General features: G+C 30.9%; 50 protein-coding genes and 6 tRNA genes. 10 read left to right on the top strand and 46 right to left on the bottom strand.

Features of this window, described 5'->3' with window-relative positions; all coding sequences use genetic code 11:
* Window positions 1-3 precede the first annotated feature (3 nt).
* From AC27L2_RS09225 to AC27L2_RS09100, 26 genes are all read right to left on the bottom strand, one after another.
* A complete protein-coding gene (locus AC27L2_RS09225) occupies window positions 4-414 on the bottom strand; it encodes a response regulator (protein WP_487211476.1) in 411 nt (136 codons plus the stop codon).
* Window positions 415-540: 126 nt separating this feature from the next.
* Entirely contained in the window at window positions 541-855 is a 315-nt protein-coding gene (locus tag AC27L2_RS09220; protein ID WP_487211475.1) for a response regulator, read from the bottom strand.
* Between the two features lie 5 nt (window positions 856-860).
* A complete protein-coding gene (locus tag AC27L2_RS09215) occupies window positions 861-3,956 on the bottom strand; it encodes a PAS domain-containing protein (protein ID WP_487211474.1) in 3,096 nt (1,031 codons plus the stop codon).
* A gap of 44 nt (window positions 3,957-4,000) precedes the next feature.
* The gene (locus AC27L2_RS09210) at window positions 4,001-4,444 is read right to left on the bottom strand and encodes a response regulator (protein ID WP_487211473.1); all 444 of its coding nucleotides are present in this window, start codon (window positions 4,442-4,444) and stop codon (window positions 4,001-4,003) included.
* Window positions 4,445-4,456: 12 nt separating this feature from the next.
* Window positions 4,457-7,372 (bottom strand): ATP-binding protein, encoded by a 2,916-nt coding sequence (locus tag AC27L2_RS09205; protein ID WP_487211472.1) that lies wholly within the window; start codon window positions 7,370-7,372, stop codon window positions 4,457-4,459.
* Window positions 7,373-7,578: 206 nt separating this feature from the next.
* Window positions 7,579-9,228 carry an apolipoprotein N-acyltransferase gene (gene lnt, locus AC27L2_RS09200; protein ID WP_487211471.1) on the bottom strand — a complete coding sequence of 550 codons (1,650 nt, stop codon included), beginning with the start codon at window positions 9,226-9,228 and terminating at the stop codon, window positions 7,579-7,581.
* A complete protein-coding gene (locus tag AC27L2_RS09195) occupies window positions 9,215-9,832 on the bottom strand; it encodes a DedA family protein (protein WP_487211470.1) in 618 nt (205 codons plus the stop codon). Before AC27L2_RS09195 ends, lnt begins: the two co-directional genes overlap by 14 nt.
* Entirely contained in the window at window positions 9,832-10,323 is a 492-nt protein-coding gene (ispF, locus tag AC27L2_RS09190) for a 2-C-methyl-D-erythritol 2,4-cyclodiphosphate synthase (protein ID WP_487211469.1), read from the bottom strand. Before ispF ends, AC27L2_RS09195 begins: the two co-directional genes overlap by 1 nt.
* Entirely contained in the window at window positions 10,320-10,601 is a 282-nt protein-coding gene (locus tag AC27L2_RS09185; protein WP_487211468.1) for an acylphosphatase, read from the bottom strand. The genes ispF and AC27L2_RS09185 overlap by 4 nt, the downstream gene beginning before the upstream one ends.
* The gene (locus tag AC27L2_RS09180; protein WP_487211467.1) at window positions 10,588-11,544 is read right to left on the bottom strand and encodes a DMT family transporter; all 957 of its coding nucleotides are present in this window, start codon (window positions 11,542-11,544) and stop codon (window positions 10,588-10,590) included. The genes AC27L2_RS09185 and AC27L2_RS09180 overlap by 14 nt, the downstream gene beginning before the upstream one ends.
* Before the next feature lie 44 nt (window positions 11,545-11,588).
* Window positions 11,589-12,497 (bottom strand): GTPase Era, encoded by a 909-nt coding sequence (gene era / locus AC27L2_RS09175; protein WP_487211466.1) that lies wholly within the window; start codon window positions 12,495-12,497, stop codon window positions 11,589-11,591.
* Window positions 12,498-12,560: 63 nt separating this feature from the next.
* Window positions 12,561-13,493 (bottom strand): DUF58 domain-containing protein, encoded by a 933-nt coding sequence (locus AC27L2_RS09170; RefSeq protein ID WP_487211465.1) that lies wholly within the window; start codon window positions 13,491-13,493, stop codon window positions 12,561-12,563.
* Complete coding sequence (locus AC27L2_RS09165) at window positions 13,477-13,998, bottom strand: tetratricopeptide repeat protein (protein ID WP_487211464.1); 522 nt, start codon at window positions 13,996-13,998, stop codon at window positions 13,477-13,479. The genes AC27L2_RS09170 and AC27L2_RS09165 overlap by 17 nt, the downstream gene beginning before the upstream one ends.
* Before the next feature lie 77 nt (window positions 13,999-14,075).
* Window positions 14,076-15,116, bottom strand: a complete 1,041-nt coding sequence (gene hydE, locus AC27L2_RS09160) for a [FeFe] hydrogenase H-cluster radical SAM maturase HydE (protein ID WP_487211463.1) — start codon at window positions 15,114-15,116, stop codon at window positions 14,076-14,078.
* Between the two features lie 24 nt (window positions 15,117-15,140).
* On the bottom strand, window positions 15,141-16,532 hold the full coding sequence (gene hydG, locus AC27L2_RS09155; protein WP_487211462.1) for a [FeFe] hydrogenase H-cluster radical SAM maturase HydG: 1,392 nt from the start codon (window positions 16,530-16,532) through the stop codon (window positions 15,141-15,143).
* Between the two features lie 154 nt (window positions 16,533-16,686).
* The gene (locus AC27L2_RS09150) at window positions 16,687-17,634 is read right to left on the bottom strand and encodes a S66 peptidase family protein (protein ID WP_487211461.1); all 948 of its coding nucleotides are present in this window, start codon (window positions 17,632-17,634) and stop codon (window positions 16,687-16,689) included.
* 161 nt (window positions 17,635-17,795) lie between these two features.
* The gene (phoU, locus tag AC27L2_RS09145; protein ID WP_487211460.1) at window positions 17,796-18,497 is read right to left on the bottom strand and encodes a phosphate signaling complex protein PhoU; all 702 of its coding nucleotides are present in this window, start codon (window positions 18,495-18,497) and stop codon (window positions 17,796-17,798) included.
* Window positions 18,498-18,521: 24 nt separating this feature from the next.
* On the bottom strand, window positions 18,522-19,283 hold the full coding sequence (gene pstB, locus AC27L2_RS09140) for a phosphate ABC transporter ATP-binding protein PstB (protein ID WP_487211459.1): 762 nt from the start codon (window positions 19,281-19,283) through the stop codon (window positions 18,522-18,524).
* Window positions 19,283-20,092 (bottom strand): phosphate ABC transporter ATP-binding protein PstB, encoded by an 810-nt coding sequence (gene pstB / locus AC27L2_RS09135; protein WP_487211458.1) that lies wholly within the window; start codon window positions 20,090-20,092, stop codon window positions 19,283-19,285. Before pstB (AC27L2_RS09135) ends, pstB (AC27L2_RS09140) begins: the two co-directional genes overlap by 1 nt.
* Window positions 20,093-20,095: 3 nt before the next feature.
* Window positions 20,096-20,962 (bottom strand): phosphate ABC transporter permease PstA, encoded by an 867-nt coding sequence (pstA, locus tag AC27L2_RS09130; RefSeq protein ID WP_487211457.1) that lies wholly within the window; start codon window positions 20,960-20,962, stop codon window positions 20,096-20,098.
* Window positions 20,947-21,936 (bottom strand): phosphate ABC transporter permease subunit PstC, encoded by a 990-nt coding sequence (pstC, locus tag AC27L2_RS09125; RefSeq protein WP_487211456.1) that lies wholly within the window; start codon window positions 21,934-21,936, stop codon window positions 20,947-20,949. Before pstC ends, pstA begins: the two co-directional genes overlap by 16 nt.
* Window positions 21,937-21,955: 19 nt before the next feature.
* On the bottom strand, window positions 21,956-23,005 hold the full coding sequence (pstS, locus tag AC27L2_RS09120; RefSeq protein ID WP_487211455.1) for a phosphate ABC transporter substrate-binding protein PstS: 1,050 nt from the start codon (window positions 23,003-23,005) through the stop codon (window positions 21,956-21,958).
* A gap of 21 nt (window positions 23,006-23,026) precedes the next feature.
* The gene (locus AC27L2_RS09115; RefSeq protein WP_487211454.1) at window positions 23,027-24,052 is read right to left on the bottom strand and encodes a hypothetical protein; all 1,026 of its coding nucleotides are present in this window, start codon (window positions 24,050-24,052) and stop codon (window positions 23,027-23,029) included.
* Window positions 24,053-24,223: 171 nt separating this feature from the next.
* Window positions 24,224-25,864 carry a T9SS type A sorting domain-containing protein gene (locus tag AC27L2_RS09110; protein ID WP_487211453.1) on the bottom strand — a complete coding sequence of 547 codons (1,641 nt, stop codon included), beginning with the start codon at window positions 25,862-25,864 and terminating at the stop codon, window positions 24,224-24,226.
* A 12-nt stretch (window positions 25,865-25,876) separates the two neighbouring features.
* A complete protein-coding gene (locus AC27L2_RS09105; protein ID WP_487211452.1) occupies window positions 25,877-28,669 on the bottom strand; it encodes a TonB-dependent receptor in 2,793 nt (930 codons plus the stop codon).
* Between the two features lie 141 nt (window positions 28,670-28,810).
* On the bottom strand, window positions 28,811-29,611 hold the full coding sequence (locus AC27L2_RS09100) for a lysophospholipid acyltransferase family protein (RefSeq protein ID WP_487211451.1): 801 nt from the start codon (window positions 29,609-29,611) through the stop codon (window positions 28,811-28,813).
* Window positions 29,612-29,747: 136 nt separating this feature from the next.
* On the opposite strand from AC27L2_RS09100, the gene AC27L2_RS09095 reads away from it, so the two are divergent.
* Window positions 29,748-30,146, top strand: coding sequence for a GNAT family N-acetyltransferase (locus tag AC27L2_RS09095; RefSeq protein WP_487211450.1), 399 nt, complete (start codon window positions 29,748-29,750; stop codon window positions 30,144-30,146).
* 718 nt (window positions 30,147-30,864) lie between these two features.
* Here the strand turns inward: AC27L2_RS09095 and AC27L2_RS09090 are convergent.
* From AC27L2_RS09090 to AC27L2_RS09075, 4 genes are all read right to left on the bottom strand, one after another.
* A tRNA-Glu gene (locus AC27L2_RS09090) sits at window positions 30,865-30,936 on the bottom strand.
* Window positions 30,937-30,950: 14 nt separating this feature from the next.
* Window positions 30,951-31,027, bottom strand: a tRNA-His gene (locus AC27L2_RS09085).
* A gap of 227 nt (window positions 31,028-31,254) precedes the next feature.
* Window positions 31,255-31,328: transfer RNA gene (locus AC27L2_RS09080), tRNA-Arg, on the bottom strand.
* Window positions 31,329-31,385: 57 nt separating this feature from the next.
* A tRNA-Pro gene (locus tag AC27L2_RS09075) sits at window positions 31,386-31,460 on the bottom strand.
* A gap of 219 nt (window positions 31,461-31,679) precedes the next feature.
* Here AC27L2_RS09075 and AC27L2_RS09070 point away from each other — a divergent pair.
* From AC27L2_RS09070 to AC27L2_RS09060, 3 genes are read left to right on the top strand one after another with little or no spacing between them, the layout of a single operon-like run.
* A complete protein-coding gene (locus AC27L2_RS09070; RefSeq protein ID WP_487211449.1) occupies window positions 31,680-32,897 on the top strand; it encodes an ABC transporter permease in 1,218 nt (405 codons plus the stop codon).
* A gap of 1 nt (window position 32,898) precedes the next feature.
* Entirely contained in the window at window positions 32,899-34,128 is a 1,230-nt protein-coding gene (locus AC27L2_RS09065; protein ID WP_487211448.1) for an FtsX-like permease family protein, read from the top strand.
* Between the two features lies 1 nt (window position 34,129).
* Complete coding sequence (locus AC27L2_RS09060) at window positions 34,130-34,828, top strand: ABC transporter ATP-binding protein (RefSeq protein ID WP_487211447.1); 699 nt, start codon at window positions 34,130-34,132, stop codon at window positions 34,826-34,828.
* Between the two features lie 30 nt (window positions 34,829-34,858).
* On the opposite strand, the gene AC27L2_RS09055 is transcribed toward AC27L2_RS09060, so the two are convergent.
* The 9 genes from AC27L2_RS09055 to AC27L2_RS09015 all read right to left on the bottom strand — a co-directional run bounded on the left by AC27L2_RS09055 (window position 34,859) and on the right by AC27L2_RS09015 (window position 50,477).
* Window positions 34,859-36,313, bottom strand: coding sequence for a cyclic nucleotide-binding domain-containing protein (locus AC27L2_RS09055; RefSeq protein WP_487211446.1), 1,455 nt, complete (start codon window positions 36,311-36,313; stop codon window positions 34,859-34,861).
* Window positions 36,314-36,407: 94 nt separating this feature from the next.
* A complete protein-coding gene (locus AC27L2_RS09050; RefSeq protein ID WP_487211445.1) occupies window positions 36,408-38,990 on the bottom strand; it encodes a M14 family metallopeptidase in 2,583 nt (860 codons plus the stop codon).
* A 215-nt stretch (window positions 38,991-39,205) separates the two neighbouring features.
* Complete coding sequence (locus AC27L2_RS09045) at window positions 39,206-41,380, bottom strand: Ig-like domain-containing protein (RefSeq protein WP_487211444.1); 2,175 nt, start codon at window positions 41,378-41,380, stop codon at window positions 39,206-39,208.
* Window positions 41,381-41,507: 127 nt separating this feature from the next.
* Entirely contained in the window at window positions 41,508-43,010 is a 1,503-nt protein-coding gene (locus tag AC27L2_RS09040; RefSeq protein ID WP_487211443.1) for a leucyl aminopeptidase, read from the bottom strand.
* A 3-nt stretch (window positions 43,011-43,013) separates the two neighbouring features.
* Complete coding sequence (locus AC27L2_RS09035) at window positions 43,014-44,000, bottom strand: DHH family phosphoesterase (RefSeq protein WP_487211442.1); 987 nt, start codon at window positions 43,998-44,000, stop codon at window positions 43,014-43,016.
* Window positions 44,001-44,090: 90 nt separating this feature from the next.
* On the bottom strand, window positions 44,091-45,131 hold the full coding sequence (locus tag AC27L2_RS09030; protein WP_487211441.1) for a 2-oxoacid:ferredoxin oxidoreductase subunit beta: 1,041 nt from the start codon (window positions 45,129-45,131) through the stop codon (window positions 44,091-44,093).
* Window positions 45,121-46,962: a 2-oxoacid:acceptor oxidoreductase subunit alpha gene (locus AC27L2_RS09025; RefSeq protein ID WP_487211440.1), complete on the bottom strand. Its 1,842-nt coding sequence runs from the start codon at window positions 46,960-46,962 to the stop codon at window positions 45,121-45,123. Before AC27L2_RS09025 ends, AC27L2_RS09030 begins: the two co-directional genes overlap by 11 nt.
* Window positions 46,963-47,043: 81 nt before the next feature.
* On the bottom strand, window positions 47,044-48,795 hold the full coding sequence (locus AC27L2_RS09020) for a protein-disulfide reductase DsbD family protein (protein ID WP_487211439.1): 1,752 nt from the start codon (window positions 48,793-48,795) through the stop codon (window positions 47,044-47,046).
* Between the two features lie 41 nt (window positions 48,796-48,836).
* A complete protein-coding gene (locus tag AC27L2_RS09015) occupies window positions 48,837-50,477 on the bottom strand; it encodes an NAD+ synthase (protein WP_487211438.1) in 1,641 nt (546 codons plus the stop codon).
* Between the two features lie 108 nt (window positions 50,478-50,585).
* On the opposite strand from AC27L2_RS09015, the gene AC27L2_RS09010 reads away from it, so the two are divergent.
* Both AC27L2_RS09010 and AC27L2_RS09005 read left to right on the top strand, forming a co-directional pair.
* Window positions 50,586-51,020 carry a PspC domain-containing protein gene (locus tag AC27L2_RS09010; RefSeq protein WP_487211437.1) on the top strand — a complete coding sequence of 145 codons (435 nt, stop codon included), beginning with the start codon at window positions 50,586-50,588 and terminating at the stop codon, window positions 51,018-51,020.
* Window positions 51,021-51,031: 11 nt separating this feature from the next.
* Window positions 51,032-51,931, top strand: a complete 900-nt coding sequence (locus AC27L2_RS09005) for a toast rack family protein (RefSeq protein WP_487211436.1) — start codon at window positions 51,032-51,034, stop codon at window positions 51,929-51,931.
* On the opposite strand, the gene AC27L2_RS09000 is transcribed toward AC27L2_RS09005, so the two are convergent.
* The 7 genes from AC27L2_RS09000 to AC27L2_RS08970 form a co-directional block, all read right to left on the bottom strand.
* Window positions 51,908-52,264 carry an MGMT family protein gene (locus tag AC27L2_RS09000; RefSeq protein ID WP_487211435.1) on the bottom strand — a complete coding sequence of 119 codons (357 nt, stop codon included), beginning with the start codon at window positions 52,262-52,264 and terminating at the stop codon, window positions 51,908-51,910. The genes AC27L2_RS09005 and AC27L2_RS09000 overlap by 24 nt on opposite strands.
* Window positions 52,239-53,012: a glycosyltransferase family 2 protein gene (locus AC27L2_RS08995; protein WP_487211434.1), complete on the bottom strand. Its 774-nt coding sequence runs from the start codon at window positions 53,010-53,012 to the stop codon at window positions 52,239-52,241. The genes AC27L2_RS09000 and AC27L2_RS08995 overlap by 26 nt, the downstream gene beginning before the upstream one ends.
* A gap of 3 nt (window positions 53,013-53,015) precedes the next feature.
* On the bottom strand, window positions 53,016-53,429 hold the full coding sequence (locus AC27L2_RS08990; protein ID WP_487211433.1) for a secondary thiamine-phosphate synthase enzyme YjbQ: 414 nt from the start codon (window positions 53,427-53,429) through the stop codon (window positions 53,016-53,018).
* 13 nt (window positions 53,430-53,442) lie between these two features.
* Entirely contained in the window at window positions 53,443-53,781 is a 339-nt protein-coding gene (locus AC27L2_RS08985) for a Crp/Fnr family transcriptional regulator (protein ID WP_487211432.1), read from the bottom strand.
* Between the two features lie 10 nt (window positions 53,782-53,791).
* A protein-coding gene (gene prfB / locus AC27L2_RS08980) for a peptide chain release factor 2 (RefSeq protein WP_487211431.1) occupies window positions 53,792-54,893 on the bottom strand; the annotation gives its coding sequence in 2 pieces (ribosomal slippage) (window positions 53,792-54,823 and window positions 54,825-54,893; 1,101 coding nt in all).
* Window positions 54,894-55,000: 107 nt separating this feature from the next.
* Window positions 55,001-55,921 (bottom strand): tRNA (adenosine(37)-N6)-dimethylallyltransferase MiaA, encoded by a 921-nt coding sequence (miaA, locus tag AC27L2_RS08975; RefSeq protein WP_487211430.1) that lies wholly within the window; start codon window positions 55,919-55,921, stop codon window positions 55,001-55,003.
* The gene (locus AC27L2_RS08970) at window positions 55,906-56,544 is read right to left on the bottom strand and encodes a protein-L-isoaspartate(D-aspartate) O-methyltransferase (protein WP_487211429.1); all 639 of its coding nucleotides are present in this window, start codon (window positions 56,542-56,544) and stop codon (window positions 55,906-55,908) included. The genes miaA and AC27L2_RS08970 overlap by 16 nt, the downstream gene beginning before the upstream one ends.
* 70 nt (window positions 56,545-56,614) lie before the next feature.
* Between AC27L2_RS08970 and AC27L2_RS08965 the strand changes: the two genes are divergently transcribed.
* From AC27L2_RS08965 to AC27L2_RS08950, 4 genes are all read left to right on the top strand, one after another.
* Window positions 56,615-57,136: a DUF2179 domain-containing protein gene (locus AC27L2_RS08965; protein WP_487211428.1), complete on the top strand. Its 522-nt coding sequence runs from the start codon at window positions 56,615-56,617 to the stop codon at window positions 57,134-57,136.
* A 90-nt stretch (window positions 57,137-57,226) separates the two neighbouring features.
* Window positions 57,227-57,299: transfer RNA gene (locus AC27L2_RS08960), tRNA-Gly, on the top strand.
* Window positions 57,300-57,439: 140 nt separating this feature from the next.
* Window positions 57,440-57,513, top strand: a tRNA-Cys gene (locus tag AC27L2_RS08955).
* Between the two features lie 21 nt (window positions 57,514-57,534).
* Window positions 57,535-57,671, top strand: a 137-nt coding sequence (locus tag AC27L2_RS08950; RefSeq protein WP_487211509.1) for a GIY-YIG nuclease family protein, incomplete at its 3' end; no start/stop codon positions are given.

The following is a 57,671-nucleotide window of genomic DNA, read 5'->3' as shown; positions in this document are numbered from 1 at the left end:
TTCTCAAAAGTTTTCAGCTTCTTCTCTTTTTTTCATTTCATTTACTAATCTCAATGCTCTACGCACAGCCGGAACAAGCCTATCCATTCTATCTTTCAGTACATAATCCATAGCACCAAGTTGCAAGCATTGAACCGCTCTTTCTTCGCCAATAGTACCTGAGCAAAAAATAAAAGGTATATCTTTTCTTTTTTTCTGAGTTTCAATTAATGCTTTTAATCCATCAAATTCTGGGAGGTTATAGTCAGATATTACCATATCGAAATCTTTGTCTTCAATCAATTGCAAAAAATCAGATTTTTTGCTCACTACAACGATTTCTGCATCAATACCACCAGCTAGAAGCATTTCTTTAATAAGTTCCGCATCGTTCAAGTTATCCTCGAGATGAAGAATTTTTAATTTTTCTTTCATGGCTGATAATTAAAATAATTTTAAAAAATGCCTCACTTTTATTTTATTATAATCAAATAAATCATTTTCGTTCAGTGATATATTTTTCTAATGCAGAGAAAATAGTTTTTTTCGTGCATGGTTTTGCTATATAAGCATCTGCTCCGTTTCTCTACAATTTTCTTTATCTTTGAGAAATGCGTGAGCAGTTATGCAAATAATAGGCAAGTTTTTAAATTTCTCGTTTGACCTTAAATATTGCATAATTTGAATTCCATCGCGATTTCCTTTTAATGATAAATCCATTATCACGGCATCAAAATCCCAATCTAAGTTATCTTCAATAAACTCTTCAAATGAGGAATAAATTACTATCTGGTATTCATCTTTAAATAAAGTTTGATATAAATTTTGATTTAATACATCATCCTCAAATATCAATAACTTTTTCATTGCTTCCATAATATTTACCCTCTATTAAAAATAATTGTAATCTTTGTGCCTACATTTTTTTCTGATTCAACTTGAATTTCAGCACCATTTATTTTACAATATTCTTTGACAAGTGACATTCCTAATCCAACACCGTCAAATGCTCTTGTATAACCAGTAGATTCTTGAGAGAAAGGTTCAAACAATTTAGGCAAATATTCTTTTGCAATTCCTATACCTGTATCTTCAATTGATACACAAAGATTATTTTCATTTTCACAAAATGTTGTGATGGTAATGCCCCCCTCCCTTGTGTATTTTATTGCATTATCAATAAGATTGGCAAATAATTGAGTAAGAGAATATTCATCACCTAAAATTTTAGTTTCTTTTGTTCTTGAAAGAAGTTTTATATATAAATTTTTCTCTTCTGCTGCTGTAATAAAATCGTTAATCACTTTTTTTAGAATATCATCAATAAGATTTATTTCTTTAAAGTTCGGTTTATAGAAACCTACCTGCAGCTGCGACATATTCAGTATCATATCAACAGTTCTGATTAATCTTCTTGAAGCACTATCAATTGAATTAAAATAAAAATCAATATCACTTATATTTCTGCTGGTTAAATCCTCATGTAGCAAAGAAAGATAGCTTAAAATTGTATGAAGTGGGGTTCTAAATTCATGAGACATTTGAGCAAGAAAAAGAGATTTCATTTTATCAGAATCCTCAGCTTTTTCTTTTGCTAATATTAAATCGAGCTCCATCTTTTTTCTTTCAGTTATATCTGTAATCATTGCAAAGCTGCCTTTATAATTACCTTCATTATCAATGAAAGGTGAAGCAGAAATTAATGTATAAATTATGGAACTATCTTTTTTTACAAACTTTCTTTCTAATTGTGCTAATTCCCCTTTTTTTCTTTTCTCAATTTCATTTAAAAAACTTTCTATTTCTCCCTCTGGTAAAAATGATGTAATTTTATTTCCAACTAACTCATTTATTTCATAGCCCAGCATATCTGCCATTTTTTTATTTACAGAAGAAATTAAATTATTTTCATCAATAATCATTATTCCTTCGTTTGCAGTTTCAAACATTTTACGAAACTTTTCTTCACTCTTTCTTAACTCATTTTCTGCTTTTATTCTTTCAGTAATATCAAAAATGTAACCTACAATTTTTTCAAGATTATTATTATTATCAAAAACACCCACTACATTTTCAATAACATTTATAATAGTGCCATCCTTTGCAATTAATTCCAATTCACGATTTTGCACTCTGCCATATTTTTGAATTTCCTCAAATAAACTTTTCCTAACTTCATCTGATACAAAAAAATCTTTTACATTCTTATTTAAAATTTCTTCTTTGTTATCATATTTTAAGATTTTAAGAAGGGAATCGTTGCATATTAAAATTGTTCCATCTGGTTTAAATTCAAAATCACCCGAAATGTCATTATTAAAAAATAATTTATATCTTTCTTCGTTGCGTTTAACTTCTTCTTCTGCATTTTTTCTTTCTGTTATATCAAATGCAGTCCCAATGGAAGCTATCTCACCCTTCCATTTAATGCCTCCAGCAGTAAAATCGAGCCATTTTTCAGTTCCATCTTTGCAAATAATTTTAAATTCATAGTTCGAAGGAATGTTCTTACCTTGTTGTCTTTCAAGCCCTCTTAGTTTTACCAAATCTCTAAACTCTGGATGCACAATATCCCAGAATTTCATATTTAATAATTCATCTTCGCTGTATCCTGATATTCGTTGCGCTGCTTTATTGACATAAACAAAATTTTCACCTTTGTAAACAAAAATTGCTGTAGTGGTAGTATCTGCTAATGTTCTAAATAATTCCTCTTCTTCTTTTAACTCTTCTTCAAGTTTTATTTTTTCTGTTAAATCATATACAGCGATTAGTTTTAATTTATGTTCTTTTGTTTCTCCTAATAAATTAGATTTTATTTCTGCAAAAATTATATCTCCATTTTTTTTCTTTTGTCTGCATAAATGTGTTATAACAGAAACTTCATCATTAGAGCTAATTAATTTAGGATAATCTTCATCCATGCAAATTTCTTTAAATGTAATCTTAAGAAATTCATCTCTGGTGTATCCATAATATTTTACTGCTTCATCATTTACTTCGATAAATTTTTGAGTTCGTTCATCAATAATTAGCATTGGGATTGGATTAGAATAGAATAAATCTTTAAATCTTTCTTGAGTTAATATTAATTGTTGTTCGGTTTTTATTTTCTCTTCGTATGTTTTTCTAAGAGCTTCTTCTAATTTTTTATTCAGCTCGATAATTTGATTTTGTTTTTCTTCATTCATCAATTTCAGTTTATATATCGCATATGCATGTTCAATTGCACTTGGCAGTTGTAACAAATAATTTTTTCTCTTAATTATATAATCATAAACTCCTAGTTTTAATGCAGTTATTGCCGATTCTTCGTCGGTGCTTCCTGTTAGAATTATTACAGGCTTATCATAACCCGAGGTTTTCAGTTTTTTAAATATTTCAATACCATTCAATTCGGGCATCAATAGATCTATGAGTATGACATCAAAAGGCATCTTCTCCAGTAATTGAAAAGCTTCGTTAGCAGTTTTTACTGCGGTTAAATTTATGTTTTTAGCTTCCTTCTTTATATAATTTACTGTTAGCTCAATATCATTTTCATCATGTTCAATATAAAGTACATTATATACTTCGGGTATATATTTTTCTGTTGGCAATTTATGCAATGAATACTTATTGTAAACATCTTCTACTAACAGAGCTAATTCATCAATCTCGATTTTATTTTTATTAATATAATCTACGGCTCCATATTTAAGAGCTTGAATAGCAACGTTTATATCGCCATAGCCGGTAAGAAATATTATAGGCACATTATAATTTAGATTCATAATTTTTTTTATTAATTCAAGTCCGTTCATACCTGGCATGATATGGTCTACTAACAAAATATCATATCTTTTCTTTTGGATTAATTCCAGACAATCTTCTGCAGATGTTACACCTTCAATATCAATATCATTAATTTTACTTTGTAATGATTCAGTTATATATTGAATCATTATTGAATCGTCATCAACAATAAGAATTTTCATAGAGAATCCTCAATTATTAGAGTTGTATATGGAATACAATTATTCTACTCTCTCTCAAGCGGAGGCTCATTTAATATTGCCCAGAAATAACCAAGATTACTAATTGCTTCAATAAACTTTTCAAATCCTACCGGTTTAACAACATAAGCATTTACACCTAAGTTATAACTATCAACTATATCTTTTTCTTCTTTAGAAGAAGTAAGCATTACAACAGGAATAGTTTTTAATTCAGAATCATTCTTTATTATTTTTAATACTTCTAAGCCATCTACTTTGGGCATCTTCAGGTCTAATAAAATGCAAGCAGGATTTTCTTTTTCTCTTTCTGAATACTTACCCTTTCTGTATAAATAATCAAGAACTTCTGCTCCATCACTAACAACATGAATTCGATTTGCAATATTGTGTTGTCTCAATGCTTCGAGTGCAAGTTCTACATCATTGGGATTGTCTTCTGCTAAAAGTATTGGTTTTAATTTGCCCATTGTAACTCCATTTTATTTTGGTAATGTGAAATAAAAAGTGGCCCCTTTATTTACTTCTCCTTCTGCCCAAATTTTTCCGCCGTGTTTATTAATAATTCTTTTAACAATGCTAAGTCCTATACCCGTGCCGCTATAATCTGATACAGTATGAAGTCTTTGAAAGACACCAAATAATTTATCTTTATATTCCATATCAAAACCAGCGCCATTATCTTTTACAGAAAATTCATAATAATCATCCATTTCTTTACAACTTACTTCAATTACAGCTTCTTCACATTTGCTAGTATATTTTATGGAATTAGATAATAAATTTGTCCAGACCTGCCTCAATAATGCGTAATCAGCAATTACTTTTGGCATATTTGAAATTTTCCACTCAATCTTTCTATTAATTGTTTCATTTTCTAATTCTATACGGACTTCATTTATTATAGAATTAATATCGACCTCTGTTTTCTTCAATTCAGTTCTACCAATACGAGAAAATGCCAGCAGGTCGTCTATCAATTGACCCATTTTTTTAGATGCCTCTGAAATAATGTTAATGTACCTAATAATTTTTTCATCAGAAGTTTTAAGACTATTTTTTAATAATTCAATAAATCCATTCAAATGTCTTAATGGAGCTCTTAAGTCGTGAGAAACAGTATAACTAAAAGCTTCGAGTTCTTTATTTAATTCCGTTAATTGCTGGGTTCTTTCTTTTACTTTTTCTTCAAGTTCTTCATAGAATTTCTTTAATGATTCTTCATTTTTTTTATAAATAATTGCTATACCAATTAAATCAGTAATTGATTCAATAAGTTTTAATTCTTCTTCTGTTGGAACTTTAGGTTCATGATGATAAATTTCAAATATTGCTACTACATTGTCTTTGTCATCTATAATAGGTTCGGACCAGCATGACCTAAAATTTGCCTTCTTAGCAATATCTCTATATGGAATCCAAAGAGGATGGGTCATAATATCATCAACAATTATACGCTTCTTTGAAAAAACAGCAGTTCCACTTGAACCAGCATTTTCTTTTATTTCTTCTTTTTCAATTATTTCTTTATAAAAATCTGGAATATTAGGTGCAGCGCCTATTCGAAAATGTTTTCTGTCTTCATCTAAAAGAAGAATTGAACAAATTTTTGTTGAATCTTCTTCTTCTACTAAACGAACTATTAATTCAAGTATACTATTTAATTCTTCACCGCGTATTAATGCATTTAATACTTTGGCTTTATTTACATTAGTCAGTTCTTCTTGCTTCTTTTTTGTTATATCGACGCCTGATGAAATAAAAAATTCTTCTCCGCCAATTTTTACTTTTTTATTCGATAAAAGAATAACAAGTTTTTTCCCCTCTTTGGTCTTTAGATTCAATTCTAAATTTTCAACATATCCCTTTGTTTTTATTATATCTCGAAGCTTCTCATAACTTTTTTGATCTATTATTCCAATCTCAAAACTTGTTTTGCCTATGACTTCTTCTTTAGTAAATCCATAAGATTCGCACCAAGTATTATTGACATCAATAAAAATACCCTTATCATTAAGTAAAGCCATTTCTATAGGGACAGAATGAAATAATCTTTTAAATTTTTCTTCACTTTCAGATAATAACTTAGTTTTTTCTTTTACTCTGATATCCAAATCCTCGCTGTATTTCATGAGTTTCTCTTCGGTTTTTCTTCTTTCTTCTAATCCATATTTTATTGTAAAAAACATTATAACCAGTAAACCTATTTGAGGAATAAATATTAATACAATCATTGTTTTGGTTTTCGAAATTTTTTGTGCTTCAAGGTTTTGCCTGCTTTTTATTAAATTCTCTTCGTTAATTAAAAGTTTATTGCTACACGCCCTGATGCTGTCAGTTAATTTATTTATTGTTTCTTCAATTAAATTAATTTCTGAATCACTTGTTTCATTTAAAGTATAAGATAATTTTGTTGTTGTTATAAAAAAATGACTAAGCCTTTCTATTAAAGATTGCTGAATTGGGTTATCGGATGTAAGTTTTTTTAATTCATTTATAGCTGATGATGTAGAATTTAAATTATTACTATACTTTTCAAGATAATTTTTTTCACCAGTTAAAACGTAGCTTTTTAGCAATAATTGAGCATGGTCAAGTTTATGTTCTAAATCTTTAATCCCATTTATTATCTGATGAGTGTGGTTAACTAAATTAGTTGCTTCTTTTACAGAGTTAAATAATGCAATCAAAATGAAAAATATGTAAACAGTAAAAACAAGTATTGGTGTTATAACAGAAAATATTTTTTGTTCTACAGTAAATTTTTTCTCCAAAAAGTGCAAATAAAATATTCCGATAATTAAAATCATTGTTGATATAGCTAACAAGATAGAAGTTTCATAAATAAATTCACCGCTAGATCCAATTGCGTATAAATTAGTTAATTGGCCTGTAATAATAATAATATCGAGTGTAAAGGTTGATACTAATAAAAACTCTATCAGGTATTTTACACTTATTTTTAAAGAAAGAAGAATAAAAACTAAACCTAGAAAAGAAAAAATTATAGATGCACTTAGAGGTTGCATCTTAATATTATTACTAAAAATTAATTGGTTGGAAGGACTTATTAGTAAATTGAAATAATTAATTCCCCAATCAAAAATATGGTTTAATACAAGAATAATTGCTGATAAAAATAGAACAATTCCCAATATAAATATTATCAACCTGTTATATCGAAATTTATAAATCATGCATAGCAATGCTAATCCACATAAGACCAAAAATAAAGAAGAGAATGCTCTCAAAGGAATTTCTGCATTTAAGAAAATTTGGGACAGCACGCCCCCAAACCTCCATGCTGATATATATAAAACTCCAATTGATATAGAATAATATGCAGCTAAATGGGGAAAGTATTTTTTAATTAATTCAAAAAAATTTTTAGCCTGCATAATGCGCCTCAATTATTATGCAGTTTTGATTCAATCAAAAATTAAGAAATATCTATAATAAAATCTCAAAATAATTGATGTAAAAAATTAGCAATAAATATAGTTTATTAACATTCAATGACATATAATTTACAGTTTTACAAATGAGAGAAGATTAGTTTTTTGATAAATTCAGATTGACATTTAAGAAGAGCACACTTGTAAAATCATTTGGGATTTTTTCCAGTGTGTAAGAAAGTTATAAGTTTTTTTATAAAAGAAACACACAAAATAAGGATTGCAATAAATAAAGAAGTATAAGGGAACAACAGCGGATATTCGGTAAAAAAAGTTTTTTCATTTCTTAATTCTGCATAACCTGTTAATTCTGTTTTATTAAATAATTTTGTTTCATTAATTGTTCTTCCAAGCGGGTCTATTATGCAGCTAATACCGCCATTTGCTGCACGAATCAAAGTTCTGCGGTTTTCAATTGCTCTTAAAGCAGCAATTTCTTTATGCTGAAATGGTCCGCTTGAATATCCATACCAACTGTCATTTGTTACAACAATAAGAAGTTCAGCATCTTTTTGAACAAAACCTGCTACAAAATCTGGATAAATTGACTCAAAGCAAACAACTCCCGCAGCTTTGATATTCATGAAATTAAAAATTGTTTGTTCTTTTCCCACATTCCAGCTTGAAATTCCAACCTGCCATTTAATTAATTCATCTAAAAATGGAAGTTGTTCAACGAAAGGAACTTTTTCTCCAAAAGGAACAAGCTTTATTTTTCCATATTTTTGAACTGAACTTGTGAATGGAGAAAAAAGCAAAATTGAGTTATATGAAGTATAAGCAACATCACTATTTTTGATTTTCTTTGCATCCTTAGGAGCTTTTGATAAATCAAAATAAAAATTTGCATCCGGCATTCCTGTCATCAAATAAACATTGTTTGAATCTACAAATTGATGAATTCTTTCCACCTCATATGGATAATTTCCGGAAAGCAGATAAACAGGCAATGCAGATTCGGGCCAAACTATTAATTTTGCTCCTTGATTTACTGCATTTTGTGAAAGTGATAAATACAAATTTAATTGCTCATCTAAATTCCCTGCTTCCCATTTATCCCATGGATTTAAGTTTGGTTGAATCAAACCTACTTTAATTTTCCTTGATGAATGCTCGAAGACTGATGTTTTATACATTCCATAAATTACTGGAATTACAAAAAGTAAAACTGCTGCAGCAGCATAGAACAAATTATTTCTTTTTTTCTCGAGATAATTTTTAATAAAGAGATAAAGAAACACATTGATGAATAAAATCAGAAGCGAAATTCCATATGCACCAATAATATCTGCAATTTGAATGAACCAATTAAAATATGGTAATGAATTCGCAAGCATAAGCCAGGGAAATCTTAAATCTGTAATGCTGTATGCATATTCAAATGCAACCCAGAAGAATGGAAATAAAAACAACGAAATTTTTTTGTTAAGTGATTTTTTTGAGAAATAATAAATGGTGGATGGAATCAAAAATATTGCTGGATTTATGAACATTAGAAGAACTCCAGAAATCATTAAAAAAGGGTCAGCTTCTTTTGTCCAGCTTCCTACCCAGTATAATGTGATTAGTGTAAAGATGAAAATTGTATAGTATGTAAATCGGTTTATAGACCCAAGTTGTTCTTTTTTTTCAATTACAAAAAAGTAAGGGATAAAAGCAAAAAAAATTAAAATCGGGAAAGGGAAAGGAGGGAATGAAATTCCAAGCAGCACACCGCTGATTAATCCATAAAGAAGTTCTTTCTTTTTAATTTTTTTTTCTTCAGGTGTTAACTGATAAAATGACTTAAGTATTTTCATCTTTTCGTTTCTTTTTTACAAAATATCTGATGACAAAATACAAGACAACTATCAGAGTTAAAATTAAAGCTATATCAGAATATGTTGTTAAATATTTATCAATCAGTTCAATGTTGTTACCCAAAAATATTCCAAGCATAATTAATAAAGTATTCCAGACAAATGAACTTACAAAAGCATAAATAAATGTTCTTAATTTTTTTAAGCGATGGAATCCGGCAAAAAAACTAACAACAGCTCTGGTTCCAGGCAGAAATCTGTTTATTAAAATTATGTTATAGCCATATTTATGAAACCACAAATCAGCTTTATCAAGTGACTGCGGCTTAATAAATTTTAATTTGCCATTTCGGATTAAATTTTCACCCAAATATTTTCCTATGAAATACATAACAATAAAACCAATTCCGCTTCCAATACTGGCAAGCATCAGGATGGGCAAAAAACTTAAAGTTGAACTTGCAATTAGAGTTGCACCCAAGACTATAACTATATCACTTGGAGATGGAGGAAACAAATTTTCGATAAATCCAAAAAAGAATACGATTAAATAAATTAAAGATTTGTCAAGTGTGCTTATGTAAGAAATTATATTTTCGAACATTAATTTTCTTTTTTGGTGAGCAAAACAACAGCATAAGCAGCTGCCCCTTCTTCTCTTCCTACAAAACCAAGTTTTTCGGAAGTTGTTGCTTTAATGGAAATTTGATTTTCATCAGCTTTTAAGACAGCTGCAATTTCTTTTATCATTAATTTAATAAATGGAGAAACTTTAGGTTTTTCAATTACAAGAGTAGCATCAAGATTGCCAAGTACATAACCATTCTGTTGAACTAAATCATAAGTTTTTTCAAGTAAAATTTTGCTGTCGATATTTCTAAATTCCTCACTTGAATTTGGGAAATGTTTTCCAATATCGCCAAGTGCAAGTGCCCCAAGCATTGCATCACAAATTGCGTGCAGTAAAACATCAGCATCGGAATGTCCTTCCAATCCAGTTTCATAAGGAATAACGATTCCACCCAGAACTAAAATTCTATCTCGAGAAAATGGATGGACATCGTAACCAAAGCCAATTCTAAATTGTTGATTCAAAATCTTATCTCAAATGTTTTAAATTCGTTTTTAGGTTCGCTCCACTTAATAATTGCATCTTTTACATCGGCAGAAATTGGTCCTACTTTCAATCGATTAAATAATTCTTCAATTAAATGAGGCTCCCCTTCTACAACAGTATAAACTTCGCCTGTATAAAGATTTTTTGTATAACCTTTTAATCCAAGATTTTGTGCATGCCGATAAACAAAATATCTGAATCCTACACCTTGAACAAGTCCACTCACAATTATTTCTGCTCTTTTAATGTTTTCCATTTGAATTGTTAAAAAAATTTGAATAGACAAAATCGAATATTTCAGATACAATCAATCCGGAAAAAATTAATGCACTTCCGAGCAAACCAAAATTAGTGAATTTTTCGTTGAGTATAAAGAATGCAAAAATAGCTGCAAATATTGGTTCGAATGAATAAATTATTCCTGCTTTAGTAGGACTTACAACTTTCTGAAATTTTGTTTGTAATCCAAAATTCACACATGTTGCAAGCAATGAAGTATAAAGAAGTCCACTCCACAAATTTGAAGTTAATTGTATTTTTATTAATTCAAGTGCACTAAAATGGAAAATCAGCGACATTAAAAAAGCAAAAACCGAAACACTAATAAGCTGAGATACGAATAAAATCCAGAAATCATGTTTAGGAGAAATTATATCCATATAAACCACATGCAAAGCAAAAAATAAAGCGCAGATTAATGTTAATGTATCTCCAATATTAAATGTTTTTCCGAGTTCAGATAAAAAATTTTTTATTGAACTGCCGCCGCTCGATAAAAACAAAATTCCTATGAAAACAAGAAGAGTTCCTATTAAAGCTCCTTTAGAAGGAATTTTCTTTTCAATCAGCATCTGTAAAAATGGAACCATCACAACAAGTGAACCTGTTATAAATCCAGATTTTGTAGCTGTTGTGTATTTTAATCCGATTGTTTGAAACATAAATCCAAGAAAAAGAAAAAGACCAAGAAAAATTCCAGAAAGAAAAGCTTGTTTATTAAGTTTATAATTTTTGAAAAACAGATAAGCAGAAATAATCAATGCAGCCACACCAAAACGAATTGAAACAAACAGCATGGAAGAAATATCATGAAGAGATTCTTTCACAATAACAAAGGTGCCGCCCCAGATAATAGTCATCAATAGTAAAGCACCTTCGCCTAAAAGGTGAGTTGATTTTTTTTCTTTGGAATTATCCATCTATATGTTGATTGATTAGCAGATTTACGAAAAATCTATTACAATTATTCTTCGGGTGGAACATATCCAAAAGATTTCAACAAATTTGGTTTTGAACGCCACTTCTCTCTTACTTTCACATACAATTCAAGATAAACTTCACGTTGCAAAAATCTTTCAATTGATTCACGAGAAAGCCTACCTAATTTTTTTATAAGTTCCCCGTTTTTCCCAATTATGATTGGTTTTTGTGATTCTTTTTCAACAATTATAATTGCACGAATGTAATCTTTTCCTTTTTCTCTTTCCTTGAATTCTTCTACAACAACTTCGGTGCTGTAAGGAACTTCTTCATGATACATTTCAAAAATTTTTTCTCGAATTATTTCAGAAACAAAAAATCTTTCGTTTTCATCGCTCAATTGGTCATCAGGATAATATTTTGGATGTTCAGGCAAATACTCAAGTATTGTATCAATTACAGTTTGAAGATTATAACCTTGAGCAGCAGAAATTGGAATTACTTTTTCAAAAAATTTTTTCTCGCTGAGAGAATTAATTAAATTTTCTACAACCTGTTGATTGACGAGGTCAATTTTATTTATCAAAAGTATTTTTTTGATTTTTTTATCCTTAAGAATTTCAAAAACTTTTTCATCTGATAAAGTTTTTTCACCTGTCGGGTCAGTTGATATATCAATCATAAACAAAATTAAATCTGCATCCTTTGCAGCAGCTAAAACATATTCAAGCATTCTTTCTTGAAGGAGATATTCTGGATTCAAAATTCCAGGTGTATCCTGAAATATAATTTGATAATCTTCTGCAGAAAGAATTCCAATAATTTTCTTTCTTGTTGTTTGAGGCTTGCTAGTAGTTATCGATAATTTCTCTCCAATCAAAGCATTCATCAATGTTGATTTGCCAACATTTGGTTTTCCAATTATCGAAACAAAGCCTGCTTTAACTGGCATAATATTTCTCCTTATTTACATCATAAATATATTGAAAAAACAGAATCAGAACATTAGCAAGCATTAAAACAATTTTGCTCTTTTTGAAAAATAACTGAGCAATGCTCTGTCGAAAGGTGTAGATGTATCTATCAAATTATATTGAATTCCATAATTCAGGCATTCAGATTTTAATTTGCTTAAGAAATCTTTCATTGCATCCTGATATGCCTTTTGAATTAAATAGGGCTGAGTTGTAATTTCATCTTTTGTTTCAAGGTCGATAAAAACTGAATCTCTGTCAAATCCAAAGTTCATTTCAATAGGGTCTAAAATTTGGAAAACAATTATTTCATTTTTTTTATAGTGAATATGTTTGAGTGTGGTCATTATTGAATCAACAATATCGCCTTCTGAATTTGAAGGGAAATCAAAAAAATCAGAAATAATAATTGTCAATCCACGTTTAGTTATTTTATTTACAACAGAATCAATGCAGCTTGAAGTGTTGGTGTTTCCAGAAGGAATTGTCTTAGCCAGCTCTGTGAATAATGTTTTCAAATAGACTAAATTTGATTTAGGAGGCAGATAAGAATGAATATGGTCTGAATAAATTGTAAGACCAACAGCATCCTGCTGATTAATCATTATATAACTTAATGCTGCTGCAAGTGTTGTTGCATATTCAAATTTTGTAAATCGAGATGAATATTTGAAATTCATTGAACTGCTTACATCAAGAAAAATATGACAGATTAAATTAGTTTCCTCTTCATATTGCTTAATGAAAAATTTTTCGCTCTTTGCATAAACTTTCCAATCAAGATTTTTAAGTGAATCGCCCTGCATGTATGGTCTGTGTTCACTGAATTCAACACTGAATCCATGATATGGACTTCTGTGAAGCCCAATCATAAATCCCTCTACTATCATTCTTGCTCTTAATTCAAGATTTTCAATCTTAGCAATAACTTCAGGATTAAGAAATGATTTTACATCTTTAGTTTTTATCGACATTTGATTTCATCTTCTTTGTTAAAATTTCATCTGGCGATGCACCAAGATTTTCGAGTTCAAGTTTTACAGATTTTGTCAATTCACTTTCTGGAAAATTTTTCATAAACAATTCATAGTTATATTTTGCTGAATCGAGTTGATTTAATTCATTGGCAAAAATAAAACCTGCAACAAACAATGCTCTTTCAGCCTCAGGCGAATTTTTATATTCATAAAAAATTTTCTTGTAATAATTAATTGCTTTTTTTAATGATTCTTCTTTGCCGAGATTTGGAATCAATTGAGCATGATAGAGTTTTGCAATTTCATAAATTGATTGCGGAGCGAATTTACTTTCTGGATACTTCTTTAACAATTCATTAAAATCATTGAGAGCTTCAAGATATTTTTTTTCTTTAACTTTTTGTAAAGCTTCATTAAAATAATCTTTATCGCTTTTAGAACTGCAATTAAAAATTAATAAAGATGAAAAAAGAATCAGAAAAAATTTATAATTCAATTTCATAATAAACCCTGAATTATTTTTAATTCTTACTTGAAATATACAATCAAAATTAGTAGCTAAAAAATTTGGAGAATAAATTAACTGCTGAGCTGCATTTTAAGCGAATCCCCGCGTGAGGTAGAAATCTTTCTTCCAATTGATTCAATTTGCATTTGAAGACATGCACGACATGCTTTTGGGTCGTCATTTATACATTTTCGATTGGCATAAATCTGATAATGTTCTCTGTATGGAAATGGTGTAAAATCCGGCATTATAACATTTGCCCCTGCTCTCAAACCTTTTATTCTTCCATCTTCATCAAGAGTTGCAAGAGCAGTTGTAGCTGGAATGTGAACAGATTTTAAAACAATTCTTGCAACTGCCATAGTCTTCAATGTTAATTCAACACTTGCAGGTTTTTTACTTCGATAAGGAGTATTAGGCGATGGAATAAAAGGACCAAAGGCAGCCATATCTAAATCAAGATCTTTGCACAATAAAATATCATCAGCAATATCTTCGATTGTCTGCATAGGCAAGCCAATCATATTACCAGAACCAACTTGATAGCCAAGTTTTTTCAAGTATCTTAGATGAGCAATTCTTTCATTTAATTGCTGATGTAAGTGATAAATTGAATACAATTTTGGATTTGCTGTTTCATGTTTTAAAAGATATCTGTCAGCTCCAGCAATTTTCCAGGTTTGATATTCATGAAAACCTCTTTCTCCCAAACTTAATGTAATTGCAACATCTGCAATTTGTTTTATAGAATAAATTATATAAGCAATTAAATCTGTATCATAAAAATTATCTTCACCTGATTGAAGAACAATAGTAAAAATTCCTGAATTAATAATTTGTTTTGCAGTTTCAATAATTTCTTCAGGTGACATTCGATAGCGATGAAGATGACTGTTATCTGCTCTTAAGCCGCAGTAAAGACAATTTTGTTCGCAGTAATTTGAAAAATCTATTATGCCTCTAAGATGAACTTCATCGCCGCAATATTCGGCTCTTACTTCATCAGCGCGTTCATAAAGTTTTTGAATATCTTCCTGCTCAGTTAAGCTAAGCAGAAAAATAATTTCTTCTCTTGTTAATTCTTTTTTATGTAAAATTTCTTTTAGGTTCATTCAATTATACTTTTAAAAAATTTATTAAAAGAAAACATCCCGTTCGCCGTTATCAACTCTTTCAATCATTTTAAGAGCTTTTGTTTTGGTTGGTCCATCTAATTTTTCAATTTCTTTTTGAATAAAACTTTCTGCAACTTTTTTTGTTTCTTCGGATGCATAGTCATTTACATATTCTTTAAATGTTGAAAGAGCATTTGGTGAGCACATAAAATGAATTGTTCCTGATTTTGCAAATTCCATAAATCTATCACCTGTTCTTTGAGAGCGATAGCAAGCAGTGCAAAAGCTTGGCAAAAATCCAAGTTCGCAGCAATCTTTGACTACTTCGTCCAATGAACGATGGTCGCCAAGTTGAAATTGCTGCATTTCGTATTCATTCAAACTTTCTTGAGATTCGCGATAAGCACCTGGAGATGTTCTGCTGCCTGCACTAATTTGTGATACACCAACATTGAATAACTCTCGTCTTAGTTCCGGTCTTTCTCTTGTTGATAAAATAATTCCAGTGTATGGAACTGCAAGTCTTAAAACTGCAACAAGTTTTTTGAATGATAAATCATCAACTGCAAAAGGTGGTTTATGAGAAATAGGAGCATTGAGCGCAGGTTCAAGTCTTGGAACTGAAATTGTATGTGGACCAATTCCATATTTTTCATCAAGATTAAAAGCATGACTCAACATTGCAAGAGTTTCAAATTTATAATCTGTCAAACCAAATAAAGCTCCAATACCAACATCGTCAATTCCTGCTTGCAAAGCTCGGTCCATTGCATAAAGTCTCCATGCGAAATCTTTTTTTGGTCCATCAGGATGCATCTTCACATAAGTTTCGTAATGATAAGTTTCCTGAAAACATTGATATGTTCCTATTCCAAAACTTTTTAATACTTTAAAACCATCTACAGATAATGGAGCAGTATTGACATTAATTCTTCTTATGTTTCCACCATTAATTTTAACATCATACATTGTTTGAATTGCTTTGCCGATATAATCAAGAGAAGAATTTTTTAGACTTTCCCCAGCTACAAGTAAAATTCTTTTATGGCCTTGTTTTACTAAAAATTCCGTTTCTTCTCGTATTTCATCAATTGTTAATGTTTTTCTTTTCAACTCTTTATTATCTCTTCGAAATGCACAATAAAGGCAATTATTAACACAAACATTTGTAACATAAAGCGGGGCAAAAAGTACAAGTCGATTTCCATAAATTTTTTCTTTTATTTCTTTTGCTGTATGAAATAGTTCTTCCAATATTTCATTATCTGAAATATTTAATAATGCTGCACTATCTCTTAGAGTTAAACCTTTTGCTTCTTTTGCTTTTTGTATAACATCTTTCTGAAGTGCTTTATCATTCAGCTTATCATCATTTAATAAAGAAAAAATATATTCTTCATTTATAAATTCCATAGCCCCACCATAAAATTGTTTAGATTTTGCACACAACAAATATACCAGTCTGATTCATAGCTAAAAAAACCTTAAAAATGAACCATTTTGAAATTTTTTTCTTAAAAAAGAGAAATGATTTAGGCGGGATTCTTAAGAAATATTTTTGATAAAATTATTTTACTGCACTTTCGGGAATTTCGATAGAGCTGTTTCCAGAATTAATAACACATTTAATTCCAAATGGGAATGTAATATTATCTTTAATATGTCCATGTCTTACATTATAAATTACGGGCACTTTTAATTTCTTGAAATATTCAAATATCACTTCATTAAGTGTAAAAGATTTTTTCTCAGAATTAGTTTCAAAGCAATTGATAAAATCGCCAAGGATGACCCCATTAATCATATTAAAAACTTTGGCAAGACGCAGTTGATTTAACATTCTGTCAATTCTGTATGGTGCTTCATTTATATCTTCTAAAAGCAGAATTGCTCCTTTAATTTGCTGTTGAGGAAAAAATTCTGTTCCCATCAATGAAGTAAAAATGCTTAAATTTCCGCCAACAATTTTTCCTTGAGCTCTTCCTTTTGTTAGAACAAAAAATTTTTCATTTCTTGGATTTTGAAGTTTTCCAATTTTTTTATTTGAAGTAAGTATTCTCCAGAACAATTCTTCTGTAAATGGACTAATTTCATCCTGAAAATCAACAGCAACCATTGGACCTGAAAAAGTTACAAGTCCACATTTTGTTAAAAATGCCATTTGAAGTGCATTTATATCACTATGTCCAACAAAAATTTTGGGATTGTTGCGAATAAGCTTGTAATCGATTTTGTCTAAAAGTCTTGTTGAGCCATAACCGCCGCGGAGAGTAAAAATTGCTTTGACATTTTTATTTTTGAACATATCGTGAAGGTCTGAAAGTCGTTGAGTATCTGAACCAGCAAGGTATCCTTCTTGCTGACCGACATTTTTACCAACTTCAACTCTGTAGCCTAAACTTTCGAGGTATGTAATTCCTTTATTGATTTTTGATAAATCATCTGGAGAAGAAGCTGGCGAAATTATGCCAATCACATCACCCGTTTTAAGCCGTTCTGGTTTGATTATTCCCATTAATAAATAATCACTGAACTGGTGTTAAATATAAAAAAACTAAAATCTAAAGCAAAGAATTTTTTTATTGGAAATTTAATAATTTTTTAGAGATGAGATTTAAGGAATGTAAATTTTAATGACTTTGATAATTGTATAGAATTAAATTAAACCAGCTAAAGTTATAATTCTTGTGATTCTTCCCCTTCTCTTTTTTCTAATTTTTGAAGTTTCTTCTTGTGAGAAACAATTTTAGCTTCTACATAAAAGACTAAATCTTCTGCAATGTTAGTTGCATGATCTGCTAATCTTTCAATATGTCTTGTTAAAACTATTAAATGTGCAGCAGGTTCAATTAAATTACTATCTGATTGCATTTTCGATACTAAAAAACGGAATGCTTGTTTATTTAGATTATCCACTACCTCATCATTTTTAATTACAGAATCAGCAAGCTGGCTATCACCATAAATAAAAGAATCAATTGCATTTTTTAACATTTGACGGGCTTGTTTTCCCATTTCGTTAATTTGTGCTTCTATGATTAATGAATTATAATCTTTTGTTTTTTTTATTCTTTGTGCAATGTTGACTGCAATATCTCCGCATCTTTCGAGTTGATTATTTATCATTAATGCAGAAATGATAAATCTTAAATCTGCAGCAACTGGCTGAAAAAGGGCAAGAAGATTTTCGCATTGTGCTTGAATAAGATTGTCATAAGCATCAACTTCGATATCTCGTGCTTTAACTCCTTTGCATAATTCAACATTGCCTGTTTCGAGTGCATTGATAACTCGTTCAACTTGTTCATCAACAAGTGAAGCCATTTTAATTAAATTTGTTTTAAGACTTTCAATTTCTGCTAAAAAGTGTTCCTGCATATTTTTCTTCCTTAATTTTTGAAATTATCCAAATCGACCGCGAATATAATCTTCTGTTTGTTTATTTTCTGGTGCAGTAAATATTTTAACTGTATCAGCATATTCAATCAAATTTCCCATATAAAAAAATGCTGTGTAATCACTAACTCTTGATGCCTGCTGCATATTGTGAGTAACAATAACAATAGTATAATTATTTTTCAACTCAAAAATGAGGTCTTCAATTTTCGTAGTAGAAATTGGGTCGAGTGCACTTGCTGGTTCATCCATTAAAAGAATTTCGGGTTCAACTGCAATTGCACGAGCAATACATAATCTTTGCTGTTGACCCCCACTTAATGATAAACCACTTTTTTTGAGATTATCTTTAACTTCATCCCAGAGAGCGGCTTTTCTTAAACTTTTTTCTACTATTTCATCTAATTCTGATTTATTTCTAATTCCATTTATCCTTGGTCCGTATGCAACATTATCATAAATTGACATTGGAAATGGATTTGATTTTTGAAAAATCATTCCAACTTTTTTTCTTAATTCAACTACATCAATTCTGTCTTTATAAATGTTTTTACCATCAACAATAACATCACCTTCAATTTTAACATTTTCGATTAAGTCGTTCATTCTATTTAAGCATCTTAAAAATGTAGATTTACCGCATCCTGATGGACCAATTAATGCAGTAACTTTTTTTTCTTTAATGTTCAAAGAAATATTATTGAGTGCTTTTAGTTTGCCGTAAAATAAATTCAGGTTTTTGACTTTTATTTTGAAATTGTTATCCATCAGCCAAATCTTCCTGCAATATATTCTTCTGTTTGTTTGTTAGATGGATTTGTGAAAATTTTTCTTGTGTTAGAAAATTCAATTAATTTACCCATGTAAAAGAATGCAGTATAATCACTAACTCTTGCAGCCTGCTGCATATTGTGAGTAACAATTATTATTGTGTAATCTTTTTTCAGTTCGTAAATTAAATCCTCAATTTTAGTAGTAGCAATTGGGTCGAGAGCACTTGTAGGTTCATCCATTAAAATTACATCTGGATTAAGTGCAATTGTTCTTGCAATACAGAGTCTTTGCTGCTGCCCGCCTGATAAACTTGCACCTGAGCGATTAAGATTATCTTTAACTTCGTCCCACAATCCAACTTTCTTCAAGCATATTTCAGCAATTTCATTTAACAGCTTTTTATCATTTATTCCATTGTATTTCAATCCAGCAACAACATTGTTCATAATTGACATTGTCGGGAAAGGATTTGGTTTTTGAAAAACCATTCCAATATTTCTTCTTAAAATCACCGGGTCAATATTTTGAATATTAATTCCTTTATAAAATATTTTTCCTGACATCGAACCACCAGCAACTTCATGCATTTTATTTAAGCATCTTAAAAAAGTTGATTTGCCACAGCCAGAAGGACCAATTATTGCAGTAACATTATTCTTAGGAATTGAAATAGTAATTTCATCGAGAGCTTTTACTTCTCCAAAAAATGCAGAAAGTTTTTCAGCTTTAATAATTTCTTCAAATCTCTTTGCTTTTTCTTCCTGTAATGATAATAATTTTGAAATTACATCTGTTTCAATCATAACTTAATTAGCTTTATATTTTGATTTAGTGATTATTCTAAAAATTATACTGAAAATAGAAATAAATAAAATTAAGACAAGAGCAGCAGTCCATGCCTGTTCATTCCAGTCTTCAAAAGGTGCACGTGCATAGTCATAAATGTAAACTGTAAGAGATGCAATCGGCTGAAAAACATTTGTTGACCAGAATCTATTGCCAAGAGCTGTAAATAAAAGTGGAGCAGTTTCGCCTGCTGCGCGAGACAAAGCAAGCAGAATTCCAGTTGCAATTCCTTTCCATGCTGTTCTAAGAATAATGAAAAGAGAAGTTTTCCATTTTGGAATTCCAAGACCAAGTCCTGCTTCTCGATAACTATGAGGCACCAATCTAATCATTTCTTCAGTTGTTCTTGTTACAGTTGGAATCATCAATATTGCAAGAGCTACACCACCTGCTAAAGCCGAGAAATGTTTCATTGGAATTACAACCAGAGTGTAAGCAACAACACCAATTACAATTGATGGGATACCGCTTAAAACATCTGTCATAAATCTAAGAACAAAACCAAATTTATTATTTCCAAATTCAGCAAGATAGATACCTGCCATAATTCCTATTGGCAATCCAATCAAGCCGCCCAAACCGACCAAAATTAATGTCCCAACTATTGCATTTGCCATTCCTCCGCCAGGCTCCCCCACTGGCTTTGGCATTGAAATAAAGAATTCAAGATTTAAGTGAGAAATTCCTTTTGAAACAGTGTAATAAAAAATAAATGCCAGAGGAACTATTGCAAGCAATGCTGCAATAAATGTTAAATTCATTATGATGAAACTGACAATCTTACGATAAATTAGTTTTCGTTTATAATTCATTATACTCTTTTCCATTTTTTCTCCAGACTCCATACAAGCAGTCTTGCAGATGCATTAATTATTATAGTAATAACAAAAAGAATTAAAGCCAATTCAATTAATGCACTAAGATATAATTCAGAGGTTGCTTCTGTAAATTCATTAGCAATAATACTTGCCATAGTATAACCGGGATCAAACAGTGACACAGAAATAATTGGTCTATTTCCAATAACCATTGTTACAGCCATTGTTTCCCCGATTGCTCTTCCAAGTCCAAGCATTGTTGCACCAAGAATTCCAGATTTCGAATTCATAAGAACAATTTTAGTTGCTTCCCATTTGGTAGCTCCAAGTGCAAGTGCAGCTTCTTTTTGAATTGAAGGAACAGATTTCATTATATCTCTTGAAATTGAAGTAATAATTGGAAGAACCATAATTGACAAAATTATTGCAGCTGCAAGCATGCTGAAACCATACATTGGTCCTCTGAAAAAAGGCAAAAATCCAAGATGTTCATAAAGAAATGGTTGAACTTCAGAACGAAGCCATGGAACAAGAACAAAGATTCCCCACAAACCATAAACAATACTTGGTATACCGGCAAGTAATTCAACAAGAAATGAAAGAGGTTTTTCAAGCCAGCGAGGAGCTAACTCTGATAAATAAATTGCAACACCTAAACTCAATGGAACAGCAATTAAAAGTGCAAGAAATGATGAAACAACAGTTCCAAAAATTGAAGGCAGAGCTCCATAAATTTCTGCAACTGGGTCCCATGTTGTTTCTGTTAAAAATTTCCAGCCAAATTTTGAAATGGAAAGTTTCGAACTGATATACATTTCATAACCCATAAGAACTGCAAGAAGAAATACAATAATTCCAAATATCAGAGTAAGCTTTTCGTAAAGAAAATCGCCTAAATTTATTTTTTTCTTTTTACTTATTTCTTCGAAATTGTTCTTCTTTAATTTTTCGTTAATCAAGGTGTATGATTTATTTTCAAACATGCTGATTTAGTCTAATAATTTATTTTACACGAATTGGTTTACCATTAAGTGTAAGTGAATTTATTTTTTTCAAATTAAGTTTAATTACAGATGCAGGAAGTGGTGCATAATATAAATCTTCAGCATAGGCTTGACCTTTTTCCATTGCCCATTTTAAGAATTTAACAAGTGCCTCTGCTTTTGCTTTGTCTTTCATGTCTTTATAAACTAAAAGCCATGTAAATCCAGAGATTGGATAAGAATCTTTTCCATCTGCATCAGTAATCATTGCTCTTAAATCATCAGGCATATTTTTCGATGCACCATCGGAGGCTGCAGAAACAGTTTTAAAATTTGCTTCAACAAAATTGTTAGCTTTATTTTTAATTAATGCATAAGGTAAGTTATTTTTAACTGCATAAGCTAATTCAACATAACCAATTGCTCCGTCTGTTTGTTTAATTACTCCTGTAACACCTTCATTCCCTTTGCCGCCAAGACCAATAGGCCAGTTTACTGATGTATTATAGCCAACTTTTTTAGCCCACTCATCACTCACTTTTGAAAGATAATTTGTAAATATAAAAGTAGTTCCGCTTCCATCTGAACGATGAACAACAATTATACTTTTATTAGGAAGTTTTATATCGGGATTTAATGCAGCAATTCTCTTATCGTTCCACATATAAATTTTTCCAAGAAAAATATCAGCGATTGTTTTACCATCAAGTTTAATTGGCTTGTTAACTTCTTTCAAGTTATAGCTGAGTACTACAGCACCAAGAACAGCAGGAATGTGAACAATTTCAGTTCCTCTTTTTTGTTTTGCTTCTTTTAATTGTTCATCGCTCATTGGACCATCACTTGCACCAAAATCAACTGTTCCTTCAATCACCTGCTTAATTCCACCGCCGCTTCCAATTGATTGATAATTAATTTGAATACCGGTTAATTTTTTAAATTCATCAAACCACTTTGAATAAATTACATATGGGAATGTGGCTCCTGCAGCATTTAATTGCACTTGTGCAGAAGTTAATGTAAATGAACTCAATAAAAACAAAAGTAAAGTAATTATCTTAATTTTCATTTTTTTCCTCCTTCTTAATTTTTAAAATTCCCAGAAAAAAGTTAATCTTGGGATTACATCATCACAGCTTCCATTTTTATAAGTCTTCCATTCAACATTAGGGGCAAAATGAATGCGAGCAGCAGGTTTATAATCAAAAGCAAGAATTATTAGTGAATAATCATCATTGTGAATTTTAGAATTATTATCATAAAAATCATAGCGGCTTACAAGTGTAAATTTATTATTCAAATTATAATATGCCCAAAGAGAAATTCCATAAGTATGTAAATCGGTTAATTGAGCACTATTTTGAAAACCATTTTTAATATTTCTGAATAATGTTTCCAATCCTGCTGAAAAACTATTGTATTTATAATTACAGAATAATGTTAAAACATAGCTATTAGTTTTTTTGGTTGAATTAGAAAATTTATCATAAATTGATGATAAAGTTGTAAAATCACCATAAAGAGTAATTATAAAATCATTCAGAGGATAAAATTCGAGCAATCCATAAAATCTTTTTTGTTTATTGTTTTCTGGACCGGCATTCGCATTATTTCCAATCTTAAACCAGTATTTGATTTTACCATCACTCAATAATTTACCTCTTAAATCCATTCCCATATCTCTGCTTGAAACAATTCCATTATAATCAAGAATAGTTTTTTCGAGAAATCGATGATTCCATATTCTTGTAGAAATTTCAAAAGCCGGGGTTGGAGAAACTCCAACAAATAAACTTGAGCCTTCGAAAATATCAATCCATTCCAAGTAAGCATCCTTTACCCACATATTCATTTTACTGGCAGTGGTATTTAATAATGAAATATTATCTGCTTCAATTCTAAACCTTGAATTGAATTTTTCAGAGATAGAATAATCTGCAGTTATAAAAATTCTTCTAAATTGAAATCCATTCATTCCTTCTTCAGCGGAATTGTGATGATTGAGGTTATAAAAATAATCGCCGAACATTAATCCGCTAAATTTCGGAAGATTTTGAGCATGCAATAAATTTGTTAAAAGAATGAACACAATAATTGCTTGAAAACTTAATTTCATTTTTTTCTCTCTCTCCTCTTATAAACCCGTATTAGAATATGCAATTATAATTAAAATTATCTTGTTTAATTAGCAGTGTTATGTTAAGAAAATGTTAAATTTAGAGAAGAAAACTGGCGCCCCGCCGGGTTTAAAACGAGACGCCAGAGGAAAGAGAGAGAGGAGAGAGAGTTACTTCAAAAGCATCATCTTTTTTGAAATTGTATTTCCTTCGGTTTGTAAAGAATAATAATAAATTCCTGTTGATAAATTTTCAGCATTCCAATTAATAGAATATGTTCCTGGATTTTTATATTCACTAACAAGATTTTCAACTAACTGCCCAAGAGAATTATAAACTGATAATTTTACATAAGCAGGTTTTGATAATTTGAAAGTTATTGTTGTTGATGGATTAAATGGATTGGGATAATTTTGATATAAAACAAATTCAGAAGGAATAAATTCACTTTCTTCAATTGAACTTGTAACACTATAATTTGTATTCTGCGGGTCATAATTTGTCCAGCCTTCATCCCAGCGTGGGCTGCCAGGTGCAAATGCACCAATATAATTTACTTTTGTAAAGAATGGATCATTTAATCTGTCGTTATTAAAGTTTGCTGCATTAACAGCAGGAGAATTACTGTTTGGAACTGGATTAGGAGAAGATAAATTGAATGGATCAATCAAATTTACATCTGTGCTCAAATTAAATGTTTTATTGCCAAATTCTGTATTGTTAAACCATGCAGCTACATCAAAACTATTAACATTGGTAGTTAAATTTTTGCCTGTTTGAGAACCAGCAATAATTGTATTTCTAATTTGTAAATTGTTTGATAATGCGCCATCAGCAGAATTCTGACCATCAATCAAAAGTCCAACTGGATAACCCATAATAATTGAATTATAAATAGAAGTAAGAGTTGACCTTCTTAAATGTGCTCCTCTTTTGAAATTCGGATTAAATTGTGTGAAGTCAGGAGTGGATAATGGTCCAATTAAAGTAACATTAGAATATATTGGCTGGGTTCTTGGTTCATTTAAAGTTCCTGTTCCATCATTATCTGATTCAAAGCCATTGCTGCCGCTTATATCTGCAATGTTTGGGTCTCTGAAACCAAAAAGGAACTGACATTTACCTCGGTAACCAAAATCTGTATCAAAATCATCATCGAGACCTTTATAAGCTATCAAGTATTTACAATTAACTGTTCCACCAAACCATTCAAATGAATCATCACCACTGTAACTAACTTGAACATATTCAATTACAGTTTTTCTGCCTACCCCTGCTAATGTTAAACCATTAATTTCATTATCAGGTAGGAATGCAATGCCGGGAAATTCAATTCTAACATATCTAATAACACCGCTGCTGTCATCATCATTTGGATTATCACCACCACCGTAAATTGTTCCTGTACCTCCTTCAATCACTGCTGTTCCTCCAGGAACATTTAACTTTGCTTTTCCAGCTATGATTATACCACCCCAATCTCCTGCTGCACGCTGTCCAACAGGTTCTTGACTGGTAAATACAATTGGTTTTTCTTTGGTCCCATTTGCAATAATTTTTGCACCGCGATTTATAATTAATGTTCCTTTAGATGATTTTTCTCCATAAATTATTGTTCCTGCGGGTATTGTCAGAGTAGCAGGTTCATTAACATTTACAAAACCTCTTAATAAATATTTCTTGTTTGCATCCAGTGTTTTGTCTGAATTGATATTTCCTTCTAATACTTCATCGTAAGAAGCTAATTGAGCAAATGAAGATGATAAAGTAATTAAAGAAAAAAGTAATAATTTTAGAAATTGCTTATACATTAATACCTCCTTTTATAATTTATAAGATATGTTAAATGATAAAGACGAATTGTTGCTGTCAAGTCTTGCTTTTTTATTTCCCTGCATGAAAATTTTATTTTGTGCAAGAATATCTTTGACAGAGACTTTAAGTTCGATATTTTCTGTCAATTTATGATTTATCACAAGGTCAATGACATCACGTGGTTTTTCAATTATATCATCTTCATAAGCTGTTGCTACTTCTATAATTCTTTCACCAATACGGTTATACAATAAACTTATTGTTGTGCCGTAATCCTGCGTATTGTATGATAATGCTAAATTTATAACATAAGGTGATTGACCTTGAAGTGGTCTTCCTGTTCTGGAAATCGTTGTTTCTGTGCCCCTTACTGTTACTTCAGATTTTACTAAAGTATAATTTGTATTGATTGAAAAATTTGATAATAATTTTGTTATGCGTTTTAATCCAAATCTTGCTTCTAATTCAAGACCATAAACTTTTGCAATCTCAGAATTCATGAATGTTCTTTCAGAACCGAGTGCACTTCCAGTAACTACTACCTGCTCTATAGCATCTTTTATATCTTTATAAAAGAAACTTGCTGAGAATAATTCTCCAATATCAGGATAGGTTTCAAATCTTAAGTCGTAGTTTTTAACCAGAGCTCTTCTTAAATCAGGATTACCACGAACGGATGTTTGAGTATAAAAATCAAAATATGCAAATGGTGCAAGTTCTCTTAATTCAGGTCTGTTTACAGTTTGATTTGCTGCAAATCTAATATTGGAAGCATTAGAAATTTTATAAATCAAGTTAATTGAAGGAAGAATATCAATATTCTTTAATTCAAATAATAAATCTTTCTGGTCTGATAGATCTCTTGATTTTATTCTTTGAACTGAATTTTCTAATCTTGCCCCAGCAATTATTTTTAACTCTTTATCAAACAATGAAATGTTTTGATCTAACATTAAGTAAGCTGCAAAATAATTTTGTTCAGCTTTGTAATTATTTGTTCCATTCAAATATTCTTGAATTGAAAATCCATTCTTTCTGAAATTTTCAGGAGAAAAGATTTTATCTATTGGCAAATACAATAAGTTAAAATCCGTATAACCATTGCCAGGTGCATTAATTATTGTTCCAATTAATCTTGAATTAAAATCTCTATCTTTATTTTCATAACTACTTCCGAATTTTAATTTCAAAGTTGAAACAGGCAAAGAAAAATCAAGATTAACTCCTTTTGTATCTTCAGAAAGATTTGAATAAAATCTTCCGCCATTTTTCAGATTAACTTGTGGACCTAATAATGCAGCAAATTGATTATCACTGCCAAGTTCACGTGAATAAATTATTCTTCTGTAATCAGGTTCATTTCTGTGAGAAATTGAATTAAATAATTTCCACTCAAGTTGTAAATTGTTTAATGAACTGAAAAAGTGTTCACCGCTTAACTGCCCAGTATAAACTTCTCTTGAAGTAAATCTCATTGATGTTAAAATTTGTTCTGAGCCTGCATCAGTATACTGAGCGCCCTGTAGCTCCGAGACTTCATCATCTGATGTATGACTGTAAGTATTTTTAAAACTAAATTTATGATAATCTGTAAGCTTATAACTTAGATTTAATATTCCTCCCCATAAAGTTGAATATGTATATTGATTACCAGAATAATTAAATCTTGGTTCACCGCTTGCTTCGTATTCGTTTCTGTCTAAATGGATTTTATTAAATTGATTGCGATATGATAATGCAGTTACAAAACCAAACTTCGGTCCGAACAAACTTACTCCGTCTCCCAATGAAATCATAAAACCGCCATTCAAAGGTGCTTTGGTAGATTTTGTTGACCAATTATTCGGCAATGATTTTGCAAAATCTAAAATTTGGTTTGGAGAATAATTACCTTTGCTTAAATCAGAAGGAATGCTTGAAGGAAGACTTCTTGTGCCGTCATCAATGCCCAGAAAATCTAATTTGCCACCATTATAAGTTAAGAATTGAGAAAAAGTTATATCGGGAACATAAGAACCAGTAAATGAAATATTAAATTTTAGTTTATCAGGAAAATCAATTGTGTTTAAGTTGACAAGCCCGCCAGAAAAATTACCTGGTTTATCTGGTGTATAAGTTTTTTCAATTATAGTATTATCAAGAAGATTTGATGGAATAATATCGAAAGCAAAAGATTTTTTATCCGGCTCCGTGCTTGAAAGTGGAGCATTGTTAAGTCTTGCATCGCTGTATCGCTCGCTTGTTCCTCTAACAAAAATAAATTTATTATCAACTATTGAAATGCCTGTAACTCTTTTTAGTGCATCACTTGAGGTTGCATCTGGAGATTTTTTAATTTGCTCTGCACTAATACCGTCGCTGATTGAGATTGAATTTTTTTGTCTGTTTAATAATGCAGCTTCGTATGAATTTTCAGATTTACTTATAACTACAACTTCATCAATATTAATTGATTCCGGCTTTAATGCAACATTGATAATTGTTTTTTGCCCTGCTGTTACTTTTACATTTGGTATTTTTGTTTTTGAATAAGATATGTAACTTATTAACAAATCATATTCGCCTGGCTCTATATTTGATATAACAAAATTTCCTTCTATATCACTTGCAGCTCCATAGTTTGTATTAATGAGAACTACATTAGCTCCAATTATTGGTTCGCCTGTAGTTTCATCAACAATTTTCCCTCCTATGGAACCTTTGACTTTATTTTGTGAATACGCTGGATTTGTCATAAGAATTAAGTACAATAAAAGAAGATAAATGCTTTTGAAGCTGTTTGAATAGTTCGATTTACTCACTTTCTCCTCCTCTTGCATAATTAAATTTGCTGCTCAAACATAGAGAAGGAATGTTAACTCATTATTAACTGAATGTTAAGTAAATGTTAAGTTTAGGAATGCGTTAAAAGAAGTTATTGGAGAAAAATTTTTTGATATGAATTACTCTTGAATCAAATCCTTTCTGCCCCACATAATTAATTTGCTTTTTATAAATTCGATTGTTCTCTGATGTTCTTCGTTGCCATTACCACTTATAAACATTGGTTCTCCAAAACAAATTTTTACTTCTTTCAATGGATCTATTTTACCAAAATCTTTAAGATACTTTCCATTGCCCCATGCATCTGTAAGAAGCGCAATCGGAATAATCGGCACATTATTTCTTTTTGCTAATTTAATCCCAAGTGTATTAAAACCCGATGGATTTATAAATAATGTTCTTGTTCTTTGAGGAAAAATTATTATTGATTTCCCATTTGCAAGTTTTTCACTCCCTTGATTTAATACAGCCATTAAATCTTCTCGAGGATTTTTCCTTGAAACCAAAATTGGATCTCTTGCTGCAGAGATTGGACCAAACAAAGGAAATCTTACAAGCTCTTCTTTCATTACAAAAACAATTCTTTTAACAGGATGAATTATGCATGGGAAAATAAAAGTTTCCAGAACACTCATATGATTCGAAACAAAAACAACAGGACCGTCAACTTTCCTTAAATTGTTCATTCCCTCAATGTGAAATTTAATTCCCGTTTTTTCGAGTCCCCGCATCATATCGAGAGAAGAGTAAATCCATTTTTCGTCGTCATAGATTCCTTTAACTGCCTGACGATTGCAATAAACAACAATTCGAAGTAGATGGAAAAAATAAAAATAAAGTGAAGGAAAAGGTTTTTTATGATAATTGTTAATTGTTATATATTCATCTTTCTCAGCAATAATTATGTTTTGGTTTTTCATAAAAATTTATAAAAAGTTTATAAAAATATGTTAATTAATTTTCTATCTTCAAAAATCAATTAATAATTTTATAAAACCATACGATAGTTAAATGCATCTAAAATCACAAACCTTACTAAAATTTATGGAGGAAAAATTGGAAATAAAATACTCACTTTCAAAGGAATTAAATCCTGAAGATGTTGCAAATGTTTTTCGAAATTCTGGCATTAGAAGGCCTTATGATAATTTGGAAAGAATAAAACGAATGATAGAAAATGCAGATATAATTATTTCTGCATGGAGTGATAAAAAATTAGTTGGTATAGCAAGAGCATTGACTGATTATTCTTATTGCTGTTATTTGTCAGACTTAGCAGTTGATAAAGAATATCAAAACAGGGGAATTGGGAAAAAACTAATTGAGATGCTAAAAGAAATAATCGGTGAAGAAGTAGCACTAATATTAATTTCTGCGCCTGAAGCCATAAATTATTATCCTAAAATTGGATTTGAAAAATGTGAAAGAGCATTTATCATTAATAGAAAAAGATAATATTTAATTTGTGATTATTATTTCAAATTATTGAAGATTCTTATTATGGAATAAACAAGGCTTTATAAAAATCGATAAGGTCAATTTTCAAATTCTATTTTCTTGAACTACTTTAGAGTTACATTTCTCTATTAACATTAAACCCTTTTGGGGTTTTGATGTAGTTAAGAAAAAATTTTTTTATTAATACTTGACTTTGTGACCCCAACGGGAATCTTCCATAGGAATCCCTTTGGGAGAACCCGTGTTTTCACCTTGAAAGAGTGATTAATTTTTTGGGGAATTATTGAGACTTGACTTTGTGACCCCAACGGGAATCTTCCATAGGAATCCCTTTGGGAGAACCCGTATTTTCACCTTGAAAGAGTGATTAATTTTTTTGGGGAATTACTGAGATCTAACTTTGTGACCCCAACGGGAATCTTCCATAGGAATCCCTTTGGGAGAACCCGTATTTTCACCTTGAAAGAGTGATTAATTTTTTGGGGGAATTATTGAGAAATGACTTTGTGACCCCAACGGGAATCTTCCATAGGAATCCCTTTGGGAGAACCCGTATTTTCACCTTGAAAGAGTGATTAATTTTTTTGGGGAATTATTGAGACTTGACTTTGTGACCCCAACGGGAATCTTCCATAGGAATCCCTTTGGGAGAACCCGTATCTTCACCTTGAAAGAGTGATTAATTTTTTTGGGGAATTATTGAGACTTGACTTTGTGACCCCAACGGGAATCGAACCCGTATTTTCACCTTGAAAGAGTGATGTCCTAACCGTTAGACGATGGGGCCTCTAAAACTTTATGTGGGGTGAGCAATGGGACTTGAACCCATGACCTTCTGGGCCACAACCAGATGCTCTAACCAACTGAGCTATGCTCACCATTCAAACTTTTATCAGCAAATTTAGACAGATTCTTCCAATTAAATTTTGTGGATGAATCTCTTTCCTTAAATTTGAGGCTTTTAGTTTATCTAATTCAATATAAAAAGAACTTCATAATTCATACGCCAGAGTGGACTCTCCCAAAGGGACTCCTTTGGAGGAACCACTAACCCTCAGCTTTTGCTTCGGGCTTTTTTACTCAATATTTCAAGAACATTTTTGTGTACGCCAGAGTGGACTCGAACCACTAACCCTCAGCTTAGAAGGCTGATGCTCTATCCTATTGAGCTACTGGCGCATTTAAATTTGAAGATGAGCAAGCAGCTACAAACAAAAATTGAAAGAACTCAATATGTCGGGGAGACAGGATTCGAACCTGCGACTTCTTGGTCCCAAACCAAGCGCTCTAGCCGGGCTGAGCTACTCCCCGATATCCATATTTTCAAAAAATAATTTTAACTGGATTAGATTACCCAGTCCATAATAATTTGGCTTCCAAAAATATATCTTTGATTCAGAAATGTCAATTTGGTATTTATAATTATTTTTTACTCTTTTCTTCTTAATTAAAGACTTTCTCAAATCCTACACAATACAGGAATATAAAATTGAATATTTCTATCTTTGTTTCAATAAATAAAATGAGTTTATGCCAATCACTTTTTATTTATCGAACAGGTATATTAAATCAAAAAAAGATTCCCGATTTATTTCAACAATTTCTACTATTACAATTTTAGGAATTGCGATTGGTGTTTGCGTTGTTATTATTGCGCTAACTGTGCTTGATGGCTTTCAAAAAATTGTAACAGAAAAAATAATCAATCTAAATTATCATATTAAGATTACTTCATTTGGGAAAAGAAACCTGCCAGATGAACCTGAAATTCTTAATCTTATTAAAAATCAATTTCCAAATGACATGGAAAAAATTGACCCATTTATTTCGAAGCTCGCAATTATAAAATCAAAAAAATTAACCGAAGGAATAACTATTACCGGATTAAAAAAAGAATCTTTCAACATTATCTTAAAAAATTATATTGTTGAAGGAAAGATAAGTGATTATAACAACGATAAAATTATTTTAGGAAAAAAATTAGCAGAAAAACTCTTTGTAAAAGTTGGTGACAAAATTACTCTTTTTTCACTTAAACACGACCAAATACCTTCTCCTGAGAATCCTCCTTCAATTATGCAATTTCAAGTTGAAGGAATTTTTGAAAGTGGTATGGCTGACTATGATGACTTGAATGCGTATATAAGTTTTCAAAGTGCACAGGAATTATTTGGAATGCAGAATGAAATTTCTGGCTACAATCTTAAACTAAAAAACATTTCGAATATTAATTTTATTGCCGATAAACTTCAGGATTTACTTGGTTATCCTTATTATGTTCAAACAGTTTTTAATATACATCAAAATATTTTTACATGGCTAGAACTTCAAAAAGAGCCGATACCAATTATTCTTGGTTTAATAATTTTTGTTGCAACTTTTAATGTTGTTGGAACATTATTGATGATAGTGCTCGAAAGAACAAATGCAATCGGGATACTTCGTTCACTTGGGGCAAGCAGAAAATTGATATTAAAAGTTTTTCTACTTCATGGAATTTATTTAACTATTTCAGGATTAATTCTTGGAAACATCCTTGCTTTTATTTTAAGCATGATTCAAGAAAAATTTGATGTTATTTCTCTTCCAGAAAAAATTTATTTTGTAACTAAGGTGCCTCTTTTTATTACTATAAACAATTATTTACTTGTATCAATTATCACATTTGCTGTTTCTGTAATTGCATCACTTATTCCTGCTTTTGTTGCATCAAGAATTCAACCTATTTCAGCAATCAGGTTTGATTAAAATGATTGAACTATTTATTGCAAAAAGATATTTAAGAACAAAACACAAATTAAATTTAATAACAATAATTTCTTTTCTATCAACTGCTGGAATTGCAATTGGCGTTGCAGCACTCATCATTGTTCTTTCAGTTTTTAATGGCTTTAGTTCTCTTGTTACATCAATTTTAATAAGCTTCGATCCTCACATTAGAATATCAATTACTGATGAAAATGCATTTTCAAAAATTCATGAATTAGAATCTGCTGTTAAAAAAATTTCTGATGTTAAAACATATTACCCTTTTGCCGAAGGGAAATCACTTCTAATCAATAAAAAAAGTTATGAAATTGTTACACTCAAAGGAATTCCTTCATCGCTGAAAAATGAAAATTGGGGAATACCAACTAAAATTATCAGCGGGAAATTTGATATTGAAAATATTGACAATGCTAGCAAAATTATTTTAAGTCTGCCCTTGGCTCTTCGCCTTTCTGCAAGAATTGGTGATGTAATTTATGTTACGTCTGCTTATAATATTGAAAGAACTATTACTTCTTTATCACTTCCTTCAACAAGAAAATTTGTAGTCACAGGAATTTTTGAAACTAACAATCGCGATTATGATATTTCTTATGCTTTTACATCTTTAGAATCAGCTCAAAAATTATTTGGGTTGAAAAACAATTTTACAGGTTATGAACTTCGATTAGATAAAATTGACAAATCAGAAAAAGTTAAAAAGGAACTACAGAAAATTCTTCCAGCAAATTTATTTTCTGCTAATACTTGGTACGACCTTCACAAAGATTTATATAGTGTAATGACAGTTGAACGATGGTCTGCTTACATTTTATTAAGCTTAATTATCGCTGTTGCCACATTTAATATTTTTGCTTCGTTAACAATGACAGTTCTCGAAAAGAAAAAAGACATTGGAATTTTACGTTCAATGGGGTTAGAAAAAAATTCTATCTTGAAAATTTTTATGCTGGAAGGAATTCTTGTTGGAATTATTGGAACAATTATAGGAATGACAATTGGCTTATTAATCTGTTACCTGCAAATAAAGTATAATTTTTATCCTTTGGACCCAACAAAATATATAATCAGTGCAATGCCGGTAAAAATTCAATTAACTGATATAATTGCTGTAGGATTGATGGCAATGTTTCTTTCTTTTATTGCATCACTTTATCCGGCAAAAAGAGCTGCAAATACAATAATTATAGATTCAATAAAGTATGAATGAAATGAACAATTACATCATTGAAGCAAAAAACATTAAAAAATCTTTTTACAAAACAAAAGAAAAAAAATTAGAAATTTTAAAAGGGATTTCTTTGAATGTTGAAGCTGGTAAAATTACTTTGATAGTTGGAGCATCTGGCGCAGGCAAAAGCACTTTACTCCACATTCTTGGTGGACTTGACTTGCCTGACAGCGGTGAAGTTATAATCAAAGGGACAAACATATTCAAACTTGGTGATGATAAATTATCTTCGTTCAGAAATAAAAATATTGGATTTGTATTTCAATTCCATCATCTTCTGCCTGAATTTGATGCTTTAGAAAATGTTGTCATTCCAATGATGATTAATGGAACCTCATTGAAACAAGCAGTAAAAAGAGCAGAAGAATTGCTTGATATTGTTGGATTAAAAGAAAGAATGCATCATAAACCATCGGAACTTTCTGGCGGAGAACAACAAAGAGTTGCAATTGCAAGAGCTTTGGCAAATGAACCCTCCATCATTCTTGCAGATGAACCAACTGGAAATCTCGATTCACAAAACAGCGAAGCAGTTCATAATCTTTTTGTTGAACTCAATAAAAATTTTGGAATAACATTTTTAATCGTTACACACAATCCATCTTTAATTAATCTTGGAGATTATGTTTTTGAAATGAAAGACGGATTGATATTTAATTCAGAGAGAATCAAGAATTAAGAAGCAAGAAGATTATAAGTGTATTTGCATTCAAAGACCAAAGAATTTTTTGATTTTATCTGCAAGGATTTTAATTCTCGATTTCACATGCATTTCTGATTCTGAAATTTTATCCACATTTATTGACTGTCTTTCAGCAATAACTTTTCCAAATTCTTCTACAAGATTTGTTCTATTATGAATTATGGGTGATATTACATCTTTATTAATCTCAAATATCAAACATTCTGTTCGTGCTTTTACTGTTGCAGAACGAGGTTCCCCTGTGAATAACGACATCTCACCAAAAAAATCTCCAGCTGTTAAATTTCCCACATGAACATCAATTCCTTCTCTGTTTTTTACAAATACATTTAACAATCCCTCAACAAGTATAAACATTGAGTCACCTTCTTCTCCTTCATTAATTATCACATCATTTTTATCAAATGTTTTTACCTGAATATTAGTTGCAATACTGTTTAGTTCATCATTATTCAGAAATTTCAATAGTTCAATGTTTTGAAGAATTTTTTTGCGGTCTTCTATTAAATTAGTGTCATAAAATTTACGCTGATAATTTCCAATAAAGACATCATTCTTCTGTGAAGCAGGATAAATTCCAGCATAACTTAAATTCTCAAGAGATGATTTTAAAACCATATCATTAAATTCAGAAGGTTTTACTTCCTTCCATGGTTTCAGCCAGTAAACTAATTCATATACAATGCCAGATTCATTTACACTATTTATTAAAATTTGTGGTTCAGGTGCATCAGTAATATTTTTTTCATAGTAAATATTTTCAATTGATGATTGCAAAATTCTTTTAACTTTCTCGATGGGTATTGAGTGGTCAAGACATATAGTTGCACTATATTTTGAAAATTCTTCGAGTGCAGTATGGTTTTCAATTAAAATATCAGACAAAATATTCATTGGAATAAAAACACGATTATTGTTTTCATTTCTGATAACAATTGAACCTCGTGTTATATTCTCAACTTTTCCTGTAATCAGATTATTTCCATTTTTATTTTTGATTGTTATCCAATCTCCAACATTAAAAGGTTTAATTCTCGCAAAAGTTTCTCTTGGAAATAAAGAAAGAACTTTGGGCCTAATTGCCATTTGAACAAGCAGTAGTAAAATAAAAACAGTTATCCAGAAAAAATCAAACTCTATCCAGAATACATTTTTTAAGATTATAGCAGTTGCAGCTGTGTAAATGAGAGATGAGACAAGTTCTTTGCTCCATTCTAATGAAATTTTTCTTATTGATATTTTTAATATCCTGTCAAAGATGAAATTATTAATTAAATAATTCAAAAGATAAGCTGATGAGTACCAGAAGAGAAGATTCACTAATATCATAAAGACATAATCTGTAGGATATTCTTTGTAATTGCTTACTGTTACATAAAAAACATTTGTAAAGTTTAGAAAACCAGTGAATACAAAAATTATTGCAGCTACAATTATTTGAGATTTTTTAGTGTAATTCATAAATCATTTTCTCCTGAGATTTGTCATTCATCATTCATCAACATAAAATTCTAATGCAAATATGAATATTAAATTTCTTCTCTTCAGAATTAAATTACAAAAGTCCAGCTGAATGTATAGCATTAAATAATAATTTGAAAGTGCCGAATGTCCAGTGTCTGTTTTGAACTTTGAAGCCCATAAGAATTACATGACCAGTTTTTTGTTTTACATCAACAATTGCTGCTTTTTTGAATAAATAATCTTCTCCAAGTAAAAATCCTGATTTTAACAAATTGCTATCGGGAAACCGAACGACAATACTTCTATCATATTTCCCAAATGGAATTGTTGTTGAAAATGCAATATTATCACTCACATAAGCAATGGCTTCTTCTTCCATTCCATATCCAATGGGATTTGTATTATCAACTGTTATTCTTAAGAGTGAACCAGGACAGAAGAATTCATTGCTTTTAAGATTTTTGAGAACATTGGTTACTCGTAAACCCAAGTCTTCAATTGCAAAATTGCATGATTCACCTAGTGTAATTAAAAAACCACCATCTTTTTCAACAAAGTTTTTCAGATTTTCAAGACCTACTTTTCCAATACCGCTGTCATATTCAGCAGGTTTGGGTCTATAAAATCTTGTAGCATCACCGCTTGGTTTTCCATTTTTAATCAAATCTCCGCTCATATCTGGAATAATAATAACATCATACTTCTGTTTTAATTTTTTCTCCTTAAAATCTTTATTGTGAATTGTAACAAAATTGAATTCAAAATTCTCCAGCAGCAATCTTGTCCAGCCTTCGTCCATATTTGCTGTCCATGGTTGATATAATGCTACATTTACTTTCTTTAGTTCTTTCAATTTTTCTTTTGGAATATCTTCTGCAATATCGAATTGAAGATGTAATTCCTTTGCTGCTTTGTTTATAACTGTTTTTGATTTTTCTGATACTTCAACAATCACAGAACCTTCATTAAATACTTTCCCATTTAAAGAAAGTTTTTCAATGTTCCAATAAACTGGAATTTGATTTTTTTGTAATCGATTAATCAAAATAGAATTTACATTTAAACCGCTGCGTGCAATAAAATATTTTCCATTGTCGTTACTTACACTTCCGGATTGATATAAAGGTTCATCAATTTTTACAGAATTGACTTGAAATGGTTTATCTATCTGATAAAATTTTACTCCCATCAAATATGGCAATGTCCAACCAGCTACATCATAAGGGACTATAGGATTTTCACTTTTCGATTTACGAAGGTCTGGATAATTTTGTTCTTCAAATAAATCTTTTACATATCTGCCATTTGGTTGAGCCAGATAAATTATATAGCTATTTGCAGGATAAATTACATTATCAATCTGAAATTGTTTATCAGTGAAATTAACTTCAACGCCGCCAAATTGAAGAATCTCAATCATTTTTGATGTTGTAACCGGGTCATTTTGTTCACGAGGAATTATATAAGCAAATGGTTTTTCAGTTAAACCTTTTTGAATTGCTTCTTTTGCCATTCTGTAAAAGTTTAACAATAATTCTTCTTTATAATCTGATGATATTTTTATTAAAGCTTCTGTAAGAGCCAATTCATAATCAACAATATTACGAAGACGCCACCAGCCTCCACGCCATGGATTCGGATAATTTGTTCTTATGTCATAGGTTGTAATTTCATTTGTAACTTTTACTTCAGAAGGGTCAATATAAATTGGACTTGCAATATTGCAGCTTGCCATTTCAGAAAGCAAAGCAATTTGATTATGCCATAATCCACAATCACTTGCAGGTCCTTCCCACCAGGCTTCGAATAAAGCTTGATTAATAATTCCATTAAAACCAAGTTTATCAAGATGAAGTGCTGTTAAACTCCCAATTACTCCCTGCCATCTCCATATCAATGGATTTACATTTGGATTAATTGGGTCTTTATAAGGAACTAAAAATAATCTTGCACCATTACTTCCCATTTGATGTTCATCAAGCCAGATTTGAGGCAGCCAATCGTGATATGCAACTTTAATTACATTCCTTGTTTCAGGAAGATTGAACATGAACCAATCACGATTATTATCGTGCCCAGCATAAACATGATAGAGCCAGGGCATTGGAGCCCCGTCAAATTCTGTATTCAAATTTTTGTAATACCAATCAACAACCATCGATGTGCCGTCAGGATTAATTGAAGGCATTAAAATAAAAATGACATTGTTAAGTGCATCAATTATTTCTTTGCTTGATTTATTTGTCAGTAAATTATATGCTAATTCCATTGACATTTGAGACGACGCAATCTCAGTTGAATGAATATTACATGTAACAAGCACAATTATCTTTCCTTCTTTTGCAAGCAGCTTTGCATCTTCCTCATTAATTTTTCTTGGGTCAGAAAGTTTCTTAATAATTTCACGATATTTATCAACATTCTTAATATTTTCTTCAGAACTTATTACTGCCATAAACATATCTCTGCCTAAAGAAGTTTTTCCAATTTCTTGATAGATAATTTTTTTAGAAAATTGGGCAAGATGTTTGAAGTAACTTTGAATTGTCTCATAATTTGCAATTTTATAATCAGCTCCAACTTTGAAACCAAGAAATTCTTCGGGTGATTTTATTTGTTGTGAATAAAGAATTGTAAGAAACGAAAAAATGAACAGGCTAATTCGCTTTATCATTTCTTTCTCCAAAGTATTATTTGTCGATTGGAAATTATGAAATAGAAAAATAAATAGACAATATTTTTTTAGCTTATTAAACTAAATTCTAAAATTAGAAAGCCCTCCGATTCAAATAAGAAATGAAACACAAATGAAAAGTTTATGAAAGTATGAAACAGAGGAACAACTGACTAAACTTGAAAGAAGTGTAAATCAGCTGTTCCTGTTTTTTATTACTTCAAAAGAACCATTCTTTTTGTTTCTGAATAATTGCCCGCTTCAATCCTATAAAAATAAACTCCGCTTGAAAGATTATTTGCATTAAAATCAATTTTATAAATTCCTGCATATTGAATTTCATCAACGAGTGTTGAAATATGTCTTCCTAAAATATCATAAACAATTAATTTCACATGTGATTTTTCTGGAATTGAATATTGAATGGTTGTAACAGGATTAAATGGATTGGGATAATTCTGTTCAAGTGAATAATTGTTTGGTGTAGCTGCAATTGTTTCAACTGATGTAATTACTTTGCTTGGGACTGCTAAATAATCTACATACATCCAGCCCCATGACATCTGCATTTGAATTGTATTTTCTCCTTCTTTCAAATCAACATTTATCTTTTTTTCCTGCCATACTTTTATAGGACCATCAAACATAATTTCGCCAATACGAACTCCATTGACATTAATAAATTGTCCTTTTGGTGTATCATAGAATAAATTATAACCAATTGCTACTACATAAGTACCAGCTCCTGCATAATTGGTAAATGTCCATGTAATTGTAGCATTTGGGTCATTTGTTTTAATATCTACAAATGCACCGCCGCTTGCTTTTGAATCGCTAATAACAGAGATATTTGTACCTGTACGTTTTGCTCTTTCTGCTTCAAGTCTAACAAACTGCGGTGTTCCAACTTTTATCTGAATTTTATCTGAAGTTCTTTTATGGCCCTGATTATCTGTTGCAACAGCTTTTAAAGTATATAAACCAGCTTTTACATTATTCCATGTAATTGAGAAAGGTTCTGATGTAACTTCTCCAATTTTAAGTGTATCATTAGCAAAAAATTCAACAAGAACCACATTACCATCATTATCATAAGCATTTGCATCAATTTTAATTGAAGCATTTTCAGGAAACTCTGAATTATTAACTGGATTTGTTATTGAAACAATGGGCCAATCTCCGCCAATACCATTAACATCTACAGCAGTTTTGAAATTATCCCACATAAATTTTAAACTCTTTAAGATATCATCAACTTTTGTAACTTCATTATCTGTCCACGACCAAGCAAGTGCACCAGCATAACCATTATTATAGAGGGAGACATAAAGATATTCTTTAGGAATATCAAAAGTATTTTTCAAATGGAATTCAGCAACTACCAGAGGTTTACTTAATGCCCACAAAGTTGCAGGTCTATGAAAAGGTGAATAAGTTTTTCCAGCCCAGTCATAATAATGCACAGTATAAAAATCCAGAATGCCATCTTTATCGCCGCCAGCAGCAATCAGTCGTTCATCTGAGTAGTAATTATAATTTTGAATGCTTGTTACTTTTTCAAAATGTTTAATTATTTCATCAGCAGTTAAAAAGAATCCATATTTTTTGAAGAATCTCTCTTCCATATCTTTCTTATCAGCTTCGCTCATCAAAGAATATTCTGCACTTAATTTAGCTAATGGCGGTGGTGTAATATCAGTTAATGCAATAATATGCCATGTTCCATTTGTAACTTTTGCAGTTGAATCTGTTCTATGAATTGCACCAGCACATAAATTTACAAATCTTTGAATTGCAGACATTGGAACATGTTGAATATCAGGCCAGCCATATTCATTGCTCATGCCTTCAGGTTCATTAAAAATTTCCCATGCTATTATTGCTGGATGACCTTTTAGAGAATCTACCATTGGAATTAAACAATTATTGATATATGCGCGCGTGTAATTTGTATCGAGCAATAATTTTTTATTTCGATCAAGAACTGTTTGACTTTTATTTGAACGAAGCATATCGAATGACCAGAGAGTAAGAATTACGCCAACCTCTCTTTCCCATGCAAGGTCAAGAACATTTTTTATATCTGATATAGTATTTTTACCTGGACCAATTACATATCCATTTTGGTCAAATTGAGGTGTTGCAGTACCATCGGTATGAAGCCACCATCTTACAGCATTTCCCCCATTATCATGGATTGAAAGAAAAATTTCTGCAAACGAATTTAAATCTGTTTTGCCTGCTCCAATATCTTGCGCAAAACTTAACCATGCTAAGTTTGTTCCACTTAGAAATAAATCCTGATTATTATACCTAATTCTGTTATTCTGTGAAAATAAAATATATGAACATGAAAAAGTTATGATTGTAAATAACTTCAAAAATTTCATTTCCACTCCCAAAAAGTTTTTTGCAAGGGAAGGATTAAACAATTAAAGTGCCAGAGAGAAAAATTTAATCTGATAAAAATGATAAAGGTAGCAGGCTTGATAATCTTATTAATATGATAAAAAATTATTATAAAGATAAATTCATCAAGTAATCAATCATAAGTCTTACACCAAAACCTGTATCATAATTTTCTGTGTAGTTATTTGATTTGTGTTTTATTGCTGGTCCAGCAATATCGATATGTGCCCAAGGAATTTTTTCATCAACAAAATGCTCAAGAAACTTACCTGCAGTAATTGCACCGCCCCAGCGAGGACCTAAATTAGCTACATCAGCAATATCACTTTTTATCATTGACTTATAATCATTCCAGAATGGCATACGCCATAATCTTTCATAAGTTTTGTAACCGGATTTAATTAAACTATCAGCAAGATTATCGTAAGAAGTAAATAAACCAGCAGCAATTTCCCCGAGTGCAACAACACAAGCTCCTGTTAATGTTGCAAAGTCAATTATTTCATCTGGTTTTTGTTGAGACGCAAAATGAAGAGCATCAGCAAGTATAATTCTTCCTTCAGCGTCTGTATCTTTAACTTCAATACTTTTACCTGATGAAGTGATAATTACATCACCCGGCTTATAAGATTTGCCGCTTGGCATATTTTCAACTGCAGGGACAATCCCAATTAATTCAATTGGCAATTTCAGAAGTGCTACTGCTTTCAAAATACCAATTACAACAGCTCCGCCTGCCATATCAGCTTTCATTTCAACCATGCCGCTTGTTGGTTTTATTGATAAACCACCTGAATCATAAGTAACACCTTTACCAACCAATGCAATTTTTTTCTTTGGTTTAATCTTGGGTTTGTAATTGCATACTATCAAGCATGGTGGATTTTCACTTGCATTTCCAACTGCAAGTATCGCATTCATTTTTCTTTTTTCTAATTCTTTTTTATCAAAAACCTTAACATCGATTCCATATTTACTCAATTCTGTTTTTGTTCTTGTTGCAAAATCCATTGGAGTCAAATTAATCGGTGGTTCATTTACTAAATCCCTTACAAAATAAACAGCAGACATTATTTTCTCAGCATCATCAATTACTTTGCTCAGAACTTTTGTATCGGTGTAATGAATTTTAACATTGATATTTTCTATCTGCTTTTTATCTGATTTATATTTATCGAAAGTATAATTTCCCAATGCAAGTCCTTCAATCATCGATTGGATGAGATATGAAATGTTATCAAAATAATTTTTGAAATGCTCGAAAGCAGGAGTAATGATATGAATAGTTTTTATTTTTTTATTCTCCAATGTTTTAATTAAGCCGGCAAAATAATTTCTGAAGTAGTCCTGATTGAATTCTTTATCTAATTTTATTTTTTTTATGAATACTGCAGAAGGTTCGCCTTCAGTGCTGTAATAAATTAATTCATCATTTTTTTTATCAAGAAAATTTTTTCTTTGAAGATTTCCCAATTTTAATCCAAGAGAATCAAAAAAATTTTTAAGCTGATTTTCAAGTTTTTCGCTGTCAATAAAAAATTTTATCAATGCTGAATTCTCTTCAAAACTAATTGAATCATCTGCTGCTTTGAATCTTAGATTAAACAACATCATTTACTCCTCTAAATAATTTTTAGCTTTTTCAATTACTTTTTCTTTTATATCATCAAGTTTAACATTGAATAATCTTGTGCCCGAAGCATTGATATGACCGCCGCCACCAAATTCTTCTGCAAGTTTATTGACTTGAATATTTCCTTTTGACCTAAAACTTATTTTCAGACCATCTTTCAATTCATAAAATAAAATTCCAATAACAACTCCTTTAATTGAAAGACAGTAAGACACAAATCCATCTATATCATCTTCGGTTGTGTCATAAATTTGCTGGTCGTTTTGTGTTACTGTCATATAAGCAATTTTTCCTGTAGAATCTAATTCAATAGAGCTTAAAGCTTTTCCAAGAAGTTTAATTCTGCTGAAGTTAAATTGATTATAAACTTTTTCATATACTTCAGTTGGATTAACACCTGTTTCAAGAAGTTCAGCTGCAATTTTGTGAATCTTTGAAGATGTGCGTTCATATCTGAAAGAACCTGTATCGGTCATTATTGCAGCATAAAGCTGATATGCAATTTTGTAATCGATATTTACAATAGAAGTTTCTTTAATAAAATCATAAATAATCTCTCCTGTTGCAGAATATTCAGGTCCACCTAAAATATAATCAAAAGAATTTTCTGGGTCTTGATGATGGTCAATACAAATTTTAATTCCTTTGAATTTATTGACAAACTCTTCGAGTTTTACAACTCTGTTTACACGATTTAAATCGACTAAAAATAAAACATCAGTTTCATCAAATATTTTTTGATGAGCATCCGCATCAAATTTTTGAATAATTTTTTCTTCATCAAGGAATTCAAGATTATAAGGTGTTGCACTATGATTAATCACAAAAGCTTTTTTATTAAGTTTTTTCAGAATAAAAAAGAGTGCAAGTTCAGAACCAATTGCATCTGCATCTGGATTAACGTGAGTTGTAAGAATAAATGAATTATTTTCTTCAATAACTTTTTTCAATATGTTGAAATTATTCATAGAATAACTCGGAAATAATTAAACAAAAATAATAAAAAAGGCGAAGTTTAATCTTCGCCTTGAAAAAATTGATAATGTTCATAAATAAACTTAAGCAACTTCCCATGTGTTTGCAGAAAACATAAGTTTCTCGTAGGTGCCTTGTCCTTTTTTGGCTTTCACTTCTTCAATTTGTTTCATATAGTCGCCATCGAAAGTAGGTTTATTGAATTGTCTAAAAACACCGAGAGGTGTAGGCATGCCTGGAATATCAGTAAATCTTGAAAGTATGAATCCTCTTGTTGGATTATCATCAAATTCATCATGAACCCAGCAGTCATTAATTGAATGAACTCCATCATTCAAATCAATTATAACAGGATTTAATCCATCAAGTTTGATTCCCTTATCTTTGTTGGCTCCAAAAACAAGTGGTTTGTTATGTTCGAGATAAAGAACATTTTCTGCTTTTAGATTTTTATCTGTAAGATGAGAAAATGCCCCATCATTAAATATCACACAATTTTGATACACTTCAATGAAAGCAAGTCCATTATGTTTTGATGCTCTCAAAAGTATTTCCTGCATGTGTTTGGTTTCGGTATCAATTGTTCTTGCAATAAAAGTTGCACCAGCAGCATCAGCCAGCTTAATTGCATTAAATGGGAAATCAACTGTGCCATAAGGAGAAGACTTTGTAATTTTTCCTTTTTCAGATGTCGGTGAATATTGACCTTTCGTCAATCCATAAATTTTATTATTGAACAAAACAATTTTGATATTAACATTTTTTCTGCAAGCATGAATAAAATGATTACCACCGATGCTTAACATATCACCATCGCCTGTTGCAACCCATACCTGCAAATTGGGATTGGCAAGTTTAACACCTGTAGCAATTGCAGCAGCTCTTCCATGTATTCCATGAAATCCATATGTATTCATGTAATATGGAAATCTGCTTGAACAGCCAATGCCGGAAACCCAAACCATATTTTCTTTTCTTTCTCCAAAATTTGGAGAAGTTCTTTGAACCTGAGCAAGAATTGAATAATCACCACAACCTGGACACCACTTTACATCTTCACCAGAAGAAAAATCTTTTGCTGTGTATTTTATTTCTGTGTTTAGTTCATCTATTTTAGTTTCCATTTTTGCCTCCCAGAACCTCAATAATCTTATTTTCAATTTCAGACACTTTAAAAGGTCTGCCTTGTACTTTATTTAACTGAATTACATCAATTAAAAATTGGCTTCTAACTAAGAACGCTAAATGACCCAGATTAAGTTCAGGAATTAAGATTTTCTTAAATCTTTTTAAAACATCATTTAGATTTTTGGGGAAAGGATTAATATAACTCAAATGAGCCTGTGATACATTATAACCTTTTGATTTAACATTCTCGACTGCTTCATGAATTGCACCATAAGTACTTCCCCAGCTTAAAACAAGCAGTTCACCTTGTTGGTCCCCTTCCACTTCTAAATCTGGAATTACTTTTTGAACATTGTCAACTTTTTGTTTTCTAATTCTTACCATTTCTTCATGGTTTTGCGGGTCATAGCTTACATTACCATAAATATTTCTTTTTTCAAGTCCGCCAACTCTATGTTCAAGTCCTGGAGTTCCTGGAATTGCCCAAGGACGAACTAAATTTTCATCTCTCAAATAAGGATAAAAACCTTCTGGGTCAGTTCTGAATTTTGCTTTGATTTCCGGCAACTCATCGAACGAAGGAATTCTTAAAGGTTCAGAACCAAATGCCAAATAACCATCTGTAAGCAAAATGACAGGTGTCATAAATTCTACAGCTATTTTAGATGCTTCTACTGCCTTAAAGAAACAATCAGCAGGACTTTTAGCAGCAAGAATAACAACAGGAGCTTCGCCATGTCTTCCGAACATTGCTTGAAGTAAATCAGCTTGTTCTGTTTTTGTAGGCATTCCAGTGCTTGGTCCGCTTCTTTGAACATCAACAATTACAAGCGGTAGTTCAGTCATAACAGCCAATCCTATTGCTTCAGTCTTAAGAGATAACCCAGGACCCGAAGTAGTAGTAATTGCCAGTGAACCTGTAAAAGCTGCTCCAATAGCTGCAGAGATTCCAGAAATTTCATCCTCGGCTTGAAATGTTACTACATCATACTCTTTGTATTTGCTTAATTCTTGTAAAATTTCTGATGCAGGTGTAATTGGATATGACCCAAGAAAAAGTTTTAAACCGCTTTTTAAAGATGCTGCAACAAAACCAAGTGCTGTAGCTTCATCTCCTGAAATATTTCTATAAATTCCTTTAGGAAGTTTTGCAGCTTTAACTTCGTATCTTGTTGTAAATATTTCAGTTGTATCGCCGTAATTGTATCCTGCTTGCAATGCTCGTTTATTTGCTTCAAGAATTTCTGGTTTATTTTTAAATTTTGTTTCGAGCCACTTCATTGTAATTTCGAGTGGACGATTGAACATCCAATACATCAATCCCAATGCAAAAAAGTTTTTGCATCTTTCTTTTTCTTTTGTAGATATATTTATGTCTTCAAGAACGGACATAGTTAATTGTGTTAATGGAACAGGAATTACATTGTAGCCGGATAATGTTCCATCTTCAAGCGGATTTGAATCATACTTAGCTAGCTTCAAATTTTTTGCATCAAATGCATTTGAATTAACAATGATTGTTGCATTTGGTTTTAAATCCTTAAGATTTACTTTTAGTGCAGCGGGATTCATTGCAACAAGAACATCAGGTGTATCACCTGGAGTTTGAATATCCTTGCTACTGAAGTGAAGTTGAAATCCGCTTACTCCAGATAATGAACCAGCGGGGGCACGAATTTCTGCAGGAAAATCTGGAAGCGTGCTTAAATCGTTACCGACAACTGCAGTAGTATCGGTAAATTGAGAGCCGGTAAGTTGCATTCCATCGCCGGAATCACCAGCAAACCTTACTGTTACATCTTCTACTATTTGAATTATTTTTGCCATAGCTTTCTCTTAAATAAATTAATTTTTCTTTTTATCTGCTTAAAAATAGGTAATTAAACAACAAAATTAAATGCACTAAAATCACCTCACTTTTTGAAGTTTTTTAAGAAATTCTTCTGCATTAACAAAACCAGTAAGTCTTTCAACTTCGTTTCCCTTAGAATCAATAATCAAAATTGTTGGCATTCCTACAATATTAAATTTATTCCGAATTTTTTCTGTTTCTTCAGAAAGTGTTTGTGTCATATCTACTTTGAATGCAGTGAAATTTTTTAATTCTTCAATTACTTTTTTATCAGAAAATGTTAATGCATCCAGCTCTTTGCATGGTATACACCAATCTGCATAAAAATCAATTACAATTTTTTGATTATTAGAAACAGCATTCTGAAAATCTGTTTCTGAAAATTTCTTCCAATCAGGTGAAGATTTTTCAGAAGGAATAATTGAGTAAATTGATACAGCAATTACAACCAGCGAGAAAATCATTTTAAATAATTTGAAAGCAAAAACTTTGTTCCCCATTTTATCAATAAACAGAAGATAGAATGCAGCAATTATTCCAAATGAAGGAAGAAAATAGATATTAATATTTTTTGAAAAGAGAGGGCTTATAAAATAAATTGCCATTCCCAGCAGCAAGAAACCAAAAATATGTTTAACGCCTTCCATCCAATCACCGGCACGAGGTAATTTTTTAATTTTTCCGGAAAAGAGTGCAAGGAATAGGTAAGGCAATCCAAGACCGAGTGCAAGAACAAAGAACATTAAAAATCCATAATAAGGGTCTCCTTTTGCAGCTACATAAGTTACTAATCCAAGAACGAAAGGACCAATACACGGCGCTGCAACAATACCCATTGTCAATCCCATAAAAAATGCTCCAAAGAAACCTGATTTTGCACCACCAGCTTTCATAACCCATGAATCAGGCAATTTAAATTCATAAACTCCAAACTGGCTTAAAGATAAAACCACAAACAGCAATGATATTGCTATAATCACAATTGGATTTTGAAGAAGAGTTCCAAACACAGCCCCGCTTAATGATGTTACTACACCTATTACTGAATAAGTAATTGCCATTCCTAAAATATACAACAGTCCAAGTAAGAAAAGTCTGCTTGTTCTGCCTTCACTTTGTCCACCAAAATATCCAATAGTAATCGGAATTAATGGATAAACACATGGAGTAAGATTAAGCGCCAGTCCCCCAAGAAAAATAAATAATAAGCTTAACAACAAACCTTTTGATTCAAGAATAGATGCAACAGAATTTTCATTTGAATTATTTTTAATTGCTTCTTCGAATTTTACTTTTTCAAAAATATTTTGATTTGCTTCATTAATCTTAACAGATGAATCTACCACATGAATTGTAATTGTATCAATTATTTTAGTTGGAGGCATACAACTTTCATTATTGCATGCTTGATATCTAAGTTGAATAGGAACTTTGTAAAATCCGAGAGGAATATTTTCATCAACTCGAATTAATCCTGCAATTAAAATTTCTCCATCAAAAACAGAAACAGGTTTTTCTGAAAAACTAAATTTCAATTCTTTCGGTTTTGGAAAAATTATTCTTGCAAATGGAAATCTGCTGTCAAGAAAAATTAATTGAGTTGGAATAAGAAAATCCTCATTTGGTTTATCTGAATTAATATGCCATCCATTCTTTATTGCCACTTTAACAGCAAATTTAAAATTAGAATTCTGATGAGCAGCATCTTGACCATTAATCAATTCAATATTTACAATATCATTTGAACGAAATTGAGAATAAATAAATCCTGAAGTAAGGATTAAAAGAATTAATAATTTCTTTAACATAATTTTTCCTTTCAGAAGTTTTTAATAATTCTGGTTAAGTTTCATCTTCGCCAGCCTTGAACAATTGGATATCTTCTTCCATATCCAAATGCTTTTGTAGAAATTCTTAAAACAGGAGCAGCTTGCTTTCGCTTAAATTCATTTACATCAACCATTCTTAAAACTTTTTTTACAACCTCCGGTTCACCTATAACTTCTGCAATTTCATGAAATTCTTTCTGGTCTTCGAGATACATCTTCAAAATTTTATCAAGCAAATCATAAGGTGGCAGTGAATCCTGGTCGGTTTGATTTGGACGCAATTCTGCAGATGGGGCTTTTTTTATTATTTCATTTGGAATTATTTCACCATCTCGATTAATGAATTCAACAATTTTATAAACCTGAGTTTTATAAACATCGCCAATAACAGCAAGAGCTCCGCACATGTCGCCATACAAAGTTGCATAACCTGTAGCCAGTTCTGATTTATTTCCTGTTGCACAAAGTAAATATCCATGCTTATTCGATAAAGCCATTAAATACAAACCTCGAATTCTTGATTGAATATTTTCTTCTGTAATGTCTTCATCTTTTCCTTTGAAAGCATCTTTGAGCATTTCAATAATTTTATCAAATACAGGTTGAATAGAAATTTTATCTGATGAGATGCCTAAATTCCTAATAAGTTTCTCAGAATCTTTAATACTTCCTTCACTTGAATATTTTGAAGGCATCATTACAACATGAACATTTTCTTTTCCAAATGCTTGAACAGCAATGTAAGTTACAAGAGCAGAATCTATTCCGCCACTTAAACCAACTAATGCTTTTTTGAAACCAGTTTTATTTGCATAATCTTTCAAACCAAGAATTAATGCATTTAATGCTTCCTCTTCAAAATTTGATTCCACATTATTTATTTCATCATAATTTTTTTGTGTATCAAAAATGAAATAATCTTCCTGAAAAGCTTTTCCAAGCATACACAATTTTCCTTCTGAATTAAAACACATGCTTGCACCATCAAATATCAATTCTGTTTGAGCTCCAACACAACAAGCATACACAAGTGGAAGATTATCAGTTTTTGTTAGCACGCTTAACATTTGATGTCGAAGTTTGCGTTTGCCGTATGCATAAGGACTTGCAGAAATATTAATCAATAAAGTAGCACCAAGCTCAACCTGTTTTTGAACTGGGTCAATTGGATAGCGGCGTTTTTTCCAGTAATCAGCATCATTCCAAATGTCTTCGCAAATTGAAATACCAAGTTTTTCATTTTTAAATTCATGAATTCGGACTTCTTTTGCAGGTTCAAAATATCTTACTTCATCAAATACATCATAATTTGGAATTAATGATTTACTTTGAACGAATTGAATTTTGCCATCATAACAAAGAACTGCAGAATTATAAACACCTGTTCCAACTAATTCTTCATAATCTTCTGTGATAGTTCCAAAAATTAATCCAGCATTTGTAGTTAAGTTTGCAATTTCTTCTGTTGCATTTCTAACTGCATCACGAAATTCTTTTTTCTCTACGAGGTCTAATGGAGGATAACCGCAAATAAATAATTCAGGAAATACAACTAAATCTGCCCCATCATTTATTGCTTTTTTATAACCATCTAAAATTTTTTTTGTATTTCCTTTTAAATCACCGATTATAGGATTATATTGACAAATTGCTATTTTCATAAAAATCATTTTTTTATTAAAAGAAAATTAGTAAGTATAGTTCTCAATTCAAACCTTTTGAGAAATTAACCGTCTTAATAGTCGAACAAATTTTCTGTAGGAGGTTTTATGCAAAAGAAACTATATCGTTCAAGAAAATTTAGAGTGCTAGGCGGAGTTGCGGGAGGCTTGGCAGAGTATTTTAATTTAGACCCAATTCTGATGAGAGTAATTTTTGTTCTATTTACTCTAATAAATGGAATTGGGGTGTTGCTCTATATCATACTCTGGATAATTATTCCAGAAGAACCATTTGAAGTTGCATATAATATCGAAAGAGAAACTGGTAAAGAAAATTCAGGAGAAAATGCAGAACCACACAAAACTGAAATTGAACACAAAAGAAATGGTAGCGGGCGTGTAATTTTTGGTGTTATTTTGATTTTAATAGGTCTTTTATTCCTCGCAGAAAGATTTATTCCTGCATTTTGTTTTGAAGATATTATTCCATTAACTCTTGTAATTATTGGAATATTTTTAATTTGGAATTCGGTAAGTAAATAATGAGGTGTGAGATGAAAAGCAAACAATTATCGTGGGGTTTCTTTTTAGTTACACTTGGTGCATTGTTTTTGTTAACTAAATATAATTTTATCACTTCAGATTTTTCCTTTGTGTGGGATATCTGGCCACTCATTTTTGTTATTTGGGGTTTGATGGTAATTTTTAAAAACTCATTAATGAGACCAATATTAAGTGCTTTAACAGGAATTTATTTAGCAGTTATGATTTATGGAATTATTGTAAATACATTTTCAAATTTTGAATGGTATCATTTTGACAAAAATGAATTAAGAGATACTTATTCGGAAGAATATGATAACACAATAAAATATGCAGAACTAAACTTTAAATCTGGTGCAGGATTTTTCGAAATTGCTGAGCCAACAGATAAATTAATACTTGCAAAAAGTTATGGCAATTGGGCAGATTATGAATTGAATACAACAAAAAGCGACAGCATTAGTTATATCGATTTTAATCTTGAAAAAAATACAATCAGTTTCCCCAATTCAAAAATTGGAAATAAATTAATAATGCATCTAAATGAAATTCCTGAATGGGATTTATCTTTAGAATTCGGTGCTGCAAAAGCTAGATTTGATTTAACAAGTTACAAAATTAAAAATGTAAGATTGAAGACTGGGGCTTCCAATGTAGTATTAAAAATTGGAGATAAATCAGATTTAACAGATGTTGAAATTGAGATGGGTGTAGCAAAAATCAAAATTTATATTCCAGAAGAATCGGGCTGCAGATTGGAAGGAGATATGGTATTAATGTCGCGAGATTTAGATGGTCTTAAAAAAATTGATTCTAATCTTTTTGAAACACCTAATTATGAAAAAGCACAGAAAAAAATTTCAATAAAAATTAATGGAGGTGTGTCGTCATTCAAACTTGTTAGATATTAATTTTTTGGGCTGCCAGAAATGTTTTTTCAAATTAACACAATTATTTTCGTCGAACTCAATTCCTTCAGCTCGTAAGAGTTCCTCCATTAAAAATGGGTCGCCAAAATGGATTCTTCCAGTTAATGCACCAAATCTATTAACCACACGATGACATGGTAAGTTACTATTCTTAGCACTATTTAATGCCCAGCCTACAGTTCTTGCTGCGGATTTAATTCCACATGCTTCTGCAATTGCACCATATGTAGTTACTTTTCCTCTTGGAATCTTTGCAACTATTTTATAAACTTTATCAAAGAAATCTTCTTTATTGATTTTCTTCTTTTTTAACATTTTGCAATTCCCACATTTTCATGTATGTCATCATGTTTGTCATCATGTGAACAAGTGATACCATCAAACCATATATTCCATCTTTATAACCTTTACGAGAAATAAAATGATTTAAGAAAGCAGCAAAAGGATGAATTATTAGATGATGAGGTTTTACTTTTTTGTCATTTATTTTTTCTTCTGCTTGAAGTGATGAATACTCATTTATTTTTTTGAAGGTATCTTTTAGATTCTGATGAGTATAATGAATTATATCATTTTTCAGATAAGCTTTTTTGCCAGTAACTTCTAAACCCTCATGAATTTTTCTGTTATTAACTTTTGCAAAATCTTTTCTAACCAATCTAAGTTGATAATCTGGATACCAGAAACATGATTTAATAACTTTATCAAGGAAATAATTTCTTCTTGGTATGTAATAACCATTAACTCCATCATCGTGCATCAGAATTTTTTCTATTTCATTTTTCAGTTCATCAGAAATTCGTTCATCTGCATCAAGGCTTAATACCCACTCATTAGTTGCTTGCTGCAAAGAAAAATTTCTTTGAGATGAATATCCTTCCCATTTTCTTATAAAAATTTTATCAGTGAAATTTTTTGCAATATCAACTGTTTTATCATTGCTTTCGGAATCAACAAGAATAATTTCATCTGCCCATTTTATGCTTTCAAGACAATCTCGAATATTTTTTTCTTCATTATAAGCAATAATTGTAACAGAAAGTTTTTTTCTTGGCGGGTTCAATAATTATTCTCCAATAATTTTAATAATTACTCGTTTTCTTCTCTGTCCATCAAATTCAGCATAATAAACCTGCTGCCATGGACCAAAATCGAGTTTTCCATCTGTAACAGGAATTATTACTTCGTGATGAATTAACAAACTTTTTAGGTGAGCATCGCCGTTATCTTCTCCAGTTCGATGATGACGATAATGAGGATTGTACGGTGCAAGTTTTTCGAGCCATTCATCTATATCTTGAATTAATCCACTTTCTGCATCATTAACATAAACTCCTGCTGTAATATGCATTGCAGAGACAAGTACCATTCCTTCTTTTATTCCACTTTTCTTTAGTGCTTTTTCAACATCACTTGTAATATTAATATACTCTCTTCTTTTTGAAGTGTTGAACCAAAGATATTCTGTATAACTTTTCATTTTAATCCTTTATTTAATGATGTGAAAATTCTTCGGTTACTTTTGCAAGTCGTTCAGCAAGGCTGTAAATAATTTTATGTGAAATATCTGGATACTGTTTTATAATATCTTCAATTTCTCCTTCTACTTCGAGGAGTTCTGCATCAGTAATTGCAAGGATTGATGCAGTACGTGGTTTTTTTAATATCAAACTCATTTCGCCGAGTATTGTGCCTTCTTTTTCAAATTCAGTTATTTTAACTCCATTTTTGAAAATCCCAACTTTGCCATCGACAAGGATAAAAAGTTTTGTTGCTTTCTCTCCTTCATTTGCAATCATTTCTCCTTTCATATACTTTCTAAGGCGTGCCATAAAAACTCCACTAATTCTGAGAAAATTTTAATAGATATTCTCGAATAAAATTATTGATATCTCCATCCATAACTGCTTGAGTATCAGAAGTTTCATAACCAGTTCTATGGTCTTTCACTAAATTATAAGGATGAAAAACATAAGAACGAATTTGACTTCCCCATTCGATTTTCATTTTATTTTTTTCATATTCACTTAATTCAGCCTGCTGTTTTTCTAATTCAAGCTGGTAAAGTTTTGCTTTAAGAAGTTTCATCGCATTAGTTTTATTTTGAAGCTGTGATCTTTCTGTTTGACAGGCTGCAACAATTCCAGTTGGAATATGAGTAATTCTAACTGCGGTTTCAACTTTATTAACATTTTGACCACCTTTTCCACCTGAACGAAAAGTATCAATTTTCAAATCAGCAGGATTAATTTCAATCTCGATTGTATCATCAACTTCAGGAATTACAAACACAGAAGCAAATGAAGTGTGTCTTCTTTTATTTGCATCAAAAGGGGAAATTCTCACAAGTCGATGAACACCATTTTCTGCTTTCAGATAACCGTATGCAAATGGACCTTCAACTTCGATTGTTGCACTTTTTATACCCGCTCCTTCTCCTTCGAGATAATCAATTAAAGTCATTTTATAACCATTTTGTTCGCCCCAGCGTAAATACATACGCATCAGCATTTCTGCCCAATCTTGTGCTTCTGTTCCACCAGCTCCAGAATGAATTGTAAGAATGCAATTTTTATCATCATCTTTTCCACTTAGCATGCTTTTGAGTTCTAATTCAGAATACGCTTTTTGAATTTGTGCAAGTTCATTTTCTATTTCACTTTCAAGAGATTCATCGTTTTCTGATTGAGCAAGTTCAATAAATTCTCTAAGATGTTTTTCTTTCTTATCTAATTCATTCCAAGCTTCGACCCACATCTGAAGAGATTTTGATTTTTGCAAAAGTGCTTGAGCATTTTTTTGGTCGTTCCAAAAATCTGAAGCCTCTGATTTTTTTTGTATTTCAGAAATTTGTTTTTCTTTTTCATCTAATTTAAAGATAACCTCTTAAGTTTTTCGTTTTCTCTTCTAATTCATTTAATCTTCTTAACTGCTCTTCGAACATTTTTTCTCCTTTGACTTTTTAGGGAATGTAGTTTTAAAGAATTATTTAAAATCTTCAGTTGCAAATTTACATTTTATTTTTATTCAATGCGTTGATAAAATTATTGACTAAGCTATGCCCTCTAAAATTATATTGGGTGTTTTGATTAAATCATTTTCGCTTGAAATAGGAATCCACTTTATTCTATTATCTTTTCGAAACCATGTTATCTGTCTTTTGGCAAATCTTCTTGTATTTCTTTTAATCAATTCAATTGCTTTTTCGAGAGTAATTTCATTTTCCAAATATGAAATAATTTCTTTATATCCAACAGTATTAAGAGAGTTCAAACTTTTTGAATAACCCATTGATAAAATATTTTTTACTTCATCAATCAATCCTTTTTCTATCATCAAGTCAACTCTTTCTTCAATTCTTCTGTATAAAATTTCTCTTTCCCATATCAAACCAAATTGATAAAATTGATAATCAACTTCTCTTTTATGTGATTGATGAAATTCCCAGATAGGTTTTCCAGTTAAATGATAAACCTCGAGAGCTCTCATAACTCTCTTCCAATTTTGAGGAAGCATTTTAGATGCACTCACTGGATCAATTTTTTTTAATTCATTATAAAGAAATTCATTGCCATAAATTTCTCTTTTTACTTTAAGCTGCCGGCGATATTCTTCATCAGTAGAAACTTCATTAAAAATACCATCTATTATTGCTTTAACATAAAGTCCTGAACCACCTACGACGATAGGAACTTTATTTTCTTGAATTAACCTTTCAATAATTTTTAATGCATCTTCTTCAAAACGACTGACATTGTAATCTTCATCTGGATTTAATGTATCAATAAAATGGTGTTTAACTTTGCTTAGTTCTTCTTTTGATGGTTTAGCAGTTCCAATTGTTAAGTATTTATAAATTTGACGGCTATCTGCAGAAATTATTTCTGTGTTTAATCTTTTAGCAAGTTGAAGAGCAACTTGAGTTTTTCCAGAACATGTTGGTCCAACTAAAACAATTACTTTGCGTTCCATCCTTCTTTGCCTACTAAAGGGACAAAAGCAAAATACGGTATTTCATTCACACTAAATTCTTCATCTGAAATTTTTGTGAGAATTGTAAGTACTTGAGTCTGGCGGTCGCCCACAGGAATTACTAATCTGCCTCCGACTGCTAATTGTTTTTTTAATGCTTTAGGAACTGATGGACTGCCAGCGGTAACAATAATTCCATCATAAGGAGAAAATTCTTCCCAACCAATTGTGCCATCACTGCATCTTGCTGCAATTTTCAAATTAAGTTCATCAAAAATTTTTAATGCACGATTGTATAGTTCGTAATTTCTTTCTATTGTAAAAACTTTAGCCCCCATCTCATATAAAATTGCAGCCTGATAACCTGAACCAGTTCCAATTTCCAAAATTTTATTTCCTGGTTGAACTTTCAGGGCTTGAGTCATAATAGCAACGGTGTAAGGCTGAGAAATTGTTTGTCCATATCCGATTGGCAAAGCAATATCTTTATATGCATGATGCTGAACTGCTTCTGGAACAAAACGATGACGTTCTACTTTCTGCATAGCTTCAAGTACACGTTCATCAGTAATTCCTTTTTTTCGCAAGTTATTTATTAATTCGTTTCTTTCTGTTTCAAACATTTCTAAAATAAATTCTTAATTTTGGTATGCTAAAATAAAATTTAATTAACAAATATTTTGAGATAATTTAATGGCACTAGAAAGTATATTCGGCGCAATGATTATAATGTTCATGCGCATCGCCGATGTAACACTTGGTACATTTAGAACAATGCTTGTTGTTCAAGCAAAAAAATATCACGCTGCAATTGTAGGTTTTTTTGAAGTATTAATTTGGATATCAGCAATGAGTTATATAGTTCAGCATTTAGACCACACAATCAATTTAATTGGTTATGCATTGGGTTTTGCATTTGGAAATATACTTGGTATTACACTTGAGCAAAAAGTAGCTATTGGATTTTCGCAGGTAAATATAGTATCGATGCATCATACAGATGAAATTGCAAATAAATTAAGAATGTCAAATTTTGGAGTTACAATATTGCCTGGAGAAGGAAGCGTTGGAGGAGTATCAATTATAATTGTAATTATAAAAAGAAAACATCTTGAGGAAGTCTTAAAAATAGTTGAGTCAATTGACAAGCGGGCATTTATAACCGTTCAGCATTCAAGACCTTACAGAGGATATGTTCATGGACCGAGAGTGTAAAAGAAAAAATAAATTCATTATTGCTATGAATTAGTCTTAATATTATATTTACGCACCAAAAAAAATGGTTCTTTAGATAAATTGAATAATGCGGGAATAGCTCAGTTGGTAGAGCGCAACCTTGCCAAGGTTGATGTCGCGGGTTCGAGTCCCGTTTCCCGCTCTAACAAATCCCGATAAATTCGGGATTTCTTTTTTCTAAGATATTAGCTAATTATTAAGTGGATAAAAGCTAAAGACTGCATTCAACTTTGAAAAGATAATTTAATTGTTCCTCTTTGAAAAAATGAATAACAAAATTTTGGCGGTGTAGCCAAGTGGTCTAAGGCGAGGGTCTGCAAAACCCTTATTCGTCGGTTCGAATCCGACCGCCGCCTCTAACTTTTTCTACCTCTACTATGTTTTACGTCTATGTTTTATTATCTCTTAAAGATTTCAAACGTTACATTGGCTTTACTGAAAATCTTCATCGCAGACTTTGGGAACATAACTCCGGTCTTGTTAAATCCACCAAAAACCGCCGCCCTTTAAAACT

Source organism: Rosettibacter sp. KY25 (assembly GCF_057554405.1).
This window is presented reverse-complemented; position numbering and strand designations above follow the sequence as displayed.

Bases quoted from the DNA above. Each gene is read 5' to 3' on its own strand.
- AC27L2_RS08985 (WP_487211432.1), bottom strand. From the start codon at position 53,781: ATGGCACGCCTTAGAAAGTATATGAAAGGAGAAATGATTGCAAATGAA.
- pstS (WP_487211455.1), bottom strand. From the start codon at position 23,005: ATGAAAATTAAGATAATTACTTTACTTTTGTTTTTATTGAGTTCATTT.
- AC27L2_RS09015 (WP_487211438.1), bottom strand. From the start codon at position 50,477: ATGAAAATAGCAATTTGTCAATATAATCCTATAATCGGTGATTTAAAA.
- AC27L2_RS09000 (WP_487211435.1), bottom strand. From the start codon at position 52,264: ATGTTAAAAAAGAAGAAAATCAATAAAGAAGATTTCTTTGATAAAGTT.
- AC27L2_RS09035 (WP_487211442.1), bottom strand. From the start codon at position 44,000: ATGAATAATTTCAACATATTGAAAAAAGTTATTGAAGAAAATAATTCA.
- AC27L2_RS09195 (WP_487211470.1), bottom strand. From the start codon at position 9,832: ATGTTCGAAAATATAATTTCTTACATAAGCACACTTGACAAATCTTTA.
- AC27L2_RS09010 (WP_487211437.1), top strand. From the start codon at position 50,586: ATGCAAAAGAAACTATATCGTTCAAGAAAATTTAGAGTGCTAGGCGGA.
- AC27L2_RS09055 (WP_487211446.1), bottom strand. From the start codon at position 36,313: ATGAATTACACTAAAAAATCTCAAATAATTGTAGCTGCAATAATTTTT.
- AC27L2_RS09025 (WP_487211440.1), bottom strand. From the start codon at position 46,962: ATGGCAAAAATAATTCAAATAGTAGAAGATGTAACAGTAAGGTTTGCT.
- hydE (WP_487211463.1), bottom strand. From the start codon at position 15,116: ATGAACCTAAAAGAAATTTTACATAAAAAAGAATTAACAAGAGAAGAA.
- AC27L2_RS09020 (WP_487211439.1), bottom strand. From the start codon at position 48,795: ATGTTAAAGAAATTATTAATTCTTTTAATCCTTACTTCAGGATTTATT.
- AC27L2_RS09005 (WP_487211436.1), top strand. From the start codon at position 51,032: ATGAAAAGCAAACAATTATCGTGGGGTTTCTTTTTAGTTACACTTGGT.
- AC27L2_RS09115 (WP_487211454.1), bottom strand. From the start codon at position 24,052: ATGAAATTAAGTTTTCAAGCAATTATTGTGTTCATTCTTTTAACAAAT.
- AC27L2_RS08965 (WP_487211428.1), top strand. From the start codon at position 56,615: ATGGCACTAGAAAGTATATTCGGCGCAATGATTATAATGTTCATGCGC.
- AC27L2_RS09040 (WP_487211443.1), bottom strand. From the start codon at position 43,010: ATGTTGTTTAATCTAAGATTCAAAGCAGCAGATGATTCAATTAGTTTT.
- lnt (WP_487211471.1), bottom strand. From the start codon at position 9,228: ATGAAAATACTTAAGTCATTTTATCAGTTAACACCTGAAGAAAAAAAA.
- era (WP_487211466.1), bottom strand. From the start codon at position 12,497: ATGCCAGTTAAAGCAGGCTTTGTTTCGATAATTGGAAAACCAAATGTT.
- pstA (WP_487211457.1), bottom strand. From the start codon at position 20,962: ATGGAAAAGAGTATAATGAATTATAAACGAAAACTAATTTATCGTAAG.
- AC27L2_RS09215 (WP_487211474.1), bottom strand. From the start codon at position 3,956: ATGAAAATTCTTATTGTTGATGACGATTCAATAATGATTCAATATATA.
- AC27L2_RS09205 (WP_487211472.1), bottom strand. From the start codon at position 7,372: ATGCAGGCTAAAAATTTTTTTGAATTAATTAAAAAATACTTTCCCCAT.
- AC27L2_RS09050 (WP_487211445.1), bottom strand. From the start codon at position 38,990: ATGATAAAGCGAATTAGCCTGTTCATTTTTTCGTTTCTTACAATTCTT.
- pstC (WP_487211456.1), bottom strand. From the start codon at position 21,936: ATGTTTGAAAATAAATCATACACCTTGATTAACGAAAAATTAAAGAAG.
- AC27L2_RS09030 (WP_487211441.1), bottom strand. From the start codon at position 45,131: ATGGAAACTAAAATAGATGAACTAAACACAGAAATAAAATACACAGCA.
- AC27L2_RS09170 (WP_487211465.1), bottom strand. From the start codon at position 13,493: ATGTCGATAAAAACTAAAGATGTAAAATCATTTCTTAATCCTGAAGTT.
- AC27L2_RS09165 (WP_487211464.1), bottom strand. From the start codon at position 13,998: ATGAAATTGAATTATAAATTTTTTCTGATTCTTTTTTCATCTTTATTA.
- AC27L2_RS09065 (WP_487211448.1), top strand. From the start codon at position 32,899: ATGATTGAACTATTTATTGCAAAAAGATATTTAAGAACAAAACACAAA.
- AC27L2_RS09045 (WP_487211444.1), bottom strand. From the start codon at position 41,380: ATGAAATTTTTGAAGTTATTTACAATCATAACTTTTTCATGTTCATAT.
- AC27L2_RS09180 (WP_487211467.1), bottom strand. From the start codon at position 11,544: ATGGATAATTCCAAAGAAAAAAAATCAACTCACCTTTTAGGCGAAGGT.
- AC27L2_RS09060 (WP_487211447.1), top strand. From the start codon at position 34,130: ATGAACAATTACATCATTGAAGCAAAAAACATTAAAAAATCTTTTTAC.
- AC27L2_RS08990 (WP_487211433.1), bottom strand. From the start codon at position 53,429: ATGAAAAGTTATACAGAATATCTTTGGTTCAACACTTCAAAAAGAAGA.
- AC27L2_RS09185 (WP_487211468.1), bottom strand. From the start codon at position 10,601: ATGGAAAACATTAAAAGAGCAGAAATAATTGTGAGTGGACTTGTTCAA.
- AC27L2_RS09150 (WP_487211461.1), bottom strand. From the start codon at position 17,634: ATGGGAATAATCAAACCAGAACGGCTTAAAACGGGTGATGTGATTGGC.
- AC27L2_RS09110 (WP_487211453.1), bottom strand. From the start codon at position 25,864: ATGTATAAGCAATTTCTAAAATTATTACTTTTTTCTTTAATTACTTTA.
- pstB (WP_487211459.1), bottom strand. From the start codon at position 19,283: ATGGATAACAATTTCAAAATAAAAGTCAAAAACCTGAATTTATTTTAC.
- pstB (WP_487211458.1), bottom strand. From the start codon at position 20,092: ATGATTGAAACAGATGTAATTTCAAAATTATTATCATTACAGGAAGAA.
- miaA (WP_487211430.1), bottom strand. From the start codon at position 55,921: ATGGAACGCAAAGTAATTGTTTTAGTTGGACCAACATGTTCTGGAAAA.
- hydG (WP_487211462.1), bottom strand. From the start codon at position 16,532: ATGGAATTTATAAATGAAGAATATATTTTTTCTTTATTAAATGATGAT.
- AC27L2_RS09220 (WP_487211475.1), bottom strand. From the start codon at position 855: ATGGAAGCAATGAAAAAGTTATTGATATTTGAGGATGATGTATTAAAT.
- AC27L2_RS09070 (WP_487211449.1), top strand. From the start codon at position 31,680: ATGCCAATCACTTTTTATTTATCGAACAGGTATATTAAATCAAAAAAA.
- AC27L2_RS09225 (WP_487211476.1), bottom strand. From the start codon at position 414: ATGAAAGAAAAATTAAAAATTCTTCATCTCGAGGATAACTTGAACGAT.
- AC27L2_RS08970 (WP_487211429.1), bottom strand. From the start codon at position 56,544: ATGTTTGAAACAGAAAGAAACGAATTAATAAATAACTTGCGAAAAAAA.
- phoU (WP_487211460.1), bottom strand. From the start codon at position 18,497: ATGCAGGAACACTTTTTAGCAGAAATTGAAAGTCTTAAAACAAATTTA.
- AC27L2_RS09100 (WP_487211451.1), bottom strand. From the start codon at position 29,611: ATGAAAAACCAAAACATAATTATTGCTGAGAAAGATGAATATATAACA.
- AC27L2_RS09210 (WP_487211473.1), bottom strand. From the start codon at position 4,444: ATGGGCAAATTAAAACCAATACTTTTAGCAGAAGACAATCCCAATGAT.